This is a genomic window from Rhodococcus sp. T9N (genome assembly GCF_024436645.1).
Classification (GTDB): Bacteria; Actinomycetota; Actinomycetes; order Mycobacteriales; family Mycobacteriaceae; genus Rhodococcus_F; species Rhodococcus_F qingshengii.
In genome coordinates this window covers 282,571-337,811 of the sequence record NZ_JAMSKS010000005.1, presented here as the reverse complement: position 1 = coordinate 337,811, position 55,241 = coordinate 282,571, and the positions used below count along the sequence as shown (strand labels likewise).

At 61.9% G+C, this 55,241-nt stretch carries 59 protein-coding genes (2 of these 59 only partly in view); 35 read left to right on the top strand and 24 right to left on the bottom strand.

All coding sequences use genetic code 11. The annotated features are described in order from the left end of the window. Window positions 1-450, top strand: the end of a protein-coding gene (locus M1L53_RS12090) for an ABC transporter permease (RefSeq protein ID WP_232319090.1). Its footprint begins 609 nt before the window's first position; 450 of the gene's 1,059 nt are visible here — the last part of the coding sequence; the start codon falls outside the window, past its left edge; its stop codon occupies window positions 448-450. Between the two features lies 1 nt (window position 451). On the opposite strand, the gene M1L53_RS12085 is transcribed toward M1L53_RS12090, so the two are convergent. Beyond that, window positions 452-1,093 (bottom strand): DUF4232 domain-containing protein, encoded by a 642-nt coding sequence (locus M1L53_RS12085; protein ID WP_042447085.1) that lies wholly within the window; start codon window positions 1,091-1,093, stop codon window positions 452-454. A 190-nt stretch (window positions 1,094-1,283) separates the two neighbouring features. Between M1L53_RS12085 and M1L53_RS12080 the strand changes: the two genes are divergently transcribed. Continuing rightward, a complete protein-coding gene (locus tag M1L53_RS12080) occupies window positions 1,284-2,129 on the top strand; it encodes an alpha/beta hydrolase (protein WP_003939910.1) in 846 nt (281 codons plus the stop codon). Between the two features lie 24 nt (window positions 2,130-2,153). Continuing rightward, entirely contained in the window at window positions 2,154-3,227 is a 1,074-nt protein-coding gene (locus M1L53_RS12075) for a VIT1/CCC1 family protein (protein WP_054188447.1), read from the top strand. Between the two features lie 8 nt (window positions 3,228-3,235). Here M1L53_RS12075 and M1L53_RS12070 read toward each other — a convergent pair whose 3' ends face one another. Continuing rightward, window positions 3,236-5,068, bottom strand: coding sequence for an APC family permease (locus tag M1L53_RS12070; RefSeq protein WP_054188446.1), 1,833 nt, complete (start codon window positions 5,066-5,068; stop codon window positions 3,236-3,238). A 94-nt stretch (window positions 5,069-5,162) separates the two neighbouring features. Continuing rightward, complete coding sequence (locus M1L53_RS12065; RefSeq protein WP_054188445.1) at window positions 5,163-6,374, bottom strand: DUF2254 family protein; 1,212 nt, start codon at window positions 6,372-6,374, stop codon at window positions 5,163-5,165. A gap of 117 nt (window positions 6,375-6,491) precedes the next feature. On the opposite strand from M1L53_RS12065, the gene M1L53_RS12060 reads away from it, so the two are divergent. Continuing rightward, entirely contained in the window at window positions 6,492-8,858 is a 2,367-nt protein-coding gene (locus M1L53_RS12060; protein ID WP_054188444.1) for an arylsulfatase, read from the top strand. A gap of 47 nt (window positions 8,859-8,905) precedes the next feature. Next, window positions 8,906-9,043 (top strand): hypothetical protein, encoded by a 138-nt coding sequence (locus tag M1L53_RS12055; RefSeq protein WP_153211511.1) that lies wholly within the window; start codon window positions 8,906-8,908, stop codon window positions 9,041-9,043. An 8-nt stretch (window positions 9,044-9,051) separates the two neighbouring features. Here the strand turns inward: M1L53_RS12055 and M1L53_RS12050 are convergent, their stop codons facing one another. From M1L53_RS12050 to M1L53_RS12040, 3 genes are all read right to left on the bottom strand, one after another. After that, on the bottom strand, window positions 9,052-10,707 hold the full coding sequence (locus tag M1L53_RS12050; RefSeq protein ID WP_007729934.1) for an FAD-binding dehydrogenase: 1,656 nt from the start codon (window positions 10,705-10,707) through the stop codon (window positions 9,052-9,054). Further along, window positions 10,704-11,369, bottom strand: coding sequence for a TetR/AcrR family transcriptional regulator (locus M1L53_RS12045; protein WP_007729937.1), 666 nt, complete (start codon window positions 11,367-11,369; stop codon window positions 10,704-10,706). Before M1L53_RS12045 ends, M1L53_RS12050 begins: the two co-directional genes overlap by 4 nt. Before the next feature lie 141 nt (window positions 11,370-11,510). Then, on the bottom strand, window positions 11,511-12,842 hold the full coding sequence (locus tag M1L53_RS12040) for an MFS transporter (protein WP_054188485.1): 1,332 nt from the start codon (window positions 12,840-12,842) through the stop codon (window positions 11,511-11,513). A 157-nt stretch (window positions 12,843-12,999) separates the two neighbouring features. Here M1L53_RS12040 and M1L53_RS12035 point away from each other — a divergent pair, with 157 nt between their 5' ends. The 3 genes from M1L53_RS12035 (at window position 13,000) to M1L53_RS12025 (ending at window position 15,570) form a co-directional block, all read left to right on the top strand. Beyond that, on the top strand, window positions 13,000-14,163 hold the full coding sequence (locus M1L53_RS12035) for an LLM class flavin-dependent oxidoreductase (protein WP_003940457.1): 1,164 nt from the start codon (window positions 13,000-13,002) through the stop codon (window positions 14,161-14,163). A 150-nt stretch (window positions 14,164-14,313) separates the two neighbouring features. Next, a complete protein-coding gene (locus tag M1L53_RS12030) occupies window positions 14,314-14,850 on the top strand; it encodes a hypothetical protein (protein WP_007729952.1) in 537 nt (178 codons plus the stop codon). 87 nt (window positions 14,851-14,937) lie between these two features. Beyond that, entirely contained in the window at window positions 14,938-15,570 is a 633-nt protein-coding gene (locus M1L53_RS12025) for a hypothetical protein (RefSeq protein ID WP_054188443.1), read from the top strand. Window positions 15,571-15,580: 10 nt separating this feature from the next. On the opposite strand, the gene M1L53_RS12020 is transcribed toward M1L53_RS12025, so the two are convergent. After that, on the bottom strand, window positions 15,581-16,096 hold the full coding sequence (locus M1L53_RS12020) for a CGNR zinc finger domain-containing protein (protein ID WP_054188442.1): 516 nt from the start codon (window positions 16,094-16,096) through the stop codon (window positions 15,581-15,583). A gap of 25 nt (window positions 16,097-16,121) precedes the next feature. On the opposite strand from M1L53_RS12020, the gene M1L53_RS12015 reads away from it, so the two are divergent. From M1L53_RS12015 to M1L53_RS12000, 4 genes are all read left to right on the top strand, one after another. After that, complete coding sequence (locus M1L53_RS12015; RefSeq protein ID WP_154100300.1) at window positions 16,122-16,313, top strand: hypothetical protein; 192 nt, start codon at window positions 16,122-16,124, stop codon at window positions 16,311-16,313. Window positions 16,314-16,416: 103 nt separating this feature from the next. Continuing rightward, entirely contained in the window at window positions 16,417-18,024 is a 1,608-nt protein-coding gene (locus M1L53_RS12010; protein WP_054188441.1) for an AMP-binding protein, read from the top strand. 127 nt (window positions 18,025-18,151) lie between these two features. Further along, window positions 18,152-18,436: a hypothetical protein gene (locus M1L53_RS12005; protein ID WP_003939785.1), complete on the top strand. Its 285-nt coding sequence runs from the start codon at window positions 18,152-18,154 to the stop codon at window positions 18,434-18,436. A 38-nt stretch (window positions 18,437-18,474) separates the two neighbouring features. After that, a complete protein-coding gene (locus M1L53_RS12000) occupies window positions 18,475-19,206 on the top strand; it encodes a hypothetical protein (protein ID WP_054188440.1) in 732 nt (243 codons plus the stop codon). Window positions 19,207-19,220: 14 nt separating this feature from the next. Here the strand turns inward: M1L53_RS12000 and M1L53_RS11995 are convergent, their stop codons facing one another. Together M1L53_RS11995 and M1L53_RS11990 are read right to left on the bottom strand one after the other, a co-directional pair. Next, entirely contained in the window at window positions 19,221-21,176 is a 1,956-nt protein-coding gene (locus M1L53_RS11995) for an AarF/ABC1/UbiB kinase family protein (RefSeq protein WP_223304585.1), read from the bottom strand. A gap of 303 nt (window positions 21,177-21,479) precedes the next feature. Next, the gene (locus M1L53_RS11990) at window positions 21,480-21,617 is read right to left on the bottom strand and encodes a hypothetical protein (RefSeq protein WP_021345701.1); all 138 of its coding nucleotides are present in this window, start codon (window positions 21,615-21,617) and stop codon (window positions 21,480-21,482) included. Window positions 21,618-23,036: 1,419 nt separating this feature from the next. Here M1L53_RS11990 and M1L53_RS11985 point away from each other — a divergent pair. Further along, window positions 23,037-23,336 carry a DUF4259 domain-containing protein gene (locus M1L53_RS11985; RefSeq protein ID WP_223304584.1) on the top strand — a complete coding sequence of 100 codons (300 nt, stop codon included), beginning with the start codon at window positions 23,037-23,039 and terminating at the stop codon, window positions 23,334-23,336. A gap of 34 nt (window positions 23,337-23,370) precedes the next feature. On the opposite strand, the gene M1L53_RS11980 is transcribed toward M1L53_RS11985, so the two are convergent. After that, on the bottom strand, window positions 23,371-23,610 hold the full coding sequence (locus M1L53_RS11980) for a hypothetical protein (RefSeq protein ID WP_007729961.1): 240 nt from the start codon (window positions 23,608-23,610) through the stop codon (window positions 23,371-23,373). A gap of 156 nt (window positions 23,611-23,766) precedes the next feature. Then, the gene (locus tag M1L53_RS11975; RefSeq protein ID WP_054188438.1) at window positions 23,767-24,648 is read right to left on the bottom strand and encodes an alpha/beta fold hydrolase; all 882 of its coding nucleotides are present in this window, start codon (window positions 24,646-24,648) and stop codon (window positions 23,767-23,769) included. A gap of 112 nt (window positions 24,649-24,760) precedes the next feature. Here M1L53_RS11975 and M1L53_RS11970 point away from each other — a divergent pair, with 112 nt between their 5' ends. Genes M1L53_RS11970 through M1L53_RS11960 form a run of 3 tightly spaced genes read left to right on the top strand, consistent with a single transcriptional unit; the run spans window position 24,761 to window position 26,301 of the window. Further along, window positions 24,761-25,405 carry a TetR/AcrR family transcriptional regulator gene (locus M1L53_RS11970; protein ID WP_007729967.1) on the top strand — a complete coding sequence of 215 codons (645 nt, stop codon included), beginning with the start codon at window positions 24,761-24,763 and terminating at the stop codon, window positions 25,403-25,405. 9 nt (window positions 25,406-25,414) lie between these two features. Next, window positions 25,415-25,864 carry a MaoC family dehydratase N-terminal domain-containing protein gene (locus M1L53_RS11965; RefSeq protein ID WP_019745537.1) on the top strand — a complete coding sequence of 150 codons (450 nt, stop codon included), beginning with the start codon at window positions 25,415-25,417 and terminating at the stop codon, window positions 25,862-25,864. After that, a complete protein-coding gene (locus M1L53_RS11960; protein ID WP_030536527.1) occupies window positions 25,861-26,301 on the top strand; it encodes a MaoC/PaaZ C-terminal domain-containing protein in 441 nt (146 codons plus the stop codon). The genes M1L53_RS11965 and M1L53_RS11960 overlap by 4 nt, the downstream gene beginning before the upstream one ends. Before the next feature lie 76 nt (window positions 26,302-26,377). Here the strand turns inward: M1L53_RS11960 and M1L53_RS11955 are convergent, their stop codons facing one another. Continuing rightward, complete coding sequence (locus M1L53_RS11955; protein WP_054188437.1) at window positions 26,378-27,232, bottom strand: hypothetical protein; 855 nt, start codon at window positions 27,230-27,232, stop codon at window positions 26,378-26,380. A 114-nt stretch (window positions 27,233-27,346) separates the two neighbouring features. Here M1L53_RS11955 and M1L53_RS11950 point away from each other — a divergent pair, with 114 nt between their 5' ends. From M1L53_RS11950 to M1L53_RS11935, 4 genes are all read left to right on the top strand, one after another. Then, window positions 27,347-28,408 (top strand): FAD-binding oxidoreductase, encoded by a 1,062-nt coding sequence (locus M1L53_RS11950; protein ID WP_054188436.1) that lies wholly within the window; start codon window positions 27,347-27,349, stop codon window positions 28,406-28,408. Window positions 28,409-28,527: 119 nt separating this feature from the next. Next, window positions 28,528-29,715 carry an ATP-binding protein gene (locus M1L53_RS11945; RefSeq protein WP_007729973.1) on the top strand — a complete coding sequence of 396 codons (1,188 nt, stop codon included), beginning with the start codon at window positions 28,528-28,530 and terminating at the stop codon, window positions 29,713-29,715. Continuing rightward, a complete protein-coding gene (locus M1L53_RS11940) occupies window positions 29,712-30,431 on the top strand; it encodes a M50 family metallopeptidase (RefSeq protein WP_054188435.1) in 720 nt (239 codons plus the stop codon). Before M1L53_RS11945 ends, M1L53_RS11940 begins: the two co-directional genes overlap by 4 nt. Window positions 30,432-30,604: 173 nt before the next feature. After that, entirely contained in the window at window positions 30,605-31,441 is an 837-nt protein-coding gene (locus M1L53_RS11935) for an NAD(P)-dependent oxidoreductase (RefSeq protein WP_054188434.1), read from the top strand. 54 nt (window positions 31,442-31,495) lie between these two features. Here the strand turns inward: M1L53_RS11935 and M1L53_RS11930 are convergent, their stop codons facing one another. Continuing rightward, window positions 31,496-32,503, bottom strand: coding sequence for an NAD(P)H-dependent glycerol-3-phosphate dehydrogenase (locus M1L53_RS11930; protein ID WP_003940093.1), 1,008 nt, complete (start codon window positions 32,501-32,503; stop codon window positions 31,496-31,498). A 97-nt stretch (window positions 32,504-32,600) separates the two neighbouring features. Next, window positions 32,601-33,329, bottom strand: a complete 729-nt coding sequence (locus M1L53_RS11925) for a FadR/GntR family transcriptional regulator (RefSeq protein ID WP_054188433.1) — start codon at window positions 33,327-33,329, stop codon at window positions 32,601-32,603. A gap of 133 nt (window positions 33,330-33,462) precedes the next feature. Between M1L53_RS11925 and M1L53_RS11920 the strand changes: the two genes are divergently transcribed. The 4 genes from M1L53_RS11920 (at window position 33,463) to M1L53_RS11905 (ending at window position 37,023) form a co-directional block, all read left to right on the top strand. Beyond that, window positions 33,463-34,851, top strand: a complete 1,389-nt coding sequence (locus M1L53_RS11920) for a GntP family permease (RefSeq protein WP_003939838.1) — start codon at window positions 33,463-33,465, stop codon at window positions 34,849-34,851. 12 nt (window positions 34,852-34,863) lie between these two features. Further along, the gene (locus M1L53_RS11915) at window positions 34,864-35,394 is read left to right on the top strand and encodes a gluconokinase (RefSeq protein ID WP_030536532.1); all 531 of its coding nucleotides are present in this window, start codon (window positions 34,864-34,866) and stop codon (window positions 35,392-35,394) included. Window positions 35,395-35,470: 76 nt separating this feature from the next. After that, a complete protein-coding gene (locus M1L53_RS11910; protein ID WP_007729979.1) occupies window positions 35,471-35,908 on the top strand; it encodes an SRPBCC family protein in 438 nt (145 codons plus the stop codon). Between the two features lie 143 nt (window positions 35,909-36,051). Continuing rightward, the gene (locus M1L53_RS11905) at window positions 36,052-37,023 is read left to right on the top strand and encodes an alpha/beta hydrolase (RefSeq protein ID WP_030536535.1); all 972 of its coding nucleotides are present in this window, start codon (window positions 36,052-36,054) and stop codon (window positions 37,021-37,023) included. Window positions 37,024-37,032: 9 nt separating this feature from the next. Here M1L53_RS11905 and M1L53_RS11900 read toward each other — a convergent pair whose 3' ends face one another. Genes M1L53_RS11900 through M1L53_RS11890 form a run of 3 tightly spaced genes read right to left on the bottom strand, consistent with a single transcriptional unit; the run spans window position 37,033 to window position 39,306 of the window. Beyond that, the gene (locus M1L53_RS11900; protein WP_054188432.1) at window positions 37,033-37,836 is read right to left on the bottom strand and encodes a transglutaminase family protein; all 804 of its coding nucleotides are present in this window, start codon (window positions 37,834-37,836) and stop codon (window positions 37,033-37,035) included. A 58-nt stretch (window positions 37,837-37,894) separates the two neighbouring features. Continuing rightward, window positions 37,895-38,461, bottom strand: coding sequence for an NTP transferase domain-containing protein (locus M1L53_RS11895; protein ID WP_054188431.1), 567 nt, complete (start codon window positions 38,459-38,461; stop codon window positions 37,895-37,897). A gap of 2 nt (window positions 38,462-38,463) precedes the next feature. Continuing rightward, on the bottom strand, window positions 38,464-39,306 hold the full coding sequence (locus tag M1L53_RS11890; protein ID WP_019745522.1) for an alpha/beta hydrolase: 843 nt from the start codon (window positions 39,304-39,306) through the stop codon (window positions 38,464-38,466). A gap of 146 nt (window positions 39,307-39,452) precedes the next feature. Between M1L53_RS11890 and M1L53_RS11885 the strand changes: the two genes are divergently transcribed. Both M1L53_RS11885 and M1L53_RS11880 read left to right on the top strand, forming a co-directional pair. After that, window positions 39,453-40,562: a DUF6670 family protein gene (locus tag M1L53_RS11885; protein ID WP_054188430.1), complete on the top strand. Its 1,110-nt coding sequence runs from the start codon at window positions 39,453-39,455 to the stop codon at window positions 40,560-40,562. Window positions 40,563-40,580: 18 nt separating this feature from the next. Then, the gene (locus M1L53_RS11880; protein ID WP_050654565.1) at window positions 40,581-41,156 is read left to right on the top strand and encodes an AAA family ATPase; all 576 of its coding nucleotides are present in this window, start codon (window positions 40,581-40,583) and stop codon (window positions 41,154-41,156) included. Here M1L53_RS11880 and M1L53_RS11875 read toward each other — a convergent pair. Both M1L53_RS11875 and M1L53_RS11870 read right to left on the bottom strand, forming a co-directional pair. Next, window positions 41,139-41,783, bottom strand: a complete 645-nt coding sequence (locus M1L53_RS11875; protein WP_179090786.1) for an SUMF1/EgtB/PvdO family nonheme iron enzyme — start codon at window positions 41,781-41,783, stop codon at window positions 41,139-41,141. The two genes, M1L53_RS11880 and M1L53_RS11875, sit on opposite strands and share 18 nt — an antisense overlap. 26 nt (window positions 41,784-41,809) lie before the next feature. Then, window positions 41,810-43,330 carry a PucR family transcriptional regulator gene (locus M1L53_RS11870; RefSeq protein WP_232319089.1) on the bottom strand — a complete coding sequence of 507 codons (1,521 nt, stop codon included), beginning with the start codon at window positions 43,328-43,330 and terminating at the stop codon, window positions 41,810-41,812. Window positions 43,331-43,505: 175 nt separating this feature from the next. Between M1L53_RS11870 and M1L53_RS11865 the strand changes: the two genes are divergently transcribed. Further along, window positions 43,506-43,970, top strand: coding sequence for a nucleoside deaminase (locus M1L53_RS11865; RefSeq protein WP_003940577.1), 465 nt, complete (start codon window positions 43,506-43,508; stop codon window positions 43,968-43,970). Beyond that, window positions 43,967-45,298, top strand: a complete 1,332-nt coding sequence (gene codB, locus M1L53_RS11860; protein ID WP_050654568.1) for a cytosine permease — start codon at window positions 43,967-43,969, stop codon at window positions 45,296-45,298. The genes M1L53_RS11865 and codB overlap by 4 nt, the downstream gene beginning before the upstream one ends. A gap of 94 nt (window positions 45,299-45,392) precedes the next feature. Here the strand turns inward: codB and M1L53_RS11855 are convergent, their stop codons facing one another. After that, on the bottom strand, window positions 45,393-46,238 hold the full coding sequence (locus M1L53_RS11855; protein WP_003939801.1) for a mechanosensitive ion channel family protein: 846 nt from the start codon (window positions 46,236-46,238) through the stop codon (window positions 45,393-45,395). Between the two features lie 86 nt (window positions 46,239-46,324). On the opposite strand from M1L53_RS11855, the gene M1L53_RS11850 reads away from it, so the two are divergent. The 4 genes from M1L53_RS11850 (at window position 46,325) to M1L53_RS11835 (ending at window position 50,052) form a co-directional block, all read left to right on the top strand. Beyond that, a complete protein-coding gene (locus M1L53_RS11850) occupies window positions 46,325-46,963 on the top strand; it encodes a DUF2461 domain-containing protein (protein ID WP_003939783.1) in 639 nt (212 codons plus the stop codon). A gap of 428 nt (window positions 46,964-47,391) precedes the next feature. Next, the gene (locus M1L53_RS11845) at window positions 47,392-48,384 is read left to right on the top strand and encodes an ABC transporter substrate-binding protein (protein WP_007729992.1); all 993 of its coding nucleotides are present in this window, start codon (window positions 47,392-47,394) and stop codon (window positions 48,382-48,384) included. Between the two features lie 83 nt (window positions 48,385-48,467). After that, entirely contained in the window at window positions 48,468-49,253 is a 786-nt protein-coding gene (locus M1L53_RS11840; RefSeq protein ID WP_050654629.1) for an alpha/beta fold hydrolase, read from the top strand. 70 nt (window positions 49,254-49,323) lie between these two features. Further along, window positions 49,324-50,052, top strand: coding sequence for a Clp protease N-terminal domain-containing protein (locus M1L53_RS11835; protein ID WP_080552754.1), 729 nt, complete (start codon window positions 49,324-49,326; stop codon window positions 50,050-50,052). 69 nt (window positions 50,053-50,121) lie between these two features. Here the strand turns inward: M1L53_RS11835 and M1L53_RS11830 are convergent, their stop codons facing one another. Further along, window positions 50,122-50,325 (bottom strand): cold-shock protein, encoded by a 204-nt coding sequence (locus M1L53_RS11830; protein WP_003939930.1) that lies wholly within the window; start codon window positions 50,323-50,325, stop codon window positions 50,122-50,124. Window positions 50,326-50,671: 346 nt separating this feature from the next. On the opposite strand from M1L53_RS11830, the gene M1L53_RS11825 reads away from it, so the two are divergent. Together M1L53_RS11825 and M1L53_RS11820 are read left to right on the top strand one after the other, a co-directional pair. Further along, complete coding sequence (locus M1L53_RS11825) at window positions 50,672-51,721, top strand: ABC transporter substrate-binding protein (protein ID WP_231782583.1); 1,050 nt, start codon at window positions 50,672-50,674, stop codon at window positions 51,719-51,721. Window positions 51,722-51,767: 46 nt separating this feature from the next. Beyond that, window positions 51,768-52,487, top strand: coding sequence for a dienelactone hydrolase family protein (locus tag M1L53_RS11820; protein ID WP_030536547.1), 720 nt, complete (start codon window positions 51,768-51,770; stop codon window positions 52,485-52,487). Here the strand turns inward: M1L53_RS11820 and M1L53_RS11815 are convergent, their stop codons facing one another. After that, window positions 52,488-53,213: an SDR family NAD(P)-dependent oxidoreductase gene (locus M1L53_RS11815; RefSeq protein ID WP_054188428.1), complete on the bottom strand. Its 726-nt coding sequence runs from the start codon at window positions 53,211-53,213 to the stop codon at window positions 52,488-52,490. Between the two features lie 72 nt (window positions 53,214-53,285). Between M1L53_RS11815 and M1L53_RS11810 the strand changes: the two genes are divergently transcribed. Further along, complete coding sequence (locus M1L53_RS11810) at window positions 53,286-53,825, top strand: MarR family winged helix-turn-helix transcriptional regulator (protein ID WP_099698127.1); 540 nt, start codon at window positions 53,286-53,288, stop codon at window positions 53,823-53,825. Here the strand turns inward: M1L53_RS11810 and M1L53_RS11805 are convergent, their stop codons facing one another. Together M1L53_RS11805 and M1L53_RS11800 are read right to left on the bottom strand one after the other, a co-directional pair. Beyond that, window positions 53,826-55,037 carry an acetyl-CoA C-acetyltransferase gene (locus M1L53_RS11805; protein ID WP_030536550.1) on the bottom strand — a complete coding sequence of 404 codons (1,212 nt, stop codon included), beginning with the start codon at window positions 55,035-55,037 and terminating at the stop codon, window positions 53,826-53,828. 24 nt (window positions 55,038-55,061) lie between these two features. Further along, on the bottom strand, window positions 55,062-55,241 hold the end of the coding sequence (locus M1L53_RS11800; protein WP_054188427.1) for an IclR family transcriptional regulator C-terminal domain-containing protein. It continues 645 nt past the right edge of the window; only the last 180 of its 825 coding nucleotides appear in the window; the start codon falls outside the window, past its right edge — the gene reads right to left on this strand; the stop codon is at window positions 55,062-55,064.

Sequence of the window (55,241 nt, the reverse complement as noted above, 5' to 3'; positions counted from 1 at the left end):
TTGATGGTGGGATTTCAGAATCTGGCACGGCCGCACTATGCCGAGCCGACTGTGCTGACGCAAGGTATCGACCACGACACTTTCTACGCAACTTACGTCATGGACTCCTCGATGGCGTGGGTAATACGGAGTGGATACACCGATGCCAACGGGAAGCCGGTCGAGATCGACTATCAGGCGTGCACTACCGATACAGCCGGCAATGAATACGATCAGCGATCCGACGAGAGTGACGTGGATTTCTACGTTCGCCAGAAGGCATTCTTGGCCCAACTCGATGCCGACTACCGTGAGTGTGTGGTCGCGCAGGGAGTGGACCACTACGAAACGTGGTACCACTCAGTCGACCAGGTCCGGCGATTTCAGTTCACGGAAGCTGCACTCGTCCTGATCCTTTCAGGCCTGTTCCTCCTGCCGGCGCTCTGGGGTCTACGACGCCTCAAGCCGTGACTCAGCGGGCGACCGGCGCGACCGTCAGCTGGTTGATGTTCGCGCCGGTCATCGAGCAACCCTTGGTGGGATAGGCGAGGAAGACCGAGTCGTAGCTGTTGGGTGGGTAAACCCTCAGTCCCGCAACGTCGGTCACGCCGCACTGATCTGCCGGGTAGTTCTCGACGTTCGTAGCTCGCACCAAAGACGTTGCGGCAGAGCCAGGGGCAAGGGAGACGAGTGAACCGGATCCGGAGCGGCCGGCTGCAGCACCCACTTCGCTTCCGGACGCTCCCGTGACATACGAGACGCCGGGGAAACCGTCGAGCGTGCACGTGCGGCCGCCCGTGTTGGTGAAGACCACCGGAAGCTCCACAGAACCGGCGGCGCCACTCGACTCGCCGAGGGTGACGTTCAGTTCCCCGATCGCGCAGCCTTCGGGATTGGGTGCCGTCGAGGTTGTCGTTTGGGTGTGGTCGGTATGGGTCGTCGAAGGTGAAGCGGTGCCGGTCTGGGTCGTCGGCGCAGAGGCGGTCGTCGTTGAGGCGGGTGCCGGTGAACTCTCGGCCGTTCCCGTTTCATCCGAGCCGCAACCGCTGAGAAGGGCGAGAGCAGCAAGTGGAGCCGCCAACAAGCCGACGTTGCGCATGCGGTTCGAATTCATCGCTCTGTACTCCTCAGGCTGGTCGACAACTGTTTCCGAACATCCGTGTCCGGTATATCCGAGTTTGAAGCCGGATGTGCAGAAACGAATCAGGCTCGCCGGTGATCAGGACCTACTTCCCGGATGGATTGCCGTTGCGGATCTAGCATGAGAAATGACCTGTCCGGATCGCGACCACCGGGAGTAGCGCATGTTCACCTTCACCAGCGACGACGGAGTGGTCATTCATGTCCACGAATGGCCCACCGAGCAGGAACCTCGAGGGGTTGTTCAACTCGCGCACGGTATGGGTGAGCACGCAAAACGCTACGCACACGTTGCCGAAGCCCTGAATGCTCGCGGTTTCCACGTCTACGCGGCGGACCACCGCGGCCACGGTGAGAGCATGCACGCCGGCCCAGGCAACATCGGCGACGACGGCTGGAACCGCTTGGTGGCAGACATGGTGACCCTCACGGGCATCATCCGCGACAAACACCCCGGCCTGCCCGTCGTACTGCTCAGCCACAGCCTCGGTTCGTTCGCTTCGCAGCAGTACATCCTCGACCATTCACACCTGATCGACGCCGTCGCACTGTCGGGGACCACCGCGGTCGATCAACTCATCGAGAGCCTCGTCAACGACGGCCCGGACGTCCTCGCCCAGTTCAACGCCGAATTCGAACCGGCCCGTACTCCGCACGACTGGCTCAGCCGTGACGAAGCGCAGGTGGATCTGTACATCAACGATCCACTGTGTGGTTTCAGCCTGGACGACGCCGGCATGGGCGGGCTTATCGCAGCTGGGCCGAGGTTCGTCGACGTCGAGGGCGTGCGACAAGACCTTCCGATCCTGGTCTTCGTCGGCACCTCGGATCCTCTCAACGCCGCGCTGAGCCGTACCGACGTCGCAGTCGAACGGTACAACTCGGCGGGGATCGAAGACGTCACCTATTACACCTATCCGGGTGCCAGGCACGAGATCTTCAACGAGACCAACCGCGACGACGTCATCAATGATCTGACGACGTGGATGGACCGCGTACTCGAAGCGTGACCGCCTCACCGGAAGGGGAACACGATGTCCACAGTTCCGGCCGCACGACCCGATCCAGACCCGCGAGATGTCAAGCGCTGGAGACGATACCTCGCCGACGAACAAGCCGAGGCCGCCGTCTACCGCGACCTCGCGGGTAGGCGCAGCGGCGAGGAGCGCGAAATCCTTCTCGCACTGGCCGATGCGGAGGGTCGACACGAGGCGCACTGGCGAGCGCTACTCGGCGATCACGTCGGCAAACCACTTCGCGGTGATATCCGCACTCGGATACTGGGCTTTCTGGCCAGACGCTTCGGCTCTGTCTTCGTGCTCGCTCTTGCCCAGCGCGCGGAGACGCGATCCCCGTATCCCAACGACGCCGACGCGACTGCATCGATGGGCGCGGACGAGAAGATCCACGAAGAAGTGGTGCGGGCCTTGGCCACTCGGGGTCGGAACAGACTTTCGGGGACGTTTCGTGCCGCCGTCTTCGGAGCCAACGACGGCCTGGTCAGCAATCTCGCCCTTGTACTCGGCATCAGCGGTAGCGGCGTGTCCAACCAGATCGTTCTGATCACCGGCATGGCCGGGCTTCTGGCCGGCGCCCTGTCGATGGGCGCCGGCGAGTACGTTTCAGTCCGCTCGCAGCGAGAGTTGTTGGAAGCGTCCAATCCTGGTCCGGCTGCCAGCGAAGCTGTCGGCCTGCTCGACGTCGACGCGAACGAATTGGCCCTGGTCTACCGGGCCCGCGGTATGTCCGCCGAGGAAGCGGACCAGCGCGCCGCCGAGGTCCTCGCGAACAGCACCTTCGGCGCCGCGGACGTTGTCGACGACTATGAAGCCGTCGGAACCGGGTTGGGCGCAGCGGCGGCAAGTTTCTGCTTCTTCGCCTCGGGCGCAATCATTCCGGTGCTGCCGTATCTGTTCGGCCTGGAAGGCATGACGGCTCTGATCGTCGCATCTGTTCTCGTGGGGATCGCGTTGCTGACGACCGGCGTTGTGGTCGGGTTGCTGTCGGGCGGACCGCCGTTCAAGCGGGCCCTACGCCAACTTGCGATCGGCTACGGCGCTGCCGGCGCGACGTATCTGCTCGGCATGTTGTTCGGTACTTCGCTCTGAGTGACGGGTCACGCGCGCAGGGCGGGATCGCGGTGAGCCGGATCGATCCGAACCGGAATCTGGCACACCACGGCCTCGGTGTGTTTGCGCAGTGCATGAGCGATCTCATCGGTCCGTTGGCTCGGGAGGAACCGGTGCCATCTGGTCGCCGGGTCGATGGTGGCGACGACAACAAAGGTCTCTCGGTGGGGGAAGTGTGTGCGGATGTATCGGGCGAGGGTGTTCCCCACGGAATTCTCGGTGTCCTCGATGACGATCAAACGCGAATTCGGGTGTCGGGCTTGCCATCGGCGTGTGAAGTCCGTCGTCGATTCGTGGGCCAGGCAGACTCGAATTGCGATGGGCTGTGACGACATCGCCGTTGCCGCGGCCATCGCGCGGGTGGAGAGCGACGTAATTTCGGACACGGGTACTAGGACCGCTGGTTTGTATCCGATAGACAGAGAATCGTTCTCACCCTGAACGGTTAACCGAGTACCGATATGTGTGTACGCACCGCGGATGCGTTCCATGCCGAGGACGAGCGCAGGGAGCGCGAGAGCGATCAACCAGGCGCCCTCGGTGAACTTCATGGCGGTTGTCACCACTGCTGCGATCGAAGTCAACGCAGCCCCGAAACCGTTGAGCGCTAGGCGCCACTTCCAGCCCGGCGTCTGTTCGGCGAGCCAGTGGCGCACCATGCCGAACTGCGCGAGCGTGAATCCGATGAACACACCGATGGCGAACAGCGGCACCAAGGTGTTCATGTTTCCGCCGGATCCGATGAGCAGGAGAGCACCGACGCCACCGAGCGACAAGACGCCGTAAGTGAAGACGTCACGCGTCGACTTCCGGCTGAAGCGGTGCGGGAGCACGTTGTCGTCGGCGAGGATCCGCATCAGGTTGGGAAGTCCGCCGTACGAGGTATTCGCGGCCAACGCCAACAGAATCACGGTGGAGAATTGGACGACGTAGTAGCCCACACCATTTCCGAGGGCAGCGGAAGTGAGTTGCGACAGGACCGTTGTTCCGGGGACTGGGGCCAGTGAGAACTTTTCGATCAACACCGCAAGGCCGATCAGCATGGTGCCCAACAGGATTCCCAGAGCTACTTCGGCACGCTGAGCGCTACGCACGCGAGGCTTCTTGAAACTGGGTACCGCATTGGCGATGGCTTCGACTCCGGTCAATGCGGCGCAACCACTCGAAAATGCCTTGAGCAGAAGGAGAATGCCGATCGTGTGTGCGTTGTCGGCGAGGAAGGGAGCCGTGGCGGCGGCAGGGTTTTCCCGAAGTAGTCCGGCACCGATCACCGTGAAGATGCTGACGACAAAAACCACGGTGGGCAACATGAATACTCGCGCGGAATCTGCGATGCCCCGTAGATTCAGTGCCGTGATGCCGCCGAGTATCGCCAGTGCGATCCAGACCGTGTAGGGAAGAAGCGCAGGGAAGGCGGAGGTCAGAGCCGCGACACCGGCTGCGATCGATACCGCGACGTTGAGGGTGTAGTCGACGATCAACGATGCGGCGGCGGTCAAACTTGCCCGCGGGCTCAGATGCTTCTTTGCGACGGCGTAGGCGCCACCGCCTTCGGGAAATGCGGCGATCACTTGGCGGTACGACGCCACCAGGACTGCAAGCAGCACTGCGATGGCGATCGTCACCGGCACGGTGAAGCCGATCCCCGCGCCGCCTGCGAGGGCCAACACCAACACGATGGCTTCTGGCCCGTACGACACCGAGGCCATCGCGTCGAGCGAAAGCCCTGCCAGTCCGGTTGCGACGGAGAGCTTCTGATTCTCTGGCCCACGGGCCGGGCGGGTCGTCGACGATATGACTCCACGGTGTCCGAGTATCACTGCATGTCTCACCGAGTCAGTATCGATACTCCCCGTTGAGCTGAGACCGATCTTGACGGTGCTTTGACGCGATGGCCCGCAAATCTGTACGGGTTCACAACGGGGGTTCGAGTCGCGGGAAGCCTTGTGACAGCTGATCAATCCAGCGAGCGCGCTTGGCGAGAATATCGCGGTTCCGAGACTCCGATTGGGCGGCGACGTGCGAAAGTAGGTCGCGAAGTCGGCCCAGAACGAGTGGCGAGTTCGATGCCGAGGCTATGACGTCGTCCAGTCCGGTTCTGACGAAGCTCGTGAAGTCGGGCAGTGGAATCACCACACGCAGATCACCATGCTCGTCGACGGCCCGGATCGAATCTGCGCGTACGGAGGTCACCAGAGAGAGGAGGTCCTCGATCTCGTCCAGAGCCTGCACGGCCGTCGCAGGATCGTTGATAGCGGGTGAGAGCGCTCTGAGCGCGATGTCAGCCAACAACCGAATCGCGAGTAGGGGGTCCTGGGTGAAGGTCCGCTCACTCCCACTGACCAAGGCGTCAAGGATCGTGTTGGCGGGCATGGGTCCGCCGTAGACGTCGGCGAGCGGCAATCCGTCTCGCAGCGTGCTACCCGGCGACACTCGGAGGACCACCATGGATCGGCAGTTCCGAGCGCTCTGCAGGAGATCTTCGACGAGGATCTGTTGCAGAACGGCCGGCGGTCGATGCCACTCGATTGTCGTGATCACCGGAAGTGTTGGTAGAGGAGGCAACTCCAGATCAGTGGTGGGGTACACGGCGGCGAAGACTGCTCGGCCACGACTCGAGATCGAGGTCAGTACAGGAGCCAACTGGATGGCCGAGAATGCGCGCAGCTGGAGCAGCCTGATCAGCGTCAGCGTCGCCAAGAGCGCCAGCACTGCGAGGCTGGGCACGATCACCGACACGTCCGTTTCGTTGCTGATGGCGAGCGCCGCCGTGATGTCGAAAACCGACTGGCCTATCGCGAAGGCAAACGTCCGCCACACGATGGGGTCGTCGCGGAACAACAACAAGCGAGGAGTGAAGGTGGTCGCGGCCCACTGGACTACAAGGAACAGCAGCGAGAAGATCACTGCCACTACACCCAATAACCCCAGTCCGAGGGCAACGAGCATCTCGCTGACCTGACGGGCGGGAATCATCGGGCCGCTCCGGACATACGGCATCCCCAGTCCGGCAGCCAGTCCCACGACGACGCACAGGATCTGGGTCAGGCCGGCACGTACACGGCGCCGGGGGACGAGGAAGGCATGCCCGATCGGGGTGGGAGCGAAACGTCCGGGCTGATCCACACTTCAAGCCTCCACGCTGCGGCAATGGTGCGCCTTCACCCGAAACGGATGATGTCGACGTCGTCGTGATCCTGAAACGCTTGAAAGAGCCATGTGAGAGACAGAAGGCGAGACGTCATGACGGATCCGACAGACCAGAGCCGCGCCGTACTACCGATTCCGGATCGACAACATCTTGGTCTGGTGACGTACGACGCGAAGGACCCGGACACCGAGTTTCCACCGATCACTCCGCTACTACCGCCGGCCGGCGCACCCAATGTTCTGGTGGTCCTGTTGGACGACGTGGGATATGGCGCGAGCAGTGCCTTCGGAGGACCAGCGGACACACCGACTGCTGAGCGATTGCAAAGTAATGGGCTCACGTACACGCGGTTTCACACGACGGCACTGTGTGCTCCGACCCGCGCCGCTCTTCTGAGCGGGCGCAACCATCATTCGGTCGGCATGGGATCGATCACCGAAACCGCTACCTCGGCTCCTGGTCTTTCCGGCCTGCGGCCGAATACCAAAGCCGCACTGCCGATGACGTTGAAACTCAACGGATACTCGACGGCGCAGTTCGGCAAGTGTCACGAGGTTCCGCCGTGGCAAACATCCCCGGTGGGACCGTTCACGTCGTGGCCGACGGGAGAAGGCGGATTCGAGCATTTCTACGGATTCATCGGCGGGGAGAACAACCAGTATTACCCGGCGCTGTACGAGGGCGTCGCGCCTGTCGAGCCGGACAAGACACCGGAGGAGGGTTACCACCTCACTGAGGACCTTGCCGATCACGCGATCGACTGGGTTCGGATGCAGAAGTCATTGGCTCCGGACAAGCCGTTCTTCGTCTACTTTGCACCCGGCGCTACCCATGCGCCGCACCATGTTCCGAAGCAGTGGGCCGACAAGTACGAGGGCCGGTTCGCAGGAGGTTGGGACGCTCAACGCGAATCAATTCTCGAGCAGCAGAAACAGCGGGGGGTCGTTCCCGCGGATGCGGTCCTCACCCCGCGTCCCGAGGCCATCCCGGCGTGGGAGGACATGAGTGAGGAGATGAAGCCCGTCCTCGAACGCCAAATGGAAGTCTATGCAGGATTTCTCGAACACACCGATTTCCATGTCGGCCGGCTTGTCGATGCGATCGAAGAACTCGGAGCTCTCGACAACACCCTCGTGTACTACATCATCGGAGACAACGGAGCGTCCGCAGAGGGGACGATCAACGGCGCTTTCAACGAGATGGCCAACTTCAACGGACTCGCCGCCATCGAGACGCCCGAGTTCATGGCGGAAGTGAAAGACAAATTCGGTACCAAGGACGCATACAACCACTATTCCGTGGGGTGGGCGTGGGCAATGTGTACCCCGTACCAGTGGACGAAACAGGTTGCGTCGCATTGGGGTGGCACTCGCAACGGGACGATCGTGCACTGGCCTGCAGGGATTCGGACCAAGGGGGAGACGCGGTCGCAGTTCACCCACGTCATCGACGTTGCACCGACGATCCTCGAGGTCGCGAAACTACCGGAACCGACCTTTGTCAACGGCGTCCAGCAATCACCCATCGAGGGGACCAGCATGGTCTACACCTTCGACGACGCCGAAGTCGCCGAACGTCACGATCTGCAGTACTTCGAGATGGCCGGCAACCGTGGAATCTATTACAAGGGTTGGAGTGCGGTCACCAGGCACAGCACTCCATGGCTTTTCGCGGAGGCACTCCCCGCACTCGACGACGACGTGTGGGAGCTCTACGACGGGTCTCAGGATTGGACGCAGTCCAAAGACTTGGCGGCTGAGATGCCGGAGAAACTCGCTGCACTGCAACGCTTGTGGTTGATCGAAGCGGTCAAGTACAACGTGCTTCCGATCGACGACCGAAGATTCGAGAGGTTCAACCCTCACATCGCGGGGCGTCCGCAGTTGGTGTCCGGGAACCGACAGGTTCTGTTTCCCGGAATGAAACGGCTGAGCGAGCACAGCGTGCTGAGTATCAAGAACCGATCATTCAGTGTCACAGCAGCAGTCGACGTCGCGGATGGCATTACTGCCAACGGTGTGATGATCGCGCAGGGAGGCAGATTTGGTGGCTGGGCACTTTACGCGCGGGAAGGCCGCGCCAAATTCGTCTACAACCTATTGGGCATGACCGAGTTCGTCATCGGTTCCGACGTTGACATTCCGGCAGGATCACACCAGATCAGAGCTGAGTTCACCTACGACGGAGGTGGTCTCGCGAGAGGCGGTGGGGTCACGATCTATCACGACGGTCGCGAAGTGGGCTCAGGTCGCGTCGAGCAGACGCAACCGATGGTCTTCTCCGCGGACGAGACCACCGACATCGGGGATGACTACGGCATGCCTGTCAGTGTCGATTACAGTGGCGCAACCACATTCAACGCACGTATCGACGTCGTGCAGATCGATGTCGGTGACGACGACCATACCCACCTCATCGATCCGGAGGAGGTGGCGCGAGTGGCGGTGTCCAGACAGTGATTCCACAGGCAAGAGCAGCAGTCACAATCTCCTGAGGGAGGGTCGCAATGCCGACCGTCATCCGAACTGTTCACGATCTGGTCCGCCACGCGCGCGGGCCGACGCACCATCACCACCATCAATCCGTGCACGAGGCGCGGCGAATGCGTGCCCACCACATTCTGGTCACGCATTCGCTCGCCTGATTTCGGGGCTACAGGTCGCGCGCCAATGCTCGTCCGGCTGCGCGGCCCGAGAAGATGCAGCCGCCGAGGAAGGTCCCCTCGAGTGCGCTGTAACCGTGGACTCCGCCGCCGCCGAAGCCCGCGACTTCACCGGCTGCGTACAGGCCGTCGAAGACACTGCCGTCGGCCTTGATGACCTGCGAATCCAGGTTGGTTTCCAAGCCGCCGAGAGTCTTGCGTGTGAGCAGGTGCAACCGGACCGCGATCAGTGGGCCGTTCTTGGGGTCCAGGATCTTGTGCGGTGCAACGACGCGCACGATCTTGTCTGCCAACAGATTACGGGCACCGTGGATGGCGGTGACCTGGAAGTCCTTGCTGTACTTGTTATCGACTTCGCGGTCGCGGGCGATCATCTCGCGTTCGATGTCCTCGTAGTCGAGGAGCGGTTCGTCGGTGAGGGCGTTCATGCCGTCGACCAGATCACGAAGGTTGTTGCGCACCACGAAGTCCGCGCCCTTCTGCTTGAACGCCTCGACCGGTCCCGGCGCGCCCTTCTTGATTCGTTCGAGGAGGAGCTTGAAGTCGCGGTTGGTGAAGTCAGGGTTCTGTTCCGATCCCGAGAGTGCGAACTCCTTCTCGATGATCTTCTGGTCGAGGATGAACCACGTGTACTCGTGGCCGCTGTCGAGGATGTACTTAAAAGTTCCCATCGTGTCGAAGCCTGGGAAGTTGGGGACCGGCAGACGCTTGCCGGTGGCGTCGAACCACATCGAGGACGGTCCGGGGATGATTCGGATTCCGTGGTTGGGCCAGATGGGATTCCAGTTCTGGATGCCTTCGGTGTAGTGCCACATGCGGTCGCGGTTCACGATGTTTCCGCCCGCGGATTCGGTGATTTCGAGCATGCGCCCGTCGACGTGCGCCGGTACTCCCGTCAGCATGTGCTTGGGTGCCTTGCCGAGTCGCTCGGGCCAGTTTTTCTTCACCAGTTCGTAGTTGCCGCCGATTCCACCGGATGTCACTACGACGGCCTGTGCGGCGAACTCGAACTCGCCGACGGGGGTGCGTGAGCTCTTCACACCGCGCAGATCACTGGAAGGTTCGAGGACGGTTCCTCGTACACCGGTGACCGCGCCATCGGTGACCACCAACTGATCCACCTGGTGGCGGTGCTTGAACGTGACGAGGCCACGTTTCTGGGCAGCAATGACCTTGGTCAGAAAGACGTCGACGACGCCAGGTCCGGTGCCCCAGGTGAGGTGGAAGCGCGGCACCGAATTTCCGTGTCCGAGAGCCATTCCGCGGCCGCGTTCGGCCCAGCCGACATTCGGCATCAGGCGAAGCCCCAGATCGTGCAGGTACTGACGCTTGTCGCCGGCCGCGAACTCGACGTACGCCTTGGCCCACTGACGCGGCCAGTGATCTTCGCGGTCGCGGTCGAATCCCGCTGTGCCCATCCAGTCCTGCATCGCCAACTCGAGGGAGTCCTTGATGCCGAGTCGGCGTTGTTCGGGGCTGTTCACGAGGAAGAGTCCGCCGAGAGACCAAAATGCCTGCGCGCCGAGGTTGGCAGCGTTCTCCTGTTCCACGACAAGGACTTTGCGGCCCGCGCGCGTCAGTTCGTAGGTGGCGACCAGTCCCGCCAGCCCTGCCCCGACAACGATGACGTCAGCTTGTTCGCTCACGACAACTCCTCTTCCGATTGGTTGTTCTGGATTATTTCGCTGTAGGACAGCAGAATTCGAGTGAAGATATCGCGGCGCAGTGCAAAGGCGGCGTTGGTGTCGGTATCGACGAGGCACTGCACGCTGGTGCCGTCGTGCACTGCGACCAATGCCCGTCCCAACGCCGTCGGGTCGCCGACGATTGTTCGCCCGACGTCGCTGAGTGCGGACTCCACGATGGGCAACAGGGTGCGAAGGATCGCGTCTTCACGGTCGGCAAGGGCTTTGCGAAGTGCCGGGTTGCGGAGCGCGTGGGCTGTGAATTCCGCGTTGATCCGGTACCACTGCGGGTCGACCGGAACCACCGCCACGATCCGGGCGACAGCGGCATGGATGTCGACGGTGTTACCGGCGGTGATCGACTCCGTCGCCAACCGCAGATCGGCGAGCATTGCTGCGGATCGCTGCTCCCACATCGCGAAGAACAATTCGTCGAGTGAATCGAAGTTGGAGTAGAACGCGCCTCGGGAGTATCCGGCGCGTTCGCAGATCTGCTCGACCGTGGCGTGCCCGAACCCGGATTCGGAGAAGACATCTGCAGCCGCGTCGAGCAGGCGCTGCCGGGTCTGACCACGGCGTTTGGTGACACGCTTGGCCGGAGAGTTGTCCGTTCCAGTCGTCATCGGCGCCTCCGTCAGGGTGGGACCCCAAACGATACACCGATGTATCCGATGCGCAGGCGTATCTCGATCTGTTCTTCTTCGCAGGTATTTCTATGCATATCTAGTAAATGTGCAAGAGAGGTGAATATTCAGATGTGATCGCTACAGATGCAGATCACGCTTCCTGATCGCCGCAGTGGCGACGACGCTGATCGCCGAGGAGGCCACCAGATATCCACATGCCAGCCAGGGCGAACCGCCACTGGCGCCTATCAGTGCCGTCAGAATCAGAGGTGTGACGCCGGAGGCGTAGATACCCGAGAACTGGTAAACGACCGACAACCCGGTGTACCGGATTTCTGTGGGGTAGAGGCTCGCATACAGCGTTCCCTGGGCGCCGTAGAACAAGGCGTGAATCACTCCGAAGACCACGACCAACGCGACTCCGAAGAGCAGGAGATTCTCGGTACCGAACAGTGCGAAGGCGGGGAAGATCGCGAGGCCGTACGCGGCGATGCCCACGATGTAGACCCGTTGCGGGCCGAACCGATCAGTGAGTAAACCGGAAAACGGCAGCAAGATCGCCATCACTACTGCGGCCACGGTGACCACAAGAAGTACCGGAACCTTTTCGAAATGCAGAGTCTTGGTTGCATACGTGATTGCAAAGACGCCCCAGGTGTTGAACGCGGCGCCCTCGCCCCAGCGAGACAGCATGCCCAGTACGGTGTTTCGCGCGACTCTTCCTTGAAAGACTTCCCTGAGCGGGGCGGATGAGCGCTGTTCGAGGTCGCGAACGGCCTGAAATGCCGGCGTCTCGTCGACCTTCAAACGGACCACCAACCCCACGATCACGAGTACCAAGCTCAGAACAAAGGCTATGCGCCAGCCGAAACGGAGAAACTGTTCGTCGTCGAAGACCGTTTGAAGTAGTGCGAACATTCCTGTGCCCAAAGCCAAGCCGAGAGCCAGTCCGATCTGCGGGATGCTGCCGAACAGCCCGCGCTTCTTCTCCGGACTGTGTTCGACCGCCAGAAGAACGGCTCCGGCCCACTCACCACCGAGAGCAAATCCCTGCAGGATACGAAGCAGCAGAAGCAGAATCGGTGCAACGACCCCGATTTGAGCTGCGGTCGGAAGGACACCCATGAGCGCCGTCGCGATACCCATGATGAACATCGTGAGGGCAAGCGTTTTCTTGCGCCCGATGCGATCGCCGATGTGACCGAACACCACTCCGCCGATGGGGCGAACGAGAAAGCCGACCGCGAAGGTCGCAAAAGAGAGCATGGTCCCGACGAACGAACTCTGGTTCGGGAAGAACAGTTGGTTGAAGACCAGACTCGCGGCCGTTGCGTAGAGGAAGAAGTCGTACCACTCGACCGTCGTGCCGAGCAGGCTCGCGGCGACGACGGTTCTCAATCTGGATCGCCGCTCGTCGTCGGTCTCGTTCGAGAACGGTGAATTGTGCTCGACTTCGGCAAACGTGGTCATCGGAGCCCCCGGGTCGCGGTGCAAATTCACGAAGGTATCGCCGGAGCCGAAAGTGGGCACCCCTAGCGATCAGGGTGATTTCAACCCTGTTCTTCGAGGTGGACTGTGGTTGTAATGACAGAAGAGTTCTGCCTGTTCGTCGACGAAAGGAATCACCGTGTCACTGCGCTTCCACTGGTTCTTGCCTACTTACGGTGATTCCCGGAATCTGATGGCGGGTGGGCACGGCAGCTCGATGTCCGGTGATCGTCCGGCGACGCTGAAATACCTCAATCAGATCGGCGCGGCCGCCGAGACGAACGGCTTCGAAGCTGTCCTCACGCCGACCGGCGCGTGGTGCGAAGACGCATGGCTGACGACGGCGATGATGCTCGAGACCACCGAGACGCTCAAGTTTCTGGTTGCTCTGCGACCGGGATTGCTCAGCCCGACGCTGGCCGCCCAGATGGCCGCAACCTTCCAATGGCAGTCGGGCGGTCGTCTGCTGCTCAACGTCGTGACCGGCGGGGAGGACCACGAGCAGCGCACGTTCGGTGACTTCCTCGACAAGAACCAACGGTACGCACGATGCGGCGAGTTCCTCGACGTGATCCGCCAGTTGTGGTCCGGTAACGGTCCGGTTGATTTCTCCGGCGAGTACGTCAACGTGGAAAAGGCTACGCTGCAGCGTATTCCGGATCCGGTACCGCCCATCTTCTTCGGCGGATCGTCGCCGGCGGCCGGAACCGTCGCATCGCGTTACGCGGATACGTATCTCACGTGGGGTGAGACGCCGTCCGCTGTTGCCGCCAAGATCGCCTGGATCCGCGACCTCGCGGAAGTCCAAGGTCGTCACCTCGACTACGGAATCCGTCTGCATGTCATCAGCCGGGACACCTCGGAACAGGCATGGGCAGAAGCGGATCGGCTGCTCAGTGCGCTCGATCCGGCGACCGTCGAGCAGGCTCAGGCGAGTCTTGCGCGATCCGGCTCCGAAGGTCAGCGTCGAATGCTCGAATTGCACGGCGGCGGTTCGGCTTACAAGGAGGGCGTCGGAGCGAGGTCGCTGGAGATTGCGCCGAACCTGTGGACCGGCGTCGGATTGGTGCGAGGGGGTGCAGGCACCGCATTGGTAGGTTCGCACCAAGAAGTGGCTGATCGGATTGCCGAGTACGCGGCGATCGGCCTGGATCACTTTGTATTGTCGGGCTATCCCCATCTCGAAGAGGCGTATCAGTTCGGTGAGGGTGTGCGTCCGATCCTCGAAAAGCGTGGATTGGTAGCACCGCACGGTTCGGTCGGCGGACCGGTGCGGACGCCCTTCGTCTCCAGTGGGAACTGAGTCGAACAGCGAGCTCTTCGAGAAGGGGACGTTTGTCCCGATCTTTCGGGCACGGCCTCCCTCCGGGGCTATTCACGCAATTCGGTCAGTAGATCCGTTCTAGGCTGCGCACTGTTGCCGAACTCAAGGCGCAGTACGAAAGGATCCTCGATGAAGCTGGGCACGAGTGGAGTACGTCGCGTCGTGGGAACCGTGGCAGTCGCCGCTGCAACCGCGGCAGGCGTCGCGATGGTCAATCCTGCAACTGCGTCGGCCGAGGTGGTCCCGCCGGTCGTCTCGTACAAGGTGACCGGAAACGATCTGGCACTGACGATCACGAACAACAACACGGGCATTGCCCCGTTGTGCCAGGCGTTTGTCGTCAACGCCGCGGATTCTGCTGCCGTGCTTGATGATCCGCTCAAGCTGCTCGATCCGAACCTTGTGGTGTACCCCAAGATCACCGACCCGTCCTCACTGTTCGCCGTCGGTAAGGGGCAGACGGTCACCAACACCGTGACCGATGTTCCGGACGGAACCTACGCCGTGCTCGGTGCCTGCTCCGATCTTCTCGATCTGGAGACGTTGGGTAAGCCTGTTCCTGGCGTGCCGAGCCTCGTTGTCATCGGTGGACCGTTCAGCGGCATCAATACCGGAAGCCTGAGCGACCTGTTCGGCAGCGGCAGCCTCGAAGGACTCTTCGGGTAGCTCACCGTCTGTCTCTCCAATTTTCCGACTGAGCGGTCTATTCTTCAGGCATCTGGCGATCTGACCGACTTGCCTGGAGGTTCGGAAATGCGAAGTCGTGGATTCAAACGCGTTCTCGGAAGCATTGTCGCGGCGTCGGCCGCCGTCGTGGGACTGGTTGTCATGACTCCGGCGACGGCGTCGGCATCACCGGCGATTCTCCCGCCTCCGGTGTCGGTGAGCGCAGCGGACAATGCGATCACCTTCACCATCACCAATCCGAACCCGCGGTTCAGCTTCATCAACTGCACAGTGGCGATCCTCAACGCCAGGGATGTCCCCGACGTGATCCGCGATCCGGCAAAGCTGCTCCAGCCCGGCGTGTTGGTGTATCCGACCGTCAGCAACATCCTCGATCTGTTTGCCGTTTCGCCTGGGCAGACGAGCACGCGGACCGTCGGCAATCTGCCGGCCGGGGTGTACGCCGTTGCGGGAGCGTGCGTTCGACTGCTCGATCCGACCAACCCCACTATCGCGATTCCGCAGGCCGTTGTGGTCGGCGGCTGGTTCGAGGGCGCCGGAACCGGAAGTCTCTCAGGTTCTTTGGAGGACCTGGGATACAACACGGTCCAGGACTTGATCGACGCGTGGAATCGGATCAGCTCGGGAAGCAGCGGCGGCAGTTTCCAGTTCGAGTACCAAGGTGGCTCGGATTTCGAGGTAGTGGGTCCTACGTCGTAGTCGGTCCGGCTCACTTGCGCGCGCGGTGGCGTCGCACCGCGTCGCGATTTGCACACGTGGGGGAGCAGTACCGCTGATTGCCGTTGCGTGAGGTGTCCGCATAGATGTTGGTGCACTCGTCCAGGGTGCACCGACCTAATCTGTGCATTCCGCGGCCGACGAGGTGCAGCGCCGTGCCTACCGAGAAGAGTGCCTTGAGGACCTCGGCGAGCGACTGTTGCGGATCGCGGTAGTGCAGATGCCACCCGTCGTTGGCGTGGTTGGTCATTCGCGGATACGCCGACGCTTGCTCGAGCATGACGTTCACCAACTCGGCGCGGGCAGCCTCCTCCGTGACGTCGACGATTTTCGACCACTCGATCAGAAGGTCGAGGGTCTCGTCGAGGTCCTTCTCGGCGATGGGGAAATCGAGAATGATGCCTGCATCGACGCAGCGTTCGACGAGTTCGGCCAAGGTCTCGGGATTTTGATTGGCCAGGTCGGCGGCCAGCGTCACCGCATATTCGCCGTAAGGGTTGAGATGCACAATGCCATTACATCATGCTCGTCGTATGAAGAAAACAGATTTCGCGCCGATAAGTTGCATCCACCGCTGGGAGATCGAATCTCGGCATCGGACCAGCGAGGGGACGGTCACCTACCTGCGCTGCCATTGCGGGTCGTGGCAGACCTTGCTCGCCGAATGGGTGTCGGGCGGTGCGAGCTCGGCCGTCGCTGCGCCGATCAAGGTCAGGTCCAGGTAATGGTCAGCTAATCGCTCCGTTTTGCCTCGGGCGACATGGAACGTGTTCTAGATTCAGGGTTGTATGCCTCGGTATCGCGGCGCAGACTCTGAAAGGGAAGACGATGCAGTTCAACCTCGCTGATGTATTCGAAACCGTCGCCAGCTCGGTGCCTGATCGCGTCGCCTTGACTTACGAGGGAGAGAACTTCTCCTACGCTGAGCTGGACGCGGAAGCCAACCGAACGGCCAACCTGCTCGCGCAAGCTGGCATCTCGCGCGGCGATCATGTAGCCCTGTTCCTGAAGAACAGCGTCGAACATGTCACGTCGATCCTCGGGTTGATCAAGATCCGTGCGGTCCCGATCAACGTGAACTACCGGTACACACCCGCCGAGCTCGAGTACATCTTCACCAACTCCGACTCGGTCGCAGTGGTCGTGGAACTCCCCGAGCATCAGCGTGTCCTTGCTTCCCTTTTCGGTGCATGCCCGAAGGTGAAGACGGTGATCGTGATCGGCGAGGTCGAGGCCGACCTGGTCGCCGCAGCGAAAGCGCATGAAGTTTCCGTGGTTTCCTTCGACGACGCTCGCGAGATGTCACCGGTAGGGGAGTTCGATTCTCGTTCGGGCGACGACGTGTACCTGCTCTACACCGGCGGGACCACCGGATACCCGAAGGGCGTCATGTGGCGTCACGACGACTTCTTTCGTAAGCCGCTCTCCGGCGGAAATCCGTACGGCGAGGAAGCTCGACAGGACCTCGCCGAGATAGCCAGCGCTGCAAAGGAATTTCCGGAACTCTCGTTCCTCATTGCCGCCCCCCTCATGCACGGCGCAGCGTTGTATTCGCTGTTCACCTTCCTCACCCTCGGTGCCCGCGTGGTTCTACGACGAGAATTCGTTGCGGAGAAGGTCGTCGAAGCGATCGAGAAGGATTCGGTACAGGTGATCCTGATCGTCGGTGACGGCATGGGACTGCCGTTGGTCGACGAGATGGAACGACGCAAAGACGAGGTCGATTTCAGCAGTCTCTTCTCGATCACGTCAGGTGGTGCGATCTGGTCCACCAGCGTTCGAGACCGCATGCTGGCGGTGAAGCCGGACCTGCTGTTGCGGGACAACTTCGGAGCCTCGGAGTCCGGTAATGACGGCGCCTTCTCCATCGATGAGGCGGGAAATCTGCGAATGCCGCCCTCGCCGAACATGATCCTGGTCGACGAGCGGCTCGAAGAGATCCCCGCCGGCTCCGACGACGTGGGCTACATCGCGCGTATCGGAAACGTCCCGCTCGGGTACTACAAGGACGAAGAGAAGACCGCCCGCACGTTCCCGACCCGCGCTGACGGCACCCGTCTTTCGGTGCTCGGCGACATGGGCAAGGTTGAAGCGGACGGCACGATTGTCTTCCTGGGCCGCGGCTCACAGTGCATTAACACCGGCGGCGAGAAGGTTTTCGCCGAAGAGGTCGAGGCTGCCCTTCACGCGCATCCGGCGATCTCCGACGCGCTTGTCGTCCCCGCACCCGACGCGCGCATGGGGCAGCAGGTTGCCGCGGTGATCGCGACCTATCCCGAGTCCGACGAGCTGACTCTCGAAGCGGTTCAGGAACATTGCCGTAAGACGTTGGCCGGTTACAAGGTGCCGCGCACGATCGTGCTGGTCGATGAAGTCAAGCGAACCCCGGCCGGTAAGGCGGACTACCGCTGGGCGACGACACTGGCGTCGTCCTAGCAGTGTGGAGTGGGTGGCGACAACCTTTCACACGGATTTCACCACGACATAAGAGACATACCGGAAAGATGGCGCAGAGTAAGTCGTTCGCGCCTTGCGTCGTCACTCCACGAAAGGGTCTCAGCTCATGCTCATCATCGGAATACTCCTGTTCGGGATCGTCATCGGAGCGGGAGCCCAGCTGATTCTGGGGAAAACGACCGCACGAGTGGACTGGACCTTCGCGTTCATCGCGGGAATCGGTGGTTCGCTGGTCGGCGGATTGCTCGTGAGTTTGATTGCAGGCGACGGATTATCATTGCGCCCGAGCGGCATCCTCGGGTCCCTTGCCGGCGCTGTCATCATCACCGCGGGGTGGCAGTGGTACCGCGGGAGGAACGCAACTACAACTACGCGTCCGTCTGATCGCTGATTTCCACAGTTCCGTCAGGGGACGGAGAGCGTCGACATATGACCGAACTACTCGATGAAGTCCTCACCGCACATGGCGGAGTCGAACGTTGGCAGTCTGTTTCAGCGATCACGGCACGGGGACGTTTGGGCGGTCTGCTGCCTCAGCGCTTCCCCGGCAACAAGCTGGCGAAGTTCACGGTCGAGGTTGAAGTCGCCGAGCAACGCACTGTCCTCCAAGACTTTCCGCGTGTCGGCGAGTGCGCTGTGTTCGACAAGGGCGTCGTGCGGATCGAAACTCGCGACGGCGAAGAACTCGGGAGTCGAACCGACCCACGTCCAGAGTTTTTCGGGTTGAGTGGAGTCCGGCGCAACCTCCACTGGGACGCGCTCGACACCGCTTACTTTGCCGGCTACGCCTTTTGGAACTATCTGAACGCACCGCTGCTGCTCGCCCGCGACGACATCACTGTCACCGAAGCCGAACCTTGGCAGGAATCCGGGCAGCAATGGCGACGACTACAAGCAACGTTCGCGCCGGCGATCGATACCCATTGCCGGCAGCAGACCTTCTATGTCGACAACGGTGGCCTCATCCGCCGTCACGACTTCGTCGCCGAACCGGTAGGCAGCTGGGCGAAAGCTGCTCTCTACTGCGACCAGCATCGCGAGTTCGACGGTCTCACCTTTCCCACTCGACGACGTGTGCTCCCGAGAGGCCCAGGAGGCCGCGTTCCCTCGCGGCCGACCCTCCTGGCGCTCGACTTCGACGACATCGAGATCAAGCGATGAACATCAGTTCTCGGTTACCTGTTGTCGAGTGTGAACAAACGGAACACGGTCCGCATGCACAGAACGACGCCGACGAAGCCCAGTACCGCACTCGCGAGTGCATAGCCCGACAGCTGAGGTGTGAGTTGTGGTCCGCCAGGTACGAACAGCAGGATCGCCGCGACGATCAGCGCGGTCACTCCCGCCGCCATACCCAGCGCGTTGTTCGCCGACCGTCGTAGCCATCGCCTGTCGTCGGGGTGTGCAACCGAGCGAGTGCGAAGTGTGAAGCTTCCCGACGCGATCGAGGTCGCGATCTGATCGAGCTGACCAGGCAGGCGCCGGACCACCGCGGTTGTGACCGCCGTCGTCGACAGGATTGCCTGTGCGGCTGCAGTCGGGCTGGCGACATGGGTCAACAGTCGGGGTACTTCGGCCCGAACAGCAGCGACGAGGTCGATCTGCGGATCCAGGAGCCGCAGGGCGCGCTCCAAGGACGCGAGCGAACGGAAAGCGGCCGCGACGTCTCCCGGCACTCCGATTCGGTGTTCGCGAAGCACAGTGAACATTCGCGCGAACGATGCCATGGAAACATTGGGTTGGACACTGAGCAGGGTGATCTCTCGGCCCACCTGGTGACGTAGTGCTCCGCGATCAACTTCGGGCGGCACGTCGAATGCCATCAGCATCGCGTCGACTGTCGCCACCGGATCACCTGCGAGGGCAGCGTTGAGGAGCACGGCGAACAAGATCCGTGTCTCGCCGTCCAGAACCCCTACTGCGCCGAAGTCGAGGAGCCCGACCCGGCCGTCATCGAGGATCATGATGTTGCCGGGGTGCAGGTCCGCGTGAAACACGCCGTGGACAAAGATCCCGTCGAGCAACGACGCAAGAAGTTCGTTGGCGATGCTGCTGCGGGTGTCGCGGTCGAGGCCGGTGAGCGCCGACTCACCGTCGGAGAGCGGTGTGCCGTGAAGACGTTCCATCACGAGCACCCGTCCGCTACTGAGGTTGGGGTAGATGTGCGGAACGACGATATCCGGGCGGTTCGACATGGTGGAAGCAATCGCGCCGGTATTCGCTGCTTCGGTGCGGTAGTCGAGTTCCTCGAGCAGTGACGTGACGAGGCCCCCGGCGAGTCGGTGAACGCCGATATCGCGTGCCCAGGGAAAACGGGTCTCCGCGCGGGATGACACGCGAAGGAAGATATCGCAATCCACGCTCACTTGTGCGCTCGCCTCGGGCCGTTGAACCTTCACCACAACGTCGACGCCTTCAACGGTGCGCGCGGAATGTACCTGTGCGACAGAGGCGGCGGCGAACGGCTCCACATCGAACCATGCGAACACCGACTCTGGTGCGTCGCCGAGTTCCGATGCCAGTAGCTCCGCAATGCGGACTGGATCAGCCGGTCGTGCCGAACTTTGCAGAGACGAGAGAGTGCGAGCCAACTCGGGTGGTATGAGGTCGTCTCGCGTGCCGAGGATCTGTCCCAGCTTGACGAAAGTGACACCGCACCGGTTGATTACTTCCACCAGCGCGTCCCCGAACTGAGGCGCTGATGGCCCAGCACGGAGAGCCGGCCCGCCTCCCGCTCGCACGACGATGCCCATGATCTGGACGTATCGCTTGGTTCGTCGCCACGATTTGCGGCTGCGCTGCAATGCTTCTGGCGGTCCGGGGATGGACCCTGTTGGAAGGACAACTTCGAGGAAAACCAATGCGGCCAGGCATGCTGCGAACACCCAGAGCGCGACAACTCCGAAGAATATGAGCGCTGTTCCTACGCTCACCAGAAGTTGATCGTCCTGGCTGGCAATTCCTGCAAGCGTTGCGACGTATCCCGACAGTGGAACCCCCACCGAGAGTGCTATCACCGCGACCGCAAGGGTTCGCGGCCATCCGACTCTCGTCCCCAGCGTTCGTCGCATCACGCCCGCCAGTGCTGCTGCAAGAAATGGCGTCGTGACGATCCAGACCATCAAGTCCATTGCGATAGCGTACGGGTTCGCAATCTGCGATACATCCAGGAAAACCCCGAGCCCACCCCGACTGCCGGGTAACAAGCCCGACAGTGCCCAAGCGTCGAACATGCTTGGGCACTTCGGTGTTCATTCGCTCCGATGTCGACTCGTCCTGATCGACCGTCCAAAACTGCGTTCACTGACCATCCGCGAGGCCGAACTGCGCATCATGCTCGTCAGCGATGTCCCGGCCACCTTTCGCGAGGAGCATTACAGCCGAAGAACAGGCTGCGATGGACGCCGAGCAGAAGTGAGACCGAGTGGACTCCATTAAAGAATGGGGCCGCCGGTGAACAGGTTGACGAGACTCACCGCGAAGAACTGGACGATCGCTATGGCGGTGGCAAACGGGTCGCCCGCATACGTAGCTTGGTTGACCCATTCGTTGAATGCGTTGATCGAACCCATTGTGATTCCTCCTGAGTAGTGATGGCGTGACTGATTGAAACTGGCGGTATGACACTCGACACGAGGGACGTAGTACGAATCCAGCGCAGTTGGGCATATGAGGCCACGAACGGTCGGTGACGAGCGCCGACAGTACGCTGCGGTTGCGGCCCTCTGCGCTTCGAATGTAGTTTCCCGACTTAGGAATACCGTGAAGGACGGGCGGATTCGGTTACGAGTATCCCGCGACAGACGACATCGTCAATATTATGATGTCGGCAACAAACGCGACGACGGCACCAATCGGATTCTGGACAATCCACGAAATTACTTCAGTCATGTTCTCGGTCCTTCCTTAGCGTAAGACGCGTGATCGAATACTCGACCAGCTGTTGCAGTACCCGGCCCCGTTCGGCGAATTAAGCCTTTGCCGAAAATGATTGGCGCAAACAGATAGATCGCACACCGGGGCGTTGAATCAACTCGCCCAATCGTTGCACCTCTGTGCTCCGGGTTCGATTCGTTACCAACATCTTTCGGAGAAGGGGTGATCAGTCCCATCAGCGATCGGTACCCCGCGTGCGAAACCCTTTTCCGTAAACACCTGCCCAGCAACGTCGTAACGTCAGAAGTGGCAGTTGGCGAGGCCGACCGTCTTCTCGAGATCGTGGCGAGTTTTGCTGGGCAGATGTGACACTACCTCGCGGTCTCGCCGGATCAGTCTTCCTTTCGGACATCGATGGCTGTTCTTCGTGTGGTTGTTACACAATCGACGGAATCGCTGTTGGGGGTGGCGATGCGCAGCTATTTCCCCTGCGAATCTTCAGGAATTGCCTGCGACACCCGTGGATACGGATCCTCGATCTCCACCGAGCGCAATTCCGTGTGCCGACAAACATCGCAGTGCTTCCGACCGGATCGATGCACCCAGAACCAATCGCCGTCACGCACAAAGGGCCAGACGGTTCTGGGAAAGACCCAAGCGCTCCTGCAGTTCCCGGCGATCTGTTGCGCCAGTTCGAGTTCACACTTGATCTAACTGGTCGACGCATAGTGGTGTACCGGTAGCCAAAAGAGTCCCGCCGGTCGGTTAGTGTTGACGGTGAGATACGACGCGGAGGTGGCTGTGAGAATCTGGAACTGGTTGATGCTCAAAATTTCAGCAATCGGTGGGTCGCCGAAGTTTCGGAAGATAGTCGACAGTCCGATTTGGGCGGGCGCCAATGACCGCAAGCTCTGACTGAGCGGGCGGCAGATTCTCCAATTTGCAATTGCCGACCTGCGACTGCGAGCACGCTCACGGCCTGCTGCGACGGCAACGCGACTGTCGACCTGAATTTATCCGCAATCGATATGGGAGGGCTTGTGGGAGTCTGGGGTCCGGGAAACTTTGACAGTGACACCGTCGCGGATGGGTTGGGGGCCCTGACCGGTCGAATCGTGGACGACATCACTGCCGAGTTCGAAGACGATTCGAGTCTGGAGCCGGATGAATGGGGCGGGGAGATGGTGCCGGCGTGGCTCGAGATCCTCACCGATATTGCCCAGACGAAACGAGTCGGTGTGACCTTTCCATCGACGCAAGTGCTGATCGACTGGCGCGATCGATATCTGCGCGTGTGGGATGGCTACATTGACGAACTCGAACCGGACGAGGATCACAAGGTCGCTCGACGTGCAGTGCTCGTCCATACCTTCGAACAGGCGGTCGCCCTCGCAGCCGAGCGCGAACAGGCATAAACCTGGTGCGGCCGCGCTACTGACCATAGATCCGTCAGGTCCCCGGTGGAACGACGGTGAACGTGAACCCTCCGGAAGTCATTGCGTTGGCTTCTTCGAACATCGAACAGAGAGCTTCGGCGGCGTCGGTCGCCAATGCTCGGGCAGCGCTGGGGGTTCGACCTCGGGCCGTCACCGCGAGCCCAGGTATGTCCGCATCTGTGATCGTCAGATCGGACTCGTAGTCGGAAGCACTGCCACCGAGTATCTGCGCGAGGAGATGGTCTTCGTCCACCACAGACCTCCCGCCACGACCAAAACGGCGGCGGCAACGGCCACCATTACCTGACCGCGGCGGTCGGAGAGGAATGTTCTCATCTGTCAGTTGTACCGCCTTGGCCGGCTGATTGACCGGCTTCATCACTACCTTGTCGGCGGCTGGTCCGCGAGATCACGTCCGCTTCGCATCGTCATGATTGCGGACGAACTTCATGAGTCGGGGAATTACCCGATCAGGTATGTGTCCCAGGATTCCGTGGCCGGTTCCGGCATAAATCTCCACTTCGGCTTCAGGTACGAGATCAGCTAACCTCGCGGCCACCTGCTCGGGGCTGGAGACCACCGTCTCAGCGCCGGAGATTACGAGCATTGGGACCGAGATCGACTGCACTTCTGCATCTTTGAGCATTCGTGCCCACCCGACACCGGGCCGGTAGTTCAATGCCTCTGTAACCAAAGCGAACTCGCGATCGCCGATGACGTACCCGGGGGACAGCCAATCGTTGAGCTCGCGAATATTTTTGTCGGTGCGGCGCATACCGGCGCGGATCATCTTCAGCAGCACACGCCACGAGGGCTTGTCGAAGACTCCACCCGGTTCGATTAGGGTCACACTCGCCAGTCGTTCAGGGGCGTGAAGTGCTACTAGAACGGCGTGCCACGCACCATGCGAGTAGCCGACCAGGTGGACGCGATCGACCCCGAGTTCGTTCAATACCTCGCCCACCCAGGTGGCGAAGTCGGATTCCCCGGTCAATGGAGCGGTCTGCACACTGCGGCCTGCAGTACCGATCGTGTCCAGCGCATAAACGACTCGGTCTCGGCACAGGTCCTCGATGACGATGTGCCATTGCAGACAATTGGCGCCGACTGCGTGCAGCAGGACGATCGGCGTCTCCGTGCCGGTCCCCGACCTACGGACATGGGTGGTTCCGAACGATGTCGGCACGTCGAGTTGTGTCGACGGAACCGGCCAGGTGCTCTCCAGTTCTCGGTAGATGCTCTGGTACGCCTGCTTTGATGCTTCGTTCTTGAATCGTCCGATCTTCGGCATGAGCCTCCCTCTCGCTGCTTTCAATTTTGATGGTATGACCGTATCACTAATGCGGTACGTGCGTATCATTAACGAGTCAAAGTCATCCATTCGAAAGGGGAAGGACAGCCTCATGCCGCGACTGGTCGACCATGAAGTGAGGCAACGGGAGATCACCGATGCGGTGCGGCGAGTGATTGTCGACGGTGGGCTCGCGGCGGTGACATTTCAGTCCGTTGCTGCCGAGGCAGGGATTTCGGTGCGACTCGTGCAGTACTACTTCGGCACGAAGCGGGAATTCCTTCTCGCGACGCATCAAGCTGTGCGTCAGGATGCGGGTGCTCGCTTGATGCAGGAGTTGTCTGTTCTTGGCGCGGAAGCGACACCCCGCGAGGTTATTTCAGCGTTCCTTGTTGGCATGCTCCCGCTCGATCGACAACGTCGGGAGGAAGCGATTGTTCTCGGCGCCTTCCACGCTGCCGCACTGACCGGACAAGGAATCGCCGCCGAGGAAACCCTCACTGCGCCAAGAGAGTTGACAGCGCTCATTTCCGGCCAGCTTCAACGAGTGACCAATCGGGACGCGGTTGCGCCGTCAATGGATCCCGACCTCGACGCCGAGCTCATTCTGGCGGCTGTCGCCGGGCTCGCCCAGGGGATGCTTCCCGGCTACGGCACAGCAGAATTGGCGGTGCAGTTGGTTGAGCGTCTCCTCGATCGCATTCTCGGGCCGACGAGACCTCAGGCCACGAATCAACCCGAAGTCGGCCGCCGTTAGTATTCCGGGATGTCTCCTGTGAACCCAGCGCTCGCCGGCCGGGTGTTTCCCTCGTCTTCGTACCTTGTCGGGCGCGAGAAGATTCGCGAGTTCGCTCTGGCGGTGCGTTCGAGCAATCCCTTGCATCATGATGTCGGTGTCGCCAGGGAGGCCGGGTTCGTCGATGTCATCGCACCGACAACATTCACAACCGTTGTCCAGCAACGAGCGATCATGGCACTGCTGCGCACGCCGGATACCGGGCTCGATCCGACTCGTGTGGTCCATACTTCCGAGAAGATCGAGCATCAGCGTCCGATAGTCGCCGGCGATGACCTGTCTACGACACTGACGATTACAGGGGTGACAGTGCGTGCAGGCAGTGCGATCCTGTCGACAGTTTCCGAGATCCACGACGTGACCGACGCTTTGGTAGCAACGGTCACCTCGACGCTGCTGGCGCGAGGAGAAGGCGCATGACCGTACCCGTCGTGCCGGTTTTCGAAAACCTCGTCCTCGGTGACATCGTCGCGAAGGTTGATCTGGTCCTCACTCGTGATGACCTAGTTCGCTACGCCGGTGCCTCCGGCGACATGAACCCGATCCATTTCAACGACGCAATCGCTACCGCGGCTGGGCTACCGGGAGTTCTGGCTCACGGAATGCTCACTGCCGGAATTGCTTTGCAGGCCATCGTCGACTGGGTTGGCGATCCGAGCGGTGTGTTCTCGTACGAAACTCGCTTTACTCGACCCGTCGTAGTCGATGCCGTCGATGGTGCTGATCTCTCCATCACTGCGAAGATCGCGCGGATCGACGCCACGATGCGGACAACGCGGATCGATGTCACAGTCACGCACAAGGGCCAGACGGTTCTGGGAAAGACCCAAGCGCACCTTCAGTTCCCGGGCGCCTGACAGGATTGCGGGCTGTCACTGGTCACATCGGGACCTACGCATCCGGGCGGGAGATCAACTGCATTGTGGCGCAGCACTACCGGAAAGACACCAACAGCTCGTCCGACGCTTGCATCGGTGCGTATCCGTCGGCGATGACGCGCCGACAGCCGTCGATCTCGACGGCGAGTAATCGTTCCTCGTTCGTAGGACGGTCCACGTAGATCGTCGACGCCACCTCGGTGGCCACCGCGTCACAGTCGGGAGCGGGTGGAAGTCCGTCGAAGGTTTCCGTCGTAGACGATGTGCCTACGAATTCGGTGGCGGAGAATCGGCAGAAAACGCTGCCCGCCGACAGCAACGTCAGCGCCGCGGTACCTGTTGTGGCTGGTCGGTAGGCCGGCCTGCAATGCGACAGTTCGTAGATCTGGTCGTCGGACAACGCTATTCGGTGTTCGGTACTGCCGACCGGTGTCAGTTCCTTGATGGCGGCCAGGCCACCGGGTTTCGGTAGTCCACACGAATCGGAGGGATACCCCGGCCGAGTTGCTCGGCCTCGATCGTCGACCAACCAGAATTGGTCCAGGACAGCCAGGCTGTAGTTGTCACCGCAGCCTTCGGGGAACCAAGTCTTGTGCGCGGACGAGCGGTTCAGCATTTCCACCGCCCGACTGAAATCGCCCTCCCAACGGTGAGCAGAGAAGCTGACGGTTCGGTCGGCTGCCACGTTGTCGCTGACAAACGGGTCGCACGTGACGGCGGCGACGGGTACGAAATCGTCTGGAACTGTCGCAGTTGGTGTCGTCTGGAGCGGGCCGATCGGATACGGGGTCGCGCACCCCAGCGTCTCGGCGTCGACTATTGCGGCAACAGGACGGTCGGGGATGGTCACGTGCCAAATGCCGGCAACAGCGAGGATGACGATCACGACTGCGAACCAACGCCAGAGCATGAGCACACCGTATCGGTCCCGATGTGCGCCGAGGCTTAGTCCTCCGTTTACCGCCGAAGTCCTCGCATCCAAATTGAGTGGATCCACGTTGCGGCTCGCAGATATGGTCCACTGGTGACGCATCCGAATGGTCGAAACGACAGTCCGATCCTGGTGATTGGTGCCGGCATCGTCGGCGCGTCGATCGCGTATCACCTGGCGCGCGTTGGTCTCCGAGTCACCGTGCTGGAGCACGGCTCGGTGGCGGGCGGGGTGACCGGCAACTCCTTTGCCTGGGTCGGCCTCTCGAAGAGTGCCGCAGAAACTTACTCAGATCCGTTCCGGCAAGGCGCTGCAGTAGAATTCGACCGCCTGGAGCGCGAACTCGTCGAGCCAATCGGTTTGCGCCGCAGAGGCGCGATCACCTGGGAAGAGACGGAAGGGGAGACTCGAGCGTTCGTAGATGCTCATCGAGCACTCGGCCATCCCGTCGACCTCATCGGTAAAGAGGAGATCCTTGCTCGTGAGCCGGGATTGCGGACGGCCCCCTCGGTCGCAGCGTACGCGCCTGATGACGGTGGCGTTGACCCGGTTGCGTTCGCTCGATCGCTCCTGCGAGGTGCCGAAGAGTACGGTGCCACAGTGTATTCCGATGTCAGTGTGCTCGGGGTGCTCGCGGAGGGCATGAGAGTGTGCGGAGTAATGACTGCCGACGGTCCCGTCTACGGATCGGCCACCGTGCTCGCTGCGGGTACCGCGATTCCTGGACTCGCGGCGTCGGCGGGAGTGGACGTCGAGGTCGACGCCTCCCCGTGTTGTCTCATCAGATTCTCGACGCCCTACCCATTGGTGAACGGAATACTCTCCTCTCCGGATTTCGAGATCCGGCAATTGGACGACACGACACTGATTGCGGCTGAAGATGTTCCGGTCGGGTTCTCCGGAGATGTTCGTGAGCTTGCGGGGCCGACGCTGCACGCGATCCGCAGTCAGCTCGAGGACGGTGACCAAGTGGAACTGATCGAGGCGGTAGTCGCTGACCGTCCCATCCCGCGTGGTGGCCGCCCGCTGCTGGGCTTCGCCGAAGGCGTGTCGGGGCTCTATCTGGCCGCGACGCATCCGGCGATCATTCTGGCCGGAGCAATTGGAGCCCACGTGGCCGGGGACTTCGCCCGAGCGTCAACCCTGGACGGTTAGACGACGACGCCGGAGCCCGGTTCGACAAGGTTCGAGCCGATATTGCGGTTCCTAGTTCTCTCTAGGACACGCGCTAGAGAGCGGGATATTCGTCTACTCGGCTTGTACCGTCGATGGGCATGGACCCCGTGCGCAATCCGTATGCCCCCGGTGCCGGTCAACGCCCGCCGGAACTCGCCGGGCGCGACAAGCAGATCGACGCCTTCGACGTCGTTCTCGAGCGAATTGCGCGTGGCCGCCCGGAACGAAGTGTTGTCCTCACCGGATTGCGTGGCGTCGGCAAGACCGTCCTGCTCAATCAGTTGCGTTCGGCCGCGATCTCCCGAAGCTGGGGGACAGGCAAGATCGAGGCGCGCCCCGATCAGGATTTACGACGCCCACTCTCGTCAGCGCTCCACATGGCAGTCCGAGAGATCGCGGTCTCCCATCGCGATCCGGAGCGAGTCGAGCAGTTCCTCGGAGTCCTCAAATCGTTTGCCCTACGCGCCACTGCGGACAAGGGAATGCGCGAGCGCTGGCAACCAGGCATCGACGCACCTGCGATCAAAGGTCGCGCGGACAGCGGCGACATCGAGATCGACCTGGTCGAGTTGCTGCTCGACGCGTCGTCGCTGGCCAGAGATGTCGGCGTCGGGATCGCCATCTTCATCGACGAGATGCAGGACCTCGGAGCAGCGGATGTCTCGGCGATCTGCGGGGCCTGCCACGAGTTGAGTCAGGACGCGGCACCGCTGATCGTCGTCGGTGCAGGGCTTCCGCATCTGCCTGCTGTGCTGTCGGCGTCGAAAAGCTACTCGGAGCGCCTGTTCAGCTACCACCGGATCGACCGCCTCGAGCGTGAAGCTGCAGATCAGGCACTGATCGCACCTGCCGAGCGTGAGGACGTCGAGTTCACCGAATCCGCGCTCGACGCTCTGTACGAAGCGGCTGACGGGTACCCGTACTTCGTTCAGGCCTACGGAAAGGCCACGTGGGATGTGGCGGCGTCGAGTCCGATCACGGCAGAAGACGTGCGCGTCGGCGCGCCGACGGCTGAGGAAGAACTCGCTGTCGGTTTCTTCGGATCGCGGTACGAGCGAGCAACGCCCGCGGAGCGTGAGTACATGCGCGCCATGGCCGATCTCGCCGGTGACGACGGGCCCGTCGCAACCGCGAAGATCGCCGTCGAGTTGGGGCGCAAACCGGCTTCCCTGTCGCCGGCACGCGATGGACTGATCAAGAAGGGGCTGATCTATTCGGCAGAACGTGGATCCATCGGATTCACGGTCCCGCACTTCGGCCGATACCTGCGCGGACAAGCGGAGTGAACGCGCTCGAAACCGCGTGGGATCGGGTGGCGGCGCTCAGTCCCAATCCGCCGGCCTGGGTGGTTCAACTGGCCGCGTTGATCGCCGTGATCATCGTTCTCGAACCACACCTGTGGCGGATCGCCCGCAACGTCGTCACCATCGCACACGAGGGCGCTCATCTGATCGTCGCCGTCCTGGTCGGTCGACGGTTGAAAGGTCTTCGCCTGCATTCGGATACGTCGGGTGTCGCGATTTCGTCGGGCAAACCGACCGGCTTCGGCGTCATTCTGATGACGTTCGCGGGGTACGTCGGACCGTCGATTCTCGGACTCGGCGCGGCCGGGTTGTTGGGCGCGCAGCGTGCGGTCTCGGTGCTGTGGATCGGCGTATTCGTCATCGCGGTGATGATGGTCCTGATCCGAAACCTCTACGGAGTCTTCTCACTTGCAGTCGTGGGAGCCGTGTTGTTCGGGCTCGTCTGGTTGGGGACCCAGGAGCAGCAAGTGGCCGCAGCGTACTTCCTGACGCTCTTCCTCCTCTTTGCCGGACCACGCCCGGTCGTGGAACTTCAACGGCAGCGAATGCGACGAGGCGGGGCACCGGACTCGGACGCCGACCAATTGGCCAGGCTCTCACCGATACCCGCGATCGTCTGGGTCGGGTTGTTCCTGCTCGTGAACGTCGCGGTGCTCGTGCTCGGCGGATGGTGGATTCTGCGCCCGGTGGGTGGCTGACCGGATTGATCCGTTGTCCCGTCAGGACAACGGACCAACGATTGTTGATGCTCTGCGGACGTAGTCATCGCATGAAGGCGCTCATATCGTGGAAGTCGACGAGTGGTCGTGCCGGGACTTCCCGCGGCCACACCCGCAACGACGAAGACCGTCGACGATGACAAGGATTCGTTTTGGACGACAAGAACTTCCGCGGACGAACCGCGATCATGTCCGGGGGAAGCCGTGGCATCGGACTTGCCATCGCCCGTGCGATAGCGCGCCGCGGCGGAAATATCGTGTTGCTCGCCAAGACCGATACGCCTGACCCCCGGTTGCCCGGAACTATCCACACGGCTGTGGACCAGTTGAACGAGCTCGAGGGTCATGCCGTTCCGGTCGTCGGCGACGTGAGGAACGACGACGACATCGCGCGGGCCGTGGCTGCAGCGGTAGAGCACTTCGGTGGCATCGACATCGTGGTCAACAACGCGAGCGTCCTCGACATCTCGAAAACCGAAGATCTCGCGATGAAGCGATTCGATCTGATGCAGCAGGTCAACGTCCGTGGCACCTTCGCGCTCACCCGCGCGTGCCTTCCGTACCTTCGGGTTTCGGCCAATGCGCACGTGTTGACGCTGTCGCCGCCGCTCAACTTTTCGCCGCACTGGTTGGGTGCTCATCCGGGCTACATGCTGGCCAAATACGGAATGACATTGGCGGCCTTGGGCATCGCCGCGGAGTATTCAGGTGCACCGATTTCGAGTAATTGCCTGTGGCCGGAGACCATGATCGCCACGGCCGCTGTCGGAAACCTGCTCGGGGGAGACGACAGTATCGAGCACTCGCGTTCACCCGAGATCATGGCCGATGCGGCTGTCGAGATTCTCGGGCGTCCCGCCGGCACGGATACCGGTCGTACAGTGCTCGACGTCGAGATCTTGCGCGAGGCGGGGATCTCGGATTTCTCGCAGTACGGCGGTGAGTCACCGTTGGCGATCGACATCTTCGTCGACGCTCCAATTCCGTGATCTCGGGCGATCTACAGGTATCTAGCCAAATCGCTAGATACCTGTAGATCTTCCTCACGCCACTTCGTGCTCGCCGCCCGGGGCAACCTTCTGAAGTCCGCGATATGCGTCGCTGGCACTTTGGCGACCGCCGATGACGGCCTCGACCTCCGCGGCAATCGGCATGTCGACACCGTATTCACGGGCCAGATCCATGACGGTGGGGGCAGTCTTCACGCCCTCGGCAACCTGGCCGAGCTTGGCGACCGCCTCCTCGACGGTCAATCCCTGCGCCAGAGCTTCGCCGACGCGACGGTTCCGAGAAGTCGGAGCCATGCAGGTGGCAATCAGATCGCCGACGCCCGTGAGGCCGGCAAAGGTGCGTGGGTTGGCGCCCATCGCCTCACCGAGTCGGGTCATCTCGGCGAGACCGCGTGCGAGCACCATCGCACGAGTGTTGTCACCGACTCCCAGACCGTCGGCCATGCCCGAGGCGATGGCAACGATGTTCTTGAGGATGCCGCCGAGTTCACAGCCGAGTACGTCGGTGTTGCGGTAGACGCGGAAGACCGACGATGCAAACAGGGGTTGCAGCGCGGCGGCGACACGATCGTCCTGGGTGGCCACGACCGATGCCGCGGCCATGCCGTCGACGATTTCTTTGGCGATGTTGGGGCCCGCGAGCAATCCGACGGGATGGCCGGGCAGGCACTCGGCGATCACTTCGGTGGGACGCTGCCGGGTGCCGGGCTCGAGGCCCTTGGACAGTGACAACACCGGGACCCACGCCCGAACCTCGTTGGCGATCTCGGCGAGGGTGGAGCGAACGGCGTGCGATGGCACCCCGCATACGAGTACGTCCGCTTCGCGGGCGGCTTCGACCAGATCCGAGGTTGCCTTGAGCCCCTTGGGAAGTTTGCGCTCACCAAGGTATTTGGAGTTGGTCCGTTGCGAATTGATCTCGTCGGCTGCTTCGGAATTGCGTGCCCACAACAGGGTCGGGGTGTTGCGGGCGGCGAGGCCGGCCACCGTGGTTCCCCACGATCCGGCACCGAGGACGACGACGCGTACCGGGCGGGCCATCAGAGTGCGCTGTTCTGGGTAGCGAGTGCTGTCATGGCGCCAAGCGTTCCACTTGCGGAGCAGTTGCGGGCCAATTCCGCCGAGTCTGTGGCTCGACTTACAGATGAGGCGGCGGTTCGGGGCTTTCGCGCATTGTTTCGACCGCTTCTGCGGATTCCGCGACGATCGAGCGCATGGCGGCTTCCGCGGCGTCGGCGTCCCCGGCCTGAATGGCCGATGCGACCACTCCGTGCAGGTGGATCGCTTCGGGGTCGGCCTCGTGGGGCATCAACGAGTGGCGGGTGCGGCCTTCGAGTATCTCGACGACGATCTGCGACATCGCCCGCAGCATCGGGTTACCGGAAGCGGCGAGCAGGGTGCGGTGAAAGTCGGAATCATGGCCGAGATATGCGTTGGTATCGGCAGCGCGAGAGGTAGCTGACATGCCGATGACGGCTGCAGTGAGAGCGCCGCACTGCTCAGGTGTGGCGCGAGTTGCGGCGAGTCGCGCAGCCAGAGGTTCGACGCCGGAACGGAGTTCGCTGAGGATAGACAGCTGCTCGAACCGATCAGGACCGGCCAGTTGCCAGCGGATGACATTGGGGTCGAGCGAGTTCCAGTGTTCGGAGCCCAGGATGGTGATTCCGACGCGTCGACGAACTGAAGCCAATCCGAGAGATTCGAGAACGCGGACAACTTCGCGGATGACGGTTCGCGACACGTCGTAGCGCGTTGCCACCTCGTCGGCGGAGATCGTGGTTCCCGGGGGGAGCACACCACCGACTATGTCTTGGCCGAGCTGTTCCAGCATCGAGTCGTGTAACTGCTGAAACGGGACAGAAGGCATACATAGATCGTCCCATGCGTATGGAGTAAGCCCGGTGGAAGCCGAATAAATACTACAAATTAGTGTCTGATCTTGAAATTGTAGGTTAATTAAGGAACAGTGACCTCAATCACTCATCGGACTGGGAGTCCCTATGAACACCACAGCATTGCTGGCGGCCGAGGTCGTCCCCGCTGGTAGCGACGCACGATTGATCATCGCTGCAGTCGCCGGCGTCGCGGTCATCATCGCGCTGATCACCTGGCTCGACCTGCATCCCTTCCTCGCGCTGTCCATCGGCGCGGTGGGCGTCGGTCTGGCGGCCGGCCTCGGATCGGCCGAGTCGGTCGCGGCGTTCGCCACAGGCTTCGGGTCGACAATGGGAAGCGTTGGAATCCTGATCGGTTTCGGCGCGATGTTCGGCAAACTCCTCGCCGATTCCGGCGGTGCCGACCGAGTGGTCGACACGCTGGTCGGCCGTTCCAGCACCAAGGCGCTTCCGTGGACCATGGCTCTGGTCGGCGCAGTGATCGGTCTGCCGATGTTCTTCGAAATCGGTCTCGTCCTGTTGATGCCGGTCATCATCCTCGTCGCGCGGCGTTCCGGCTTGTCCCTGATGCGCATCGCGATCCCCACCCTCGCCGGCCTCTCGGCCATGCACGGGTTGGTTCCCCCGCACCCCGGGCCGCTGGTTGCAGTCTCGGCTTTGAACGCAAACCTCGGCCTCACCCTCGCACTCGGTGTCCTCGTCGCGATCCCCACTGTTGTTCTCGCCGGACCGGTCTTCAGTAAGTACGCCGCGCGGTGGGTCGACGTGAAGGTCCCGGATCTTTTTGTCACAGGCGAAGATCGAGGCGAGGAAGAGAAGAAGCAGCGTCCCTCGTTCGCGGCTACTCTCGCAGCGATCCTCCTCCCGGTTGTTCTCATGCTGGGCAAGGCATTTGCAGACGTGATCGCACCCGATTCCGAGGCACTCCCCAAGTCCGTCCTCGACTTCCTCGGAACACCCGTTGTGGCTTTGGGTCTCGCGGTTCTGGTCGGTATGGTGCTGCTGGGTCGTGGCGGCGGAATGGACCGCAAGGCCATCTCGAAGTCACTCGAGAGTTCCCTACCTCCCATCGCAGGCATCTTGTTGATCGTCGGCGCCGGTGGTGGTTTCAAGCAGGTCCTGATCGACACCGGTATCGCCGGAGTGATCGCCGACGCGATCAAGGGCAGCAGCCTCCCCGTGCTGTTCCTGGCCTGGCTGGTAGCGGTATTGATCCGCGTCGCAACAGGTTCGGCAACGGTGGCAACGGTGACGGCGTCGGGCATCCTCGCTCCGGTTGCGGCAGACCTCTCGTCCGCACATGTCTCGCTGATGGTCTTGGCGATCGGTGCGGGCTCGCTCTTCCTCTCGCACGTCAACGACGCCGGATTCTGGTTGGTGAAGGAGTATCTGGGCGTCAGCGTGGTACAGAACCTCAAGACCTGGACCGTGATGGAATGCATCATCTCGGTATCGGGCCTGGCCGGAGTGCTCGTGTTGAGCGCATTCATCTAGGTAGGCGAGCACATGAACACCGAAGCGGCACAGCAGAAGCAGTATCCCGTGCTCGTCCTGATGGGTGTCTCGGGTTCGGGAAAGTCGACGGTCGGCGGCATGCTCGCCGGAGCGATGGGTTGGGACCTTCAAGAAGGCGACGATCTCCACCCGCAGGCGAACATCGACAAGATGGCGACCGGGCATCCGTTGAACGACGAAGACCGCTGGCCCTGGCTCGACAAGATCGCCGTCTGGATCAAGAGCCATACCGACGCCGGTCAGCCGGGCATCGTCACGTGTTCGGCACTCAAGCGCAGCTACCGCGACGTGCTTCGCGGTGAGCACGTCGTGTTCGTGCACCTCGCCGGTTCGCGGGATCAGATCGGCCAGCGATTGACCGCTCGCCTCGATCACTACATGCCCGCCTCGCTGCTCGACTCCCAGATCTCGACACTCGAGGCCGTCGACCCGGACGAACAGGCCATCGTCGTCGACGTGGGCGGGAGTCCCGCCAAGATCGCGGAGGAGATCCTGCGACGCGTGGAGACATTCGAATACTGAGCAAGCCCGGCGTGTAAGCACCCGAGGTTCGGGTTACGGTGCTTGGGTGACTGCTGCTGCGCAGACGGACTGAACCGTGACCGACTTCGACTTCCACAGCGTCTGGACGCTTCCTGCCTCTGCTGACCGCGTCTACGAGGTTCTCGCGGATGCCGAACGGTATTCGCAGTGGTGGCCTCAGATACGCCGAGTCGGGACGATCGACGAGCATTCAGGCTCCATGTCCATCCGCAGCGCTGTCCCTCTGACGCTGCTGGTCTTCGGGCGACGCGAGGTGGAAGACTCAGTTGACCGCTTTCTGAAAGTGCGTCTCACCGGCGCAATGACCGGGTGGAGTAGCTGGGCGGTGCGCCCCGCTGGATCTGGTTGCACAGCCGAATTTCGGCAACAGGTAGCGGTGTCCGGAGCGCTTGGTCTGGCCGCGAAGGTCGCGAAGCCGCTGTTCGAGTGGAATCATGAAGCGATGATGCGTGGAGGGCACCGCGGACTGTGCGCATATCTCTCCCGGCCGTGATCGCGACCAGAACTTGCACACGCTCGAGCAATTGATCCATACCCGTCGTGTCATTTTGACGCAGCGTCAGTTATCGTTCACATCAGCAGCCGACAAGTATGTGTAACTCAAATGCACAAAACGGCTTGACCTGGGAGGACGCTATGCGGACGCGAGATTCGACGGTATGGCATTGGAACGTGAGTCCGCGAGCGCGGGTTATCTTCTGCCTGACCAGGACGTTCGTGAAGCCGATGTTCACCCTTTGGCCGACCACCGAACGTGGTATCCGCCAACTCGAGCGACTCGATGCGATGGCGGACAAACTGCCGAAGCCGAAGAACCTCGATATCGAGCCTTTCACGCTGGGGGGTGTGCCCAGCGAGAAGGTGCAGCATCCACGCAAAGCGCAGGGCGAGTTGGCCGGCGCCACGATCCTCTACTTCCACGGAGGGGGATTCGTCTTCTGCGGTCTGGCAACGCACCGGGCACTGTGCGGTTTGCTCTCTGCGAAGGCCGGCGTACCGGTGATCTCCGTGCGCTACCGCCAGCTGCCGGAAGGTTCCATCGGCACCTCCGTCAAGGACGCAATGGCCGCGTACACCGCGTTGCTCGAGACAGCCGAAGACCCGAACAAGATTGTGGTTGCCGGTGACTCGGCGGGCGGATACCTGGCCATGAAGGTCGCCGAAATTGCCGCACTGCGCGGAATCACGCGGCCCGCTGCCGTGGTGGGATATTCCCCTCTTCTCAACGTGAACCTCGAGGACCATGATCCCGATTTCATGAAACGTGATGCCTACCTACCGATGTCACAGGTGGAAAAGCTCAAGGACCGGTGGCTCGAGGGGCCGGACGAGATTCCTGGTGCGCAGTCGCCGATCAACGCCGACGCCAGTCTGATTCCGCCGTCGTTCCTGGTGTCCGCCGAATACGAACTGATGCGTCCGGACGTCGAGATCATGACCGAAAACTTGATCAAGGCAGGACAAGCCGTCGAAACGCACATCTGGAGTGGGCAGATCCATGCTTTCCCGGTGATCGGGAAAGCTCTTCGGGAGGGGAAGGCGATCGTCGATCTCACGATCAAGTTCCTCGAGCGAACGATGGCCTCGCAGAACCAGATCAGCGCCTGACGCTGCTTTTCAGCCGATCGATGTGAGTGTTGCGTAGTCGTCGTTGTCGAGAACGCCGTCGACGACTGCGCGAACTTCCGAGGCATGCAACGTGATCGAACCGCCGTGATTGTCGAGGAAGGCTGTGTCTGCGGCATCTCGGCCGGTCGAGATGCGCACAAGATTGCTGCGCGGCGCCAACTGCGTTGCATCGACCACGCGCCAGACGTGGTCGATATTGGCTTCGACTACGGCGTGAAAATCCATCGGATCGCAGCCCGGCGCGTAGACGGCCACCAGTCGAGCGGGAATCCCCACGGCGCGCAGCAGTGAGATGGTCAGGTGCGAGTAGTCGCGGCACACTCCGGCGCCGGCGAGCAAGGTGTCTACCGCACTGTCGGTGCCGCGACTGGTGCCGGGAACATAACTCAAATGTGTACTCACCCAGCGAGTGACTTCGAGGAGGAGTTCGGCCGGGGGAGTGGCGAGATCGAATTGCCCGGCGACAAAACCGAAGAACTTGTCGGCCTCGGCATACCGGCTGGGGCGCAGATATTTCGACACGTCGTAGTCGCTGACCGACAACGGTTCTGCGCGGCCGATGACGGTTGCGTCGTAGCTGACAATCAGTTTGCCTGGGGCACAGTCGAGTAGGTGGATCCGGGTACCGTGTTCGGCGGTGATCTCGCGGGGTTCGAGCGGATTGCCGTCATGGACGAACGACATCGTTTCCAGCAGTTCGACACCCGGCGCGCGCGTCATCGCGATCTTGAACTCCAGGTTGGTCGCCTCGTCGATCTCGATGTCGAGCAGGGCGGCGACGGTACGTTTCATCGGGCCATCTTTACACCGAATACGGACACCCACCACCTGGGAGGATTGTGACGTGCGATCAGGCTTCGGGATAGTCGACGTCGACGCCGCTGCTGAGGTCGCTGCACTCCACCAACTCGACCCCGTGTTCGCGTAGGTAGGTGTTGGCGCCGCCGTCCCCGGTGAGTGACTTTGCAAGCGTCGGCCAGTGGTCGCGTCCGATCAGGACGGGATGGCCGGGTCTTCCGTGAAAGACAGCTCTTCGCAGTATGTTTCGTGATGGGGAGCTGTGACCCACGATCCGCGTCACGGTGTCGGCGTTGAGGTCCGGGACGTCGACCAGAGAGATCGCTGCCGCATCTGCGTCGTCGATTCGCATGGCGGCCTCGAGTCCGCAGCGCAGTGACGCGCTCATTCCGTGTTGCCAATCCGATATCACCACAATGACATCGGTGGTGCGCAGTAGTTCGAGGGCGTCCTCTGCCTGCGCGCCGAGGACCACGATGACCGGTGAGAGGCCTGCGGACTGCAGTGTCGTCACCCCGTGGTGGAGCCAAGACTGACCCTCGGTGTTTGTGACGAGCGCTTTGGGTTTGCCCATGCGGGATCCGGCCCCGGCCGCCAGCAGGATCCCGCACGTAGACATGACTATGCTCCGGTGACCCGCGGACGCAGCCACTCGATCAGATCGTTCAGAACTTCTTCCTGCTCAGGCTCGTTGAAGATCTCGTGGTACAGGCCGTCGTACACCTTCAAGGTGACATCCGAAGAGCCGGCCAGATCTGCGACGAGCTTGCTGCCGGCCGGGTCCGTCAAACGGTCGTCCGAGCCGTGTTGAAGCAGTACGGGAATGGTGAGCGAGGGCAGGCGCGCCGGGAAGCCTTCCGCGGCGGTGATCATGCCGCGCGCGATGCCGGCGGGAACCTTGCCGTGGTGAACCAGCGGGTCGGCGTTGTACTTGTCGACGACCTTCTGATCACGCGATACGGCAGCAGCTTCCAGGTTCTCGACGGGCACGTCCGGGAGGTATTTGCCGACGATCTTGCCCAGCTGCATCACGATCTTCGGCGTGCCGGTTGCGATGATCACCGCAGGTCCGGACAGGGCGAGGGCTTTGAGATCGGCCTGATGGTCGAGGGCGTAGGAAAGGGCGATCGCGCCGCCCATGCTGTGCCCGAGCAGGAACTTGTCCTTGCCGGGATGTGCCGCCGTCACGATCGAGAACAACGTGTGGACGTCGTCGGTGAAGTCGGAGAATTCCTTGAGGTGAACGCGCTTGCCGCCAGAGCGTCCGTGCCCGCGATGGTCGGGTGCGTACACGATGAGCCCGAGTTCCCCGAGCCGCGCAGCAACATGGTCGTAGCGCCTCGCGTGTTCGCCGAGTCCGTGGCACAGGACGAGAACCCCGGTGGGTTCGCGGTCCGGTGTCCACACGTCGTAGACGATCTTGGTGCCGGCCACTCCGGTGAACGACGACTCTTCGTGCTGCATTGTTGCGCCCTCTCTGCGACCGGTTCCGGTACGCGGATTCTCACATGCTATTCGCCGCGTGCGCAGGGCGCGGGTGTTCAGGGTGTGAGGGCGTCGAGGAAAATTCGACACTTGTTTGTTACGTTTGGTTACATTAACTTAGGGGCGTGACCGGACAAACCGTTGATCGTTCCGACCCTGTTCCCGCCACCCGCTCGCGCCGATTGTGGCGACCTGCGGTTCGGGCCTTGCTGGACGGCGCGCTACCGCTGATCGACAAGCGAATGGCGGAATCGGTACGCCCGTTCGATCGGCCCGACATGATGCGTCCGCACCTGGCTTCGCGGAAGTTCGCGTGGACGCACTACGGGATCTTCGTTCCCCGGCTGCCAGGGCCTCTCCGTTACCTCAACACCATGACGTTGATCGGTGCAACCGGGACGGTGGTGTTCGACAACGACTATCTCGCTGCACCAGACGCGCGAAACACCGCAACCGTGCTGAGTTCCACCGCAGCGCCGGGCCATCACTTCTACCGGGCGTACGACGCTGCCGATGAGTGTGCATTCGAAGAAGATGGTTCGCGAATCGCCTTCGGTGACAACCTGATCATCGAGAACAGCTATCCGAACTTCCGTGTCACCGGGCGATACGACTCATTCGACGTCGATCTCGAGATCGTGGCAACGGACCAAGCGTCGTGGTTCGTGCGTAATCCCGTCTACGACCACGTCAGTCTGCTGGCACAGTGCTCCGGAACAATTGCGAGTCCGGATGGACCGGTGAGTATTTCGGCTCCGTGCACCGTCGAGTACGCGCGGTGCATGACACCGCAATCGTTGACTCGCCGCGCGCTTCCCGAGTCGTGGAAGCTCCCGGCCGACTTTTTCACCTACCAGATCGTTCAACTGGACGACCGGCATCAGTTGTTGCTCACCGATGTTCGAGCGTCAGGGGTTACGGCGTGCAAGCTCGCCTACATTCGGACTGTCGACGGTAGTGCGAAGGTCTTCGACGACGTCGAGTTCGACGTGCTCGAGTACGCCGACGCATTGCACGTCGACCCACAGGGTCGCGAGATGCGTGTGCCGCGCGTACTGCGTTGGCAGGTGCGCGATTACGGTAGGACGGTCGTGGAGTTCGAGGCCGAGATCGACGCGGAGTGGCGCTACGGTCACGGCAAGGGATACGTCGGCGCGTACACCTACCGGGGAAGCTTCGACGGTGCGTCGATCAACGGCACCGGTTACATCGAATGGGTGGACTGCGAAGTGTAAGGCCCCTAGGGTGTATCGGTGCCTTTCGTAGACCCCGCCGCGCTGACGATTCGTCCGCAGAAGATCCTTGTCGCGGGGACTTCCGGTGCCGGAAAGACGACTCTCGCCGGTCGAATCGGGCGGCTTCTCGAGATCGAACACACTGAGCTGGACTCGCTGTTCCACGGGCCCGGCTGGATTCCGCTCGACAGTTTCGAAACCGAAGTACGACGCTTTTCCAGCGAGCCGGCCTGGGTGACCGAGTGGCAGTACGGCGCGGTGCGTGAGCTTCTGGCCGAGCGTGCGGACCTGATGCTGTGGTTGGATCTGCCTCGGCGGACGGTGATGCGCCAGGTGATCACACGAACCGTGCGTCGGCGATTGCATCGAGAGGTGTTGTGGAATCGCAACATGGAGCCGCCACTGCACACCATTCTCTTCGATCCGGATCACGTGGTGCGCTGGGCCTGGCGAAGCGACGGACGCAACGTCGGGCGTATGGCCACGGTTCTTGTCGATGTGCCGTCGTTGCCGATAGTTCGGCTGCGCAGTCGAGAAGAGATCGAGGCTGTGCTCGAAGTCCTCGGCCGTCTGCCCTCAGATCGTCTGAGCTAGGCGAAATCCCAAGTCGTCGATAGCAAACGTCGGGTGGCTTCGCCTCCTTACGGTAGCGCCGCAACCGCGCTCACTTTCGGCCCAACTGCCGCCGCGGAAGATCCGGTACGTGCCGTAAACCTCGGGGTCGTAGAGATCCCAGCACCATTCCCAGACATTGCCGATCATGTCGTACAGGCCCCAGTTGTTGGGTGTTTTGGTTCCGACGGGATGCGCTCTACCCTCTGAATTGTCGCTGTACCAGGCAATCTCGTCGATCTCGCCGTAGCGGTAGCCGGAGGTGCCGGCCTTGCATGCGTACTGCCACTCGGCCTCGGTGGCGAGCCGGTAGCCAGTTGCGCCCCGGTCCCACTGCGGAGAATCGGTGTCGACGTCTCGATATGCGGGTGTCAGACCGTCCGCGACCGAAAGTGTGTTGCAGGTTGCGATGGCGTCCTTCCATGAAAGGTCGACCGCTGGTTTGCTCGAATCGTCCGACGAATCTCCGTGAAGCAGCGCCCTGGTGGTGAGATGGCGTGCGAGGCGGAAGGATTCGACTTTCGAGGTCCACGCAGTACCTTTGCGGTCGTCCCGAAGGTGCACCTGGCCGGCAGGGATCTCGATCATCAACTCCGCTGCTCCGGTCATTCGTTCATCATCGCAGAGGTTGTCGCTCACCCGGGGAGACGCTCGAACGCAGCTTGTGGATCAAGGCCGGTGCGCATGCGCCATGCGGTCAGCGCAAGCCCGAGGCAGACCACCTGTGCCGGATCGTCGAGGGAAACACCCATCAGCTTCTCGATACGCGTGAGCCGTGCATAAAGCGACTGACGCCGAATGCCGAGGAAATCCGCGGTTCTCGCCTTGCCGCCCCGATGTGCGAGGTACGCGTCGAGCGTTCGGACGAGATCGGCGGAATGTGCTGTGTCGTATGCGATCAGCGAACCGAGTTGCTCGGTTACGAACACGGACAGCGAAGCGGGTGTCGTTCCGGCGGCGAGCAGTCGTTGGACGCCGACGTCCCTCGCGAGGATCACTCCGGTCCGGGAGCCGAAGCGCCGCGCGATCTGGACGACTTCGCGAGCTTGCGCGACCGCAGCCCCGACGCCCGACAGATCCGCGACCGGCGTCGCCACTCCGAGCGTGCGTACCGCGGAACCGCCCGGCCCGCGGCGTAGCAGCTCGTCGGCTTCGGTGAACGCAGTCCGCACTCGAGCGGGGGATGCGGACGCCCACCCGTGCGCGAGCACGATGACGTGATTGGCCGCAGTCCCGACGACACAGGAGCCGAGCACGGCCCGCACGGCGTCGCGTACTTGGTCAGCGAGCTCTCGAACCGGGGTTTGCCGATCGATGTCGACAGCGGCGACGAGGACGTGGTGCCCCTCCGACAACGGCGTCCACCCGGCCGCTGTCAGTCGCTCGTACAAGTCGCCGTGCGATGTGAGCACACCGCCCACCACGTCGGTGATCACCGATTGGGTGAGTGACTGTCTTGGGCCGAGATCGCCGTGACGGCCGAGTTCCAGAGCTACCGCGACGGCGGCGCAGTTTGCGACGGCGGTTCGGCGTGTGGTTGCCGGCCCGCACAGGACAAGTCGACCGAGTGAGTTCGTCGGGCCGCGTACGTCGTGGATAGTGCGTTCGGTCTCGGATCGCTCTGCGCCGGTTGTGCTGCGCTCGACGGTTCTGCCATCCGCGTCGAGCAGATCGACGCCGCACCCCGCGAGTCGTGACACTTTGTCGAGCAGCGCAGTCATGCCCTGGCCTGCAACCACGAGACTCAGAAGTTCTTGCCAGACAGGCTCGCCCGCTTGCGCCGAACCGAGAGTGCGGCGGAGCATGAGGTCGTGAAAGTCTTCGACCATCCGCTCGAAGGGCACTACTGCGTGCAGGGCCAAGAACGCGAGTCCCCGTCGGCGCGAAGCTTCGACGAGTTCGGGAGGGGCCGTGAGGAACGAGCGCCCGACTTCCATCGCGAGTGCGACGCATCCCGCGTCCGCCAATTGGTCGATGTAGGCGGTGAGCTGCTCGGGAGACCGCCCGTGGAGACCGAGGCCCGTGGTCAGAAGGACCTCACCTCCGGACAGCAGCCCACCCATCTCGTACACCTCGGACGAATGGACCCAGCGGACCACCGCGGTATCGATGTCGCCCGCGAGCACCTCGATTGCGGCGGCCTTAAACGAGGGCATCGCAAGAACTTGTCGCAGAGTCGGGAGCATTTCTATATCGTCCGCCGAGGGGGCACTTCGTCATAGAGCTAGTTCTGCCGAACTGACAGGTTGTCCCTTGTCGGGCTGTTACCACCGTGGTCGGATTGTGACACGAGCCACAATCGACGATTTTGGTCAGACTCCAGGAGCGCACATGAATCATCCGGCACACACCGATGAGTATTTTCTCGGACTTGCGATCGAACAGGCGAAGATCGGTTGGGAGGAGGGCGGCGTGCCGATCGGCGCGGCGCTGATTCACCGGGGCGAGGTTCTCGCAGTCGGACGTAACCGTCGGGTCCAGATGAACAGCGCCATCCGTCATGGAGAGACCGACTGCATCGAGCGCGCCGGACGACTGCCGGCCTCGGTGTATCGCGAGTGTGTCCTCTACACGACTTTGTCGCCGTGCTTCATGTGCGCCGGAACGGCGCGCCTGTACGAGATCCCTCGAATCGTGGTCGGCGAAAATCGTTCCTTCGAGGCATCGGAGGAATGGTTGCGCAGCAGCGGAATTCAGGTCGACGTCGTCGACGACGCGGAGTGTGTGGCACTGATGGACCGCATGCTGGCCGAGCGCCCGAGCCTGTGGCTCGAAGACATCGGCGAAGTTGTATGAGCAGCGCCGTCGAACCTGCCACGGTCGCAGGCGATTCGGAGAGCGCAGGCCACCCGATCGATCCAGACTATCCCGTCACTCCGGTTCCGCTTCATGCACGTAAGCCGTTCTTCTCGCTCGCGGTGGTGTTGCTGGGGTTCACCATCTTCACACCGACGATGTTGGCCGGAGCAGCGCTCGGTACCGCGTTCTCGTTCTGGAAACTGATGGTGGTGATCGCCGCCGGATCCGCCATCTTGGGGGTCTACGTCGCCATGATGGGGTTCGTCGGAGCCCGAACCGGGCTGACAACAGTTGTGATGGCGCGCTACAGTTTCGGCACTCGCGGGTCCAAGCTCGCTTCGATCCTGCTGGGCGGTACCCAGATCGGCTGGTACGGAGTCATCATCGGCACGATCGGCGATCTCACCGCGCAGGCATTGGGCTGGGATTCCTATCTCGCGCGGGCGTCGGTGATGATCGCGGCGAGCATCTTGATGTGCATCACCGCCTGCTACGGCTACCGCGGAATGTATTGGGTCTCGCTCGTCTCGACGCCCTTGATCCTGGCGTTGGCCTGCTGGGTCGTGTTCCGGTCCCTCGAAGAGGTCGGTGGATTCTCCGGCCTGGTCTCGGTTCAACCGCAGACGACCATGACGATCGCGCTCGCAATCACCACTGTCGTCGGCACGTTCGTATCGGCGGGAACGCAAGCGCCCAACTGGACCAGGTTTGCCCGTTCCGGATCACAAGCGGTGTGGGCCTGCGTTATCGGGTTCCTCCTCGGAAACGGATTGATGATCCTGTTCGGTGCCATCGGAGCTATCACGTTCCACGAAGGTGACTTCGTGCTGATTCTCTACAACCTCGGGCTTGTCGGCTGGGGCCTGGTCTTGCTGTTCGGGAACCTCTGGAAGAGCAACGCCGACACCGCATACGCCTTCGGGGTGGCCGGTGCCGAACTGTTCAGAAAGCCTCGCAAGACCCCGTTCGTCATCGGTGGATGTGTGATCGGCACGGCGCTCGCTCTGACCGGTGTGCACAACCATCTGGTCGACTACCTGAGTCTGCTCGGAACTTTCATCCCGCCATTGGGCGGCGTGATCATCGCTGACTTCCTGTGCCGGTGGCGGCGAGGCATCCCCGAGGGGTACACCCCGCAGCCGGTCCACTGGCGCAACCTCGCCGTCTATGCCGTCGCAGCGTTCCTCGCTTGGCTTTCCGGTGAGTTCGAGGTGGGAATCCCGCCGCTGATCGGAATCGTGGTAGCCATTGCACTGACGATGTTCCTGCACAAGGCGTTTGGCAACAGATCGGCAGATCGGGAGGTATCGACCTCCACCGTCTGAATCATGCTTCAGGCACCAGCGAGCCCCCGGCGGTATCGACCGCGCCGGGGGCTCGCGCACTTGATGGAAAGGGCAGACGCTTCCGTCTCAACCGTCATCGCAGAACAGGCAGGTACGGTGCCTCGATACCCTGCTCTTCGAACGCAGTCAGAGCCGAGCGCGCAAATGCGCGCTGGACTGCCCATTGGCGCCCAGGCTTGACCTGCGCCGTCACTCGAATGGTAATTGCCTCGGCAGTAACCGAATTGACTCCCAGCATCTCCGGCTTGTCGATCATGTCCGCCCTGATCGGTTCGGACTCTGCCGCCTCGAGGACAGCTCGCGTCGCCACCTCACACGCTTTGTGCACGTTCGCATTGTGGGCGATCGGGAGATCGAGAACTGCAGTGGCGTAACCCTGACTCATGTTGCCCACTCGCAGGATTTCGCCGTTGCGGCAGTACCACAAGGTGCCGTTCACATCTCGAATCGTGGTGACGCGCAGGCCCACTGTTTCGACGGTGCCGACCGCGTCGCCGAGATCGACGACGTCGCCGACACCGTACTGATCCTCGAGCAACATGAAGATGCCGGAGAGGAAGTCACGCACCAGGTTTTGTGCACCGAAACCGATGGCAAGGCCGATGACTCCGGCGGATGCGATGAACGGCGCGACGTTGATCCCGAGGATGCCGAGAATCTGCAGCACACACCAGACCAGGATGACGATGGACACCGTCGATTTGAGTACCGAACCGATGGTCCGGGCTCGCTGCGATCTGCGCTCGTTCACCTTGGCGTTCGGAGACTTGCGAGGCTTCGACATTCGATCGATCCCGCGGTGCAGTGCGAAGCGCAGAACGACTGCGAGTGCCACGTAGATCGCGATCTCGACGGGTCGGTGAATCAACCAGTCTCGGTTGGTATCGGTCAGTTCCCATGCTTGTATTTCGGAAATCATCTCCATGCAGTCTACGGATTCGGGCCGATCCGGGCATCGGTGCAGGGCAGACGGTCCAAAGCCGAACAGGCAGCTAGGCTTACGTCATGGCTGCGTTCACTGGCATACCCGTTGCTGCACTCGACTTCTACGAAGACTTGGAGGCCGACAACAGCAAGACCTGGTGGGCAGCGCACAAGGAGACGTACGACGAAGTGGTTCGTCGTCCGATGGCGTCGTTGACCGCGGCGTTGGAGGACGAATTCGGCACGGCCAAGCTCTTTCGGCCGTATCGTGACGTTCGATTCTCGAAGGACAAGATCCCGTACAAGACGCACCAGGGAGCGTTCGTCGGTCTCGCCGAGAGCTGTGGCTACTACGTGCAGATCGACGCGGCAGGGTTGATGGTGGCCGGTGGTTTCTACGCCAGCAGTTCGGAGACCATCGCGCGTTATCGTGCGGCTGTCGACGACGACGTTCGAGGGCCGGAGCTCGAGAAGATCCTGGCCTCCGTCGAGAAGGCCGGATTCACGATCGGCGGCGACAAGCTCAAGACGGCGCCTCGCGGATACACGGTCGATCACCCGCGGATCGAATTGCTGCGTCACAAGTCGCTGACTGCTGGTCGTAGTTACCCAAGCCCGTCGTGGCTGGACAGCGCCAGGACATTGAAGGAAGTTCGCACAGCGTGGCGCGCACTGACGCCTTTGGTCGAATGGTCCGGACAGGTGCTCGGACCGAACTGACCGTCCGACAGAAAAGTGTGACGTAGCCGTAGGAGAGTTCACCTCGAGTTCATCAAAACTCGAGACGCCTGGGGCTAGCGTGGTGTGTGTAACCGAAAGTTTCGGCCCCGCTTCGAGTCGCAGCGCCGCAGTTCGAAGCCATTTTCTCTCGATCGACATCGTGAACAACCCGTGTCAGTGGAGACCATCATGGCTATGTTTCTCGCTCTCGTCCTGATCATCTCGGTCCTCGGAATCGTCGGCACCTACCTCGCGTTCAGTGCGGTCTACTTCGTCGAGATGCGCAAACTCGACAAGTAAGGGGTGCGAATTGGCCTGATTCGACTATTTCTGGGCCGATCGCGACGACCCTCCCTGCGTACGCTGTTAGGGCATCCTTATCCGCTCGCAACAGTGGATGATTCATTTCTTTTGGAGGTTCGACACGCATGCCCGCTCAATCCACGCTCTTGCTTCCCGAGGGCTACTCCGACAACCGCCTCGTTTCGGACCTCACACGTCGGCAGTTCGGCTTCGGTGCCGGAATCGCCGGGCTGGGCGCGTTCCTGGCGGCCTGCGGTGACAGCGGGAGCAGTTCGGGTGAAACCGAAATGCGTTCTGTGACGACACCTCTCGGAACGTACGACATTCCTGTCAATCCGAAGAGGGTTGTCGCGATCGACTCGCGGCTCGATCTGGAACCTGCTGTAGCGCTGGAACTTCCGCTCGTCGGCTACACGTACGCCCAGGCGACACCGTGGGTGCCTATCGATTCGTCGGTACCGTTCCTGTCGGAGATCCCCAACCGCGAGCAGATCTTGGCGCTCGAGCCCGACCTGATCGTGTGCCTGAACTACGAGAGCGAGTGGTGGCCGGTGGCCGAGATGTCCACCATCGCACCGGTTCTGACGACAGAGTTCACCGACGACTGGCGCACAAACCTCTCGCGGTTGTCGGGCTGGCTCGGTCGAACGGCCACACTCGATCGATTGACGCTCGACTACGACAATCTGATTTCCGACATCCGCAGTCGTCATGCCGAGAAGATTGCGTCCAAGACCGTCGCCAGTGTCTCGTTCATGCCGGACACGAACACGCTGTACGTCACGAGCATCCGTACCTCCGAGAAGGGCGACAAGCCCAGCGACATGACGCTCGGCGACATCGGTGGCAAAACCGCCACCTCGGAGGGGCTTGATCCCGAGGGCGGGGTCAGCCTCGAGGGCCTCGACGTGCTGGCCGGCGTCGACGGCTTCATGATCACCGAGAACGAGGACAGTGCCGCGTACCAGGCATTGGTGGCGAGCAAGCTGTGGCAGCGACTCCCGGCAGTGCAGGCGGGCAACGTCACCAGTCTGGGTGGCTCTACGTTCTACGGTTCGATCTACACGATTTCGTACGTGGCACAGGGTTGGGATGCCCTGTACAACAAGATCAGCTGAAGCCTCTGCCGACCGGACCGATGAGTTTCGGTAGCGCGGGCGGTCTAATCAGGTAGGCATTGACCAGACGTGAGGAGATCGACGTGCAAACAGAGCAATCCCCTGCGGTAGTGCAATCCCGCGACGGTACGACCATCGCATACGAACGCTCCGGTGCCGGACCAGCAGTGGTCCTGGTCGCCGGAGCGTTCTGCGACCGCGGTTGGTTCGATTCCCTGGCTGCAGAGTTGGCGGCGGACTTCACGGTGTACTCGTACGACAGGCGCGGACGCGGGGACAGCGGTGACAGTCGCGCGTTCTCGATCGACGCCGAGGTGGAGGACTTGCGGGCGGTCGTCGCTGCCACCGGTGAAACACCGCTCGTTTACGGATTGTCGTCGGGTGCCGCGCTGGCTTTGGAGGCCGCTGCGCAGGCCGTTCCGATGCGTAAGCTCGCCGTCTACGAGGCGCCGTACATGGACGACGACCAGCGTGACGAGACTGCCCAAAGTGACCTGGAGCGATTGATTGCGGGCGGCGACAGGGAAGGTGCTGTGACGCGTTTTCTGGATCTGACCGGCGCGTCTCCGGAGATGGTCGACGAGATCAAGCGGAGTGCCGATTGGCCCGACATGTGCGCCATCGCGCACACCTTGCCTTACGACGTCGCGGTGTGTGATCACGGCTGTCAGTCGCTCGACTGGCTTGCCTCCATTACCGTCCCTACATTGGTCATGTACGGCGGTGACAGTGGTCAATGGGCACCTGCCTCGGCGACGAGAATCGCTGCAAAAGTCTCGGGGACAAAGACTTTGGAGATCCCCGGTCAGGGCCACGGCGTCGCCGACGACGCTATTGTCCCGGCTCTGCGTGAATTCTTTTCCGGCTGAGCACTGGGCGGCGAAGACGATCGTCAACCTAGGGTTGACGCTTTCGATTGCGTCAACCTAGGGTTGACGCATGAGCAAACCAGTGGAAATGACCAACAAGGTTCGACTCGACGACCTCATCGACGCGATCAAGAAGGTGCACACCGATGCTCTCGACCAACTCTCCGACGCCGTGATTGCCGCTGATCATCTCGGTGAAGTTGCAGATCACCTGATCGGTCACTTCGTCGACCAGGCGCGCAGGTCGGGAGCGTCGTGGACGGAGATCGGCGCGAGCATGGGTGTCTCGAAGCAGGCTGCGCAGAAGCGTTTTGTTCCCAAGGCGCCGAGTGATCAGAAGCCGATGGATCCGAACGAAGGGTTCAACCGGTTCACTCCCCGGGCGAAGAACGTCGTCATGGCCTCGCAGAACGAAGCCCGCGCCGCCGGTAACGCAGAGATCCAGCCGGAGCACCTGCTCCTGGGGCTCGTCGAGGAGCCTGCCGGGTTGGCTGCGAAGGCGATAGTGGCGCAAGGGGTGGAGCTCGGATCCGTCCGAGCTGCAGTGGCCGGTGTACTACCGACTCCGACTTCCGAACTACCAGAACTCATTCCGTACGACGCTCGTGCGCGCAAGGTCCTGGAACTGACGTTCCGTGAGGCTCTTCGCCTGGGCCACAACTACATCGGAACCGAGCACATCCTGCTCGCGCTGCTCGAACTCGAAGACGGATCAGGCGTTCTGGCTGATCTCGGAATCTCGAAGTCGGTGGCGGAGTCGAACATCGTTGGAGCGTTGGCCGTCATTCAGGATCAGTGATTCAGAGGTGAATCCGATGCAGAAGAGGGCCGCACCCTTGCGGGTGCGGCCCTCTTCTTGTGTCACTGATCAGACAGCGCGCACATTGGTGGCCTGAGGACCCTTCTGGCCCTGGCCAACCTCGAACTCCACACGCTGGTTCTCGTCGAGCGACTTGTAGCCGTTGCCCGAGATTTCAGAGTAATGAACGAACACGTCCGGTGTTCCGTCGTCGGGAGCGATGAAACCAAAGCCCTTTTCGCCGTTGAACCACTTCACGATGCCCTGTGCCATACCGATACTCCCTACAAACTCGATCCGGGCCCTCACATCGAAGTCCCGATCTCGATATGTCTATCCTCCCACGCCGCGCAAGTCGAACGGTGGGCGACGTGCAAAAGACGGTAATTCGGAAGCTTTCGAGGAGGGAATGGCAACTGATCTTCGACTGATTTTCGACGCTGGAGCGACCCGATCGCAGAAGGCAGGGACTGGTGGCTCGCCCAACTGCCTGCGGTGATAGATCAGCGGGAATGTACTTGTCCGCTCGAGAACGGTCCATTTTTATCGCTCCGATCTCTCGGAATCGCAAACGTAGGAACCCTATGGAAGATGAGGGTGGGCTAACCTCTCTTTCGCTGTGCCCTCGGCGCGCGCAGCAGTCGCCGAGAAGGAGAGTGCATACATGTACGGAACGATTTGTGAATCCACGACGTCTGAACTTGTGGACCAGCTCAGTCGCCGTGGGTTCTTCGGGGTCGGCGCAGTGGCAGCGGCCGCCATCCTTGCGGGGTGTTCGACTACATCAGATGCTTCTGATGCCGGCGAACAACGTGAGGTGATCAATGCGCTCGGAACCACCACGATCTCGGGAAAGCCGGAAAGGATCGTTGTTGCCAGCGACTTCACGGATCTGGAATTCCTGCTCTCGCTCGGCGTTCACCCAGTCGCCTACGGCAACACAGGATCGTGGGACCGCGGTTCACTGCCTTGGCAGAGCACCGCGGGAATAGCCGACCTCGAAAGCTTCGGCACCACAGGCGAAATCAACCCGGAAATCATCGCGCGCTACTCGCCGGACCTCATCATCGGAATGAAGACTTATCTCGAACCTGCAGCCGAGAGGCTCAGTCAGATCGCTCCGGTCATCGCGCTGGACTGGACCACCTCGTGGCGTGACGGCGTCGCCATGGTCGGGCAGGCAGCTTTTGTCGACGAGGCTGCTGCTGCAGCGATCGCCCGGACCGACGCTCTGATCTCCGACACCGCAGCTTCCCTGAACGGCTTGGGTGGCAAGACGATCATGATCGGCTCGATGTACGGCGATCAGTTGTATGTGCAGGGGGATGCCAGTGCGCCCGGGGTTCTGCTGCGCGAACTCGGACTCGACTATCGCGGATACAACGCCGAGCAGATGACTGCGCTGTCGATGGAGCAGGCGGAGGTACTCGCACCCGCAGACATTTTGCTCAGCCTCGCTTCTGATCAGGAAGCGACGACGAGGTTGGAGAACTTCGCAGTTTTCCAGAACCTCCCCGCGGTGAAGGCGCGATCCTATGCGCCGGTCGAACTTCTGCTCTCGAATGCCTTTGTCGATAATTTCGGTCCACTGAGCGCGCCGTACGCCTTGCCGCAGCTCGCCGGGGTCTTGACCGGGCTTGCGGCGGGCCAGGGAAAACAGCTCCCCTGACCTCGCTTCCGAGCCTATTGACGCCGCGTCGGCCTAGCATCGAAACATGGTGGACATAGATCTGACGGGCCGCGCCGCAGTAGTCGGCGGATCACAACCGCTGCGAGCGATACTCGAAACCCCCACTACCCCCGGCCCGTGGCCGGGGGTAGTGATGATTCACGAGGCCTTCGGGCTCGAGGAGGTGATGCAGCGGCAAGCCAAGCGGCTGGCCGCTGCGGGATTCCTGACGCTCGCTGTCGACCTCTACAGCGCGGGCGGGGCGAAGCGGTGCCTAGTGCCCACCATGACGTCGATGCTTCGAGGACACGGCAAGGCGTTCACCGACATCGAAGTCGCTCGCAGTTGGCTGGTGGAATCCCCGGACTGCACCGGAAAGATTGGTGTCATCGGATTCTGCATGGGCGGCGGCTTCGCGATGGTCAGCGCCGGAGATTTCGACGCTGCCTCGGTCAATTACGGTCAGCTTCCACGCAAACTCGATGAGGCCGTGGTGGATGCGTGCCCGATCGTCGGGAGTTTCGGAGGCAAGGACTTTTCGCTCCGGGGCGCGGCAGCGAAGCTGGAGACGGCGCTCAGCAATGCCGGTATCGAGAACGACGTCAAGGAGTACCCCACCGCCGGCCACGCGTTCCTCAACGACGCGGAGGCCGGACCCAAGGTGCTTCGTCCTTTGGAGCGCATCCTCGGAATCGGTCCCGATCCTGTTGCAGCGCAGGATGCCTGGAAGCGAATCGACTCGTTCTTCGAGCGCCACCTGGCGTGATCAGCGACTGGTTCTCTCACCGCCGTTGACTGCCAATACCTGACCGGTGATCTGCCGGGCACCCGGTGAGGCCAAGAAATGGACGGCTGATGCGATGTCGTCCGGGGTTCCGGCGCGCTTGGTGCTGGTGGATTCGATCAGCATCGCGCGACGCTCGTCCGTCAGAAAGTCCCGGAAGAACTCGGTGTCGGCGATGTAACCGGGGGAGACGATGTTCGCCGTGATGCCTTCTGGGCCCAGTTCGGCGGCCAGATCGACATTCCACGTCGCAACTGCTGCTTTGGCAGCGCCGTACGCTCCAGCTCCCTTGTCGGCGGCAATCGATCCGATGGTGATGACGGCACCGCCACTGGGGATTCGATCTCGAACTGCTGCTGTGGTCAACACTGCCGAGATCAGATTGGAGTCCAGATTGGCCCGCCACCCGGCGGCCAGGGATTCCAGATCTGACGGCGCTTCACGATCGAAGTCCGTGTTACCGCCGGCGCAGTGCGCCACGACGTCGATGGTTCCCGGAAGCGAATCCTGCAGCCGCTTCAGGTCTTTCGGGTCGGAGTTGTCACAAGTCAAGGCGTGAACATTATCGCCCAACTCCTCCGCGGTCTTTTCGAGTGGTTCCGTGCGTCGGCCGGTGACAAAAACGGTGTCTCCGTCCCGGGCGAACGCCGCTGCAACTGCGCGCCCGATCCCTGTTCCGCCGCCGGTTACCAGAACTGTGCGTGTCATGCCTACCTCCGTGAGCTACGTTTAGACCTATACGAAGAACGTATCATTTAGAGCTAAACGAGGTGTGCAGTGGTGGGCGACTACAACCCGGACGACGCGGTGGACGCGGTTGCCTTGGCGTGGCTTCGCGAAAGGCCGGGCACGCCCGTGGAGGGTATCGGCATCGTCACCAGGCTGTGGATGTGCGCCAAGCTGCTCGGTGAGGATCGCCGACGGGTACTCGCCTCGGCCGGTGCGGACACAGCCACGCTGGACCTACTCAGTGTCCTGCGGCGATCCGGCGAGCCGTATCAGTTGACGACTCGCCAGATCACCGAGCAGACCGGAGTCACGGCCGGTGCGATCTCGCAGCGACTCGCACGCGCGGAGAACGCGGGTCTGGTGGAGAGGTCCTCCGCCGCGCAAGGGTCACGAATAGTGCTCGTGACCCTCACTGCCGCCGGTCACGAGCTGGTGGAGCAATTGGTGGACCGAGTTCTCGGCCGTGAAGCCGAACTGACGTCGATTCTCACCGAGCAGCAGCAGGCCGAACTCACCGAACTGCTGCGTGTCTTTCTCGACGGCCTACGCGGCGAACTCGGTGACTCCGGCGTCGCGCACGTCGGGGCTTGATCAGGACAGGCGCTCGAAGACCGCAGCCAGGCCCTGCCCGCCGCCGATGCACATCGTCTCGAGGCCGTAACGCGCTTCGCGACGGTCCATCTCGCGCAACAGGGTGGCCAGGATTCGTCCACCCGTAGCTCCGACCGGATGTCCGAGGGAGATGCCGGAGCCGTTGGGGTTGATGCGTGGGTCGTCGGCCTCGAGATTCCAACTCTGCAGGACTGCAAGGGCTTGTGCCGCAAAGGCTTCGTTGAGTTCGATGACGTCCATGTCCGCCAGGGTCAATCCGAGGCGGCCGAGTGCCTTCTCCGACGCCGGTACGGGGCCGATGCCCATGGTGCGCGGCGGAACGCCCGCAACGCTCCAACTCGCGAGGCGTGCGAGCGGTCGCAGTCCGAGGGTACGAGCTTTGTCGGCGGTGGTGACGATCGCCAGTGCTGCGCCGTCGTTCTGACCGCTGGCATTACCTGCAGTCACGGTGGAGTCGGGGTCGATCTTTGCGCGCATGGGACGAAGGCGCGCAAGCGATTCCATCGAGGTGTCGGCGCGTGGATGCTCGTCGGTGTCGACGAGCAGGGCCTCGCCCTTGCGCTGCGGAACGGATACCGGAACGATTTCTTCGGCGAAGACGCCGTTCTTCTGTGCTGCGACTGCACGCTGATGGGACTGAACCGCGAGTGCATCTTGATCCTCGCGGCTGATGGAGAACTCGGCGCGCAGGTTCTCTGCCGTTTCGATCATTCCGCCGGGAACCGGGAAGTCACGTCCGCCGGCTGTGACGCGGGCGCGCGCGAGACGATCGCTGAGCGCAACTCCTTCACCCTTGACGCCCCAACGCATTCCGGTTGCGTAGAACTCGGCCTGGCTCATCGACTCGGCACCGCCCGCGAGGACCAGGTCACTGCCACCGGACTGAACCTGCATGACGGCCTGGATGACTGCCTGTAATCCCGACCCGCACCGGCGATCCACCTGCATGCCGGGAACATCGATGCCCAGACCCGCGTTGAGCGCCGCGATGCGTCCGATCGCCGGAGCCTCACCGTTCGGCGAAGCCTGGCCGAGAATGACGTCGTCGATCTCCGCGCCGGAAATGCCGGTACGCGTGACGAGTTCGGTGATCAGCGTCGAGGCGAGATCTTCCGGGGCTACGTCACGGAAGACACCGCCGAAGCGGCCGACAGGGGTACGGAGCGGTTCACAGATGACAACGTCAGGCATTGGTTCTTCCTTGGGTCTGCTCGGTCAGCGGGTGGCAGCCGAGTGATTGTTGGACGACTGAGTACGTCCGAGATCGACGGAGATGGCGTCCGCAGTGGCGACTGCGGCCGGAACCAGTTCACCGCGAACAGCTTCGGCGTTGTAGCGGGCGGCTTGGGTGGAGATGTTGACGGCCGCGACCACGTCACCGGTCGCGTCCCGGAT

What these genes read in the sequence shown, in the direction of transcription:
- M1L53_RS11955 (WP_054188437.1), bottom strand. Translation starts at nt 27,232, where the DNA reads ATGCTCTGGCGTTGGTTCGCAGTCGTGATCGTCATCCTCGCTGTTGCC.
- M1L53_RS11960 (WP_030536527.1), top strand. Translation starts at nt 25,861, where the DNA reads ATGACCGTACCCGTCGTGCCGGTTTTCGAAAACCTCGTCCTCGGTGAC.
- M1L53_RS11865 (WP_003940577.1), top strand. Translation starts at nt 43,506, where the DNA reads ATGAATCATCCGGCACACACCGATGAGTATTTTCTCGGACTTGCGATC.
- M1L53_RS12045 (WP_007729937.1), bottom strand. Translation starts at nt 11,369, where the DNA reads ATGACGACTGGAACGGACAACTCTCCGGCCAAGCGTGTCACCAAACGC.
- M1L53_RS11965 (WP_019745537.1), top strand. Translation starts at nt 25,415, where the DNA reads ATGTCTCCTGTGAACCCAGCGCTCGCCGGCCGGGTGTTTCCCTCGTCT.
- M1L53_RS11930 (WP_003940093.1), bottom strand. Translation starts at nt 32,503, where the DNA reads ATGGCCCGCCCGGTACGCGTCGTCGTCCTCGGTGCCGGATCGTGGGGA.
- M1L53_RS11875 (WP_179090786.1), bottom strand. Translation starts at nt 41,783, where the DNA reads ATGACCGGAGCAGCGGAGTTGATGATCGAGATCCCTGCCGGCCAGGTG.
- M1L53_RS11990 (WP_021345701.1), bottom strand. Translation starts at nt 21,617, where the DNA reads ATGGGTTCGATCAACGCATTCAACGAATGGGTCAACCAAGCTACGTAT.
- M1L53_RS11890 (WP_019745522.1), bottom strand. Translation starts at nt 39,306, where the DNA reads ATGCAGCACGAAGAGTCGTCGTTCACCGGAGTGGCCGGCACCAAGATC.
- M1L53_RS12055 (WP_153211511.1), top strand. Translation starts at nt 8,906, where the DNA reads ATGCCGACCGTCATCCGAACTGTTCACGATCTGGTCCGCCACGCGCGC.
- M1L53_RS11925 (WP_054188433.1), bottom strand. Translation starts at nt 33,329, where the DNA reads ATGCCTTCTGTCCCGTTTCAGCAGTTACACGACTCGATGCTGGAACAG.
- M1L53_RS11830 (WP_003939930.1), bottom strand. Translation starts at nt 50,325, where the DNA reads ATGGCACAGGGCATCGTGAAGTGGTTCAACGGCGAAAAGGGCTTTGGT.
- M1L53_RS11995 (WP_223304585.1), bottom strand. Translation starts at nt 21,176, where the DNA reads ATGGACTTGATGGTCTGGATCGTCACGACGCCATTTCTTGCAGCAGCA.
- M1L53_RS11845 (WP_007729992.1), top strand. Translation starts at nt 47,392, where the DNA reads ATGCCCGCTCAATCCACGCTCTTGCTTCCCGAGGGCTACTCCGACAAC.
- codB (WP_050654568.1), top strand. Translation starts at nt 43,967, where the DNA reads ATGAGCAGCGCCGTCGAACCTGCCACGGTCGCAGGCGATTCGGAGAGC.
- M1L53_RS11970 (WP_007729967.1), top strand. Translation starts at nt 24,761, where the DNA reads ATGCCGCGACTGGTCGACCATGAAGTGAGGCAACGGGAGATCACCGAT.
- M1L53_RS11820 (WP_030536547.1), top strand. Translation starts at nt 51,768, where the DNA reads ATGGTGGACATAGATCTGACGGGCCGCGCCGCAGTAGTCGGCGGATCA.
- M1L53_RS12085 (WP_042447085.1), bottom strand. Translation starts at nt 1,093, where the DNA reads ATGAATTCGAACCGCATGCGCAACGTCGGCTTGTTGGCGGCTCCACTT.
- M1L53_RS12060 (WP_054188444.1), top strand. Translation starts at nt 6,492, where the DNA reads ATGACGGATCCGACAGACCAGAGCCGCGCCGTACTACCGATTCCGGAT.
- M1L53_RS11855 (WP_003939801.1), bottom strand. Translation starts at nt 46,238, where the DNA reads ATGATTTCCGAAATACAAGCATGGGAACTGACCGATACCAACCGAGAC.
- M1L53_RS12000 (WP_054188440.1), top strand. Translation starts at nt 18,475, where the DNA reads ATGACCGAACTACTCGATGAAGTCCTCACCGCACATGGCGGAGTCGAA.
- M1L53_RS11920 (WP_003939838.1), top strand. Translation starts at nt 33,463, where the DNA reads ATGAACACCACAGCATTGCTGGCGGCCGAGGTCGTCCCCGCTGGTAGC.
- M1L53_RS12015 (WP_154100300.1), top strand. Translation starts at nt 16,122, where the DNA reads ATGAAGAAAACAGATTTCGCGCCGATAAGTTGCATCCACCGCTGGGAG.
- M1L53_RS12080 (WP_003939910.1), top strand. Translation starts at nt 1,284, where the DNA reads ATGTTCACCTTCACCAGCGACGACGGAGTGGTCATTCATGTCCACGAA.
- M1L53_RS11975 (WP_054188438.1), bottom strand. Translation starts at nt 24,648, where the DNA reads ATGCCGAAGATCGGACGATTCAAGAACGAAGCATCAAAGCAGGCGTAC.
- M1L53_RS11835 (WP_080552754.1), top strand. Translation starts at nt 49,324, where the DNA reads ATGAGCAAACCAGTGGAAATGACCAACAAGGTTCGACTCGACGACCTC.
- M1L53_RS11915 (WP_030536532.1), top strand. Translation starts at nt 34,864, where the DNA reads ATGAACACCGAAGCGGCACAGCAGAAGCAGTATCCCGTGCTCGTCCTG.
- M1L53_RS12075 (WP_054188447.1), top strand. Translation starts at nt 2,154, where the DNA reads ATGTCCACAGTTCCGGCCGCACGACCCGATCCAGACCCGCGAGATGTC.
- M1L53_RS12030 (WP_007729952.1), top strand. Translation starts at nt 14,314, where the DNA reads ATGAAGCTGGGCACGAGTGGAGTACGTCGCGTCGTGGGAACCGTGGCA.
- M1L53_RS12005 (WP_003939785.1), top strand. Translation starts at nt 18,152, where the DNA reads ATGCTCATCATCGGAATACTCCTGTTCGGGATCGTCATCGGAGCGGGA.
- M1L53_RS11895 (WP_054188431.1), bottom strand. Translation starts at nt 38,461, where the DNA reads ATGTCTACGTGCGGGATCCTGCTGGCGGCCGGGGCCGGATCCCGCATG.
- M1L53_RS12025 (WP_054188443.1), top strand. Translation starts at nt 14,938, where the DNA reads ATGCGAAGTCGTGGATTCAAACGCGTTCTCGGAAGCATTGTCGCGGCG.
- M1L53_RS11945 (WP_007729973.1), top strand. Translation starts at nt 28,528, where the DNA reads ATGGACCCCGTGCGCAATCCGTATGCCCCCGGTGCCGGTCAACGCCCG.
- M1L53_RS11850 (WP_003939783.1), top strand. Translation starts at nt 46,325, where the DNA reads ATGGCTGCGTTCACTGGCATACCCGTTGCTGCACTCGACTTCTACGAA.
- M1L53_RS12010 (WP_054188441.1), top strand. Translation starts at nt 16,417, where the DNA reads ATGCAGTTCAACCTCGCTGATGTATTCGAAACCGTCGCCAGCTCGGTG.
- M1L53_RS11900 (WP_054188432.1), bottom strand. Translation starts at nt 37,836, where the DNA reads ATGAAACGTACCGTCGCCGCCCTGCTCGACATCGAGATCGACGAGGCG.
- M1L53_RS12040 (WP_054188485.1), bottom strand. Translation starts at nt 12,842, where the DNA reads ATGACCACGTTTGCCGAAGTCGAGCACAATTCACCGTTCTCGAACGAG.
- M1L53_RS11815 (WP_054188428.1), bottom strand. Translation starts at nt 53,213, where the DNA reads ATGACACGCACAGTTCTGGTAACCGGCGGCGGAACAGGGATCGGGCGC.
- M1L53_RS11905 (WP_030536535.1), top strand. Translation starts at nt 36,052, where the DNA reads ATGCGGACGCGAGATTCGACGGTATGGCATTGGAACGTGAGTCCGCGA.
- M1L53_RS11805 (WP_030536550.1), bottom strand. Translation starts at nt 55,037, where the DNA reads ATGCCTGACGTTGTCATCTGTGAACCGCTCCGTACCCCTGTCGGCCGC.
- M1L53_RS11870 (WP_232319089.1), bottom strand. Translation starts at nt 43,330, where the DNA reads ATGCCCTCGTTTAAGGCCGCCGCAATCGAGGTGCTCGCGGGCGACATC.